The sequence below is a fragment of the Carnobacterium sp. ISL-102 genome (genome assembly GCF_018612935.1).
Classification (GTDB): domain Bacteria; phylum Bacillota; class Bacilli; order Lactobacillales; family Carnobacteriaceae; genus Carnobacterium_B; species Carnobacterium_B alterfunditum.
The window spans coordinates 1-57,671 of record NZ_JAGGRF010000029.1; the positions used below are offsets into that span (position 1 = coordinate 1).

The 57,671-nt window shown below is 35.8% G+C and carries 48 protein-coding genes and 2 pseudogenes (1 of these 50 running past the window's edge); 5 read left to right on the forward strand and 45 right to left on the reverse strand.

The window, feature by feature from the left end; genetic code table 11:
• Positions 1 to 319: 319 nt before the first annotated feature.
• From galU to J7E16_RS09230, 28 genes and pseudogenes are all read right to left on the reverse strand, one after another.
• The gene (gene galU / locus J7E16_RS09100; RefSeq protein ID WP_034547489.1) at positions 320 to 1,201 is read right to left on the reverse strand and encodes a UTP--glucose-1-phosphate uridylyltransferase GalU; all 882 of its coding nucleotides are present in this window, start codon (positions 1,199 to 1,201) and stop codon (positions 320 to 322) included.
• Positions 1,202 to 1,247: 46 nt separating this feature from the next.
• Complete coding sequence (locus tag J7E16_RS09105; RefSeq protein WP_214891025.1) at positions 1,248 to 2,252, reverse strand: NAD(P)H-dependent glycerol-3-phosphate dehydrogenase; 1,005 nt, start codon at positions 2,250 to 2,252, stop codon at positions 1,248 to 1,250.
• 20 nt (positions 2,253 to 2,272) lie between these two features.
• Positions 2,273 to 3,139 carry a prolipoprotein diacylglyceryl transferase gene (gene lgt, locus J7E16_RS09110; protein WP_214891027.1) on the reverse strand — a complete coding sequence of 289 codons (867 nt, stop codon included), beginning with the start codon at positions 3,137 to 3,139 and terminating at the stop codon, positions 2,273 to 2,275.
• A 19-nt stretch (positions 3,140 to 3,158) separates the two neighbouring features.
• Positions 3,159 to 4,091, reverse strand: coding sequence for an HPr(Ser) kinase/phosphatase (gene hprK / locus J7E16_RS09115; RefSeq protein WP_214891029.1), 933 nt, complete (start codon positions 4,089 to 4,091; stop codon positions 3,159 to 3,161).
• 227 nt (positions 4,092 to 4,318) lie between these two features.
• On the reverse strand, positions 4,319 to 4,666 hold the full coding sequence (locus tag J7E16_RS09120) for a phage holin family protein (protein WP_034547482.1): 348 nt from the start codon (positions 4,664 to 4,666) through the stop codon (positions 4,319 to 4,321).
• Positions 4,666 to 4,971 carry a PspC domain-containing protein gene (locus J7E16_RS09125; RefSeq protein WP_214891031.1) on the reverse strand — a complete coding sequence of 102 codons (306 nt, stop codon included), beginning with the start codon at positions 4,969 to 4,971 and terminating at the stop codon, positions 4,666 to 4,668. The genes J7E16_RS09120 and J7E16_RS09125 overlap by 1 nt, the downstream gene beginning before the upstream one ends.
• A 29-nt stretch (positions 4,972 to 5,000) precedes the next feature.
• Positions 5,001 to 6,593 (reverse strand): daptomycin-sensing surface protein LiaX, encoded by a 1,593-nt coding sequence (liaX, locus tag J7E16_RS09130; protein WP_214891033.1) that lies wholly within the window; start codon positions 6,591 to 6,593, stop codon positions 5,001 to 5,003.
• Positions 6,594 to 6,992: 399 nt separating this feature from the next.
• Positions 6,993 to 9,836 carry an excinuclease ABC subunit UvrA gene (gene uvrA / locus J7E16_RS09135; protein WP_214891035.1) on the reverse strand — a complete coding sequence of 948 codons (2,844 nt, stop codon included), beginning with the start codon at positions 9,834 to 9,836 and terminating at the stop codon, positions 6,993 to 6,995.
• A 155-nt stretch (positions 9,837 to 9,991) separates the two neighbouring features.
• The gene (locus J7E16_RS09140) at positions 9,992 to 10,636 is read right to left on the reverse strand and encodes an HD domain-containing protein (protein WP_214891037.1); all 645 of its coding nucleotides are present in this window, start codon (positions 10,634 to 10,636) and stop codon (positions 9,992 to 9,994) included.
• A 203-nt stretch (positions 10,637 to 10,839) separates the two neighbouring features.
• Positions 10,840 to 11,520 (reverse strand): phosphate signaling complex protein PhoU, encoded by a 681-nt coding sequence (gene phoU / locus J7E16_RS09145; protein WP_214891038.1) that lies wholly within the window; start codon positions 11,518 to 11,520, stop codon positions 10,840 to 10,842.
• 40 nt (positions 11,521 to 11,560) lie between these two features.
• A complete protein-coding gene (pstB, locus tag J7E16_RS09150) occupies positions 11,561 to 12,325 on the reverse strand; it encodes a phosphate ABC transporter ATP-binding protein PstB (RefSeq protein ID WP_214891040.1) in 765 nt (254 codons plus the stop codon).
• Positions 12,326 to 12,337: 12 nt separating this feature from the next.
• Complete coding sequence (pstB, locus tag J7E16_RS09155) at positions 12,338 to 13,105, reverse strand: phosphate ABC transporter ATP-binding protein PstB (RefSeq protein WP_251006151.1); 768 nt, start codon at positions 13,103 to 13,105, stop codon at positions 12,338 to 12,340.
• A 90-nt stretch (positions 13,106 to 13,195) separates the two neighbouring features.
• Positions 13,196 to 14,080 carry a phosphate ABC transporter permease PstA gene (pstA, locus tag J7E16_RS09160; RefSeq protein WP_214891044.1) on the reverse strand — a complete coding sequence of 295 codons (885 nt, stop codon included), beginning with the start codon at positions 14,078 to 14,080 and terminating at the stop codon, positions 13,196 to 13,198.
• Entirely contained in the window at positions 14,080 to 15,000 is a 921-nt protein-coding gene (gene pstC / locus J7E16_RS09165; RefSeq protein ID WP_214891046.1) for a phosphate ABC transporter permease subunit PstC, read from the reverse strand. Before pstC ends, pstA begins: the two co-directional genes overlap by 1 nt.
• 117 nt (positions 15,001 to 15,117) lie before the next feature.
• A complete protein-coding gene (locus J7E16_RS09170; RefSeq protein ID WP_214891048.1) occupies positions 15,118 to 15,981 on the reverse strand; it encodes a phosphate ABC transporter substrate-binding protein PstS family protein in 864 nt (287 codons plus the stop codon).
• A 411-nt stretch (positions 15,982 to 16,392) separates the two neighbouring features.
• Positions 16,393 to 18,168 carry a two-component system histidine kinase PnpS gene (gene pnpS / locus J7E16_RS09175; protein ID WP_214891050.1) on the reverse strand — a complete coding sequence of 592 codons (1,776 nt, stop codon included), beginning with the start codon at positions 18,166 to 18,168 and terminating at the stop codon, positions 16,393 to 16,395.
• Positions 18,165 to 18,893, reverse strand: a complete 729-nt coding sequence (locus J7E16_RS09180; RefSeq protein WP_214891052.1) for a response regulator transcription factor — start codon at positions 18,891 to 18,893, stop codon at positions 18,165 to 18,167. The genes pnpS and J7E16_RS09180 overlap by 4 nt, the downstream gene beginning before the upstream one ends.
• 51 nt (positions 18,894 to 18,944) lie before the next feature.
• Positions 18,945 to 20,129 (reverse strand): PDZ domain-containing protein, encoded by a 1,185-nt coding sequence (locus J7E16_RS09185; RefSeq protein WP_214891054.1) that lies wholly within the window; start codon positions 20,127 to 20,129, stop codon positions 18,945 to 18,947.
• A 575-nt stretch (positions 20,130 to 20,704) separates the two neighbouring features.
• On the reverse strand, positions 20,705 to 21,922 hold the full coding sequence (locus J7E16_RS09190) for a C40 family peptidase (protein WP_214891056.1): 1,218 nt from the start codon (positions 21,920 to 21,922) through the stop codon (positions 20,705 to 20,707).
• A 53-nt stretch (positions 21,923 to 21,975) separates the two neighbouring features.
• The gene (gene ftsX, locus J7E16_RS09195; RefSeq protein ID WP_214891058.1) at positions 21,976 to 22,866 is read right to left on the reverse strand and encodes a permease-like cell division protein FtsX; all 891 of its coding nucleotides are present in this window, start codon (positions 22,864 to 22,866) and stop codon (positions 21,976 to 21,978) included.
• On the reverse strand, positions 22,856 to 23,542 hold the full coding sequence (gene ftsE / locus J7E16_RS09200; RefSeq protein ID WP_034547453.1) for a cell division ATP-binding protein FtsE: 687 nt from the start codon (positions 23,540 to 23,542) through the stop codon (positions 22,856 to 22,858). Before ftsE ends, ftsX begins: the two co-directional genes overlap by 11 nt.
• A gap of 376 nt (positions 23,543 to 23,918) precedes the next feature.
• A protein-coding gene (prfB, locus tag J7E16_RS09205) for a peptide chain release factor 2 (RefSeq protein WP_178377443.1) occupies positions 23,919 to 25,032 on the reverse strand; the annotation gives its coding sequence in 2 pieces (ribosomal slippage) (positions 23,919 to 24,959 and positions 24,961 to 25,032; 1,113 coding nt in all).
• A gap of 101 nt (positions 25,033 to 25,133) precedes the next feature.
• Positions 25,134 to 25,217, reverse strand: a pseudogene (locus tag J7E16_RS11635) (SEC-C metal-binding domain-containing protein); the annotation flags it as partial.
• A 68-nt stretch (positions 25,218 to 25,285) separates the two neighbouring features.
• Positions 25,286 to 27,668, reverse strand: a pseudogene (secA, locus tag J7E16_RS09210) (preprotein translocase subunit SecA); the annotation flags it as partial.
• A gap of 297 nt (positions 27,669 to 27,965) precedes the next feature.
• On the reverse strand, positions 27,966 to 28,508 hold the full coding sequence (gene hpf / locus J7E16_RS09215) for a ribosome hibernation-promoting factor, HPF/YfiA family (protein ID WP_034547449.1): 543 nt from the start codon (positions 28,506 to 28,508) through the stop codon (positions 27,966 to 27,968).
• A gap of 137 nt (positions 28,509 to 28,645) precedes the next feature.
• Entirely contained in the window at positions 28,646 to 29,332 is a 687-nt protein-coding gene (locus J7E16_RS11595) for a ComF family protein (protein WP_214891062.1), read from the reverse strand.
• On the reverse strand, positions 29,329 to 30,681 hold the full coding sequence (locus J7E16_RS09225; protein WP_251006146.1) for an ATP-dependent helicase ComFA: 1,353 nt from the start codon (positions 30,679 to 30,681) through the stop codon (positions 29,329 to 29,331). Before J7E16_RS09225 ends, J7E16_RS11595 begins: the two co-directional genes overlap by 4 nt.
• An 87-nt stretch (positions 30,682 to 30,768) precedes the next feature.
• Positions 30,769 to 31,620, reverse strand: a complete 852-nt coding sequence (locus J7E16_RS09230; RefSeq protein ID WP_214891064.1) for a DegV family protein — start codon at positions 31,618 to 31,620, stop codon at positions 30,769 to 30,771.
• Positions 31,621 to 31,821: 201 nt separating this feature from the next.
• Between J7E16_RS09230 and J7E16_RS09235 the strand changes: the two genes are divergently transcribed.
• Both J7E16_RS09235 and J7E16_RS09240 read left to right on the forward strand, forming a co-directional pair.
• On the forward strand, positions 31,822 to 32,460 hold the full coding sequence (locus tag J7E16_RS09235; protein ID WP_214891066.1) for a YigZ family protein: 639 nt from the start codon (positions 31,822 to 31,824) through the stop codon (positions 32,458 to 32,460).
• Between the two features lie 144 nt (positions 32,461 to 32,604).
• Positions 32,605 to 33,660, forward strand: a complete 1,056-nt coding sequence (locus tag J7E16_RS09240) for an LCP family protein (RefSeq protein ID WP_251006147.1) — start codon at positions 32,605 to 32,607, stop codon at positions 33,658 to 33,660.
• Between the two features lie 76 nt (positions 33,661 to 33,736).
• Here J7E16_RS09240 and J7E16_RS09245 read toward each other — a convergent pair whose 3' ends face one another.
• The 15 genes from J7E16_RS09245 to J7E16_RS09315 all read right to left on the reverse strand — a co-directional run bounded on the left by J7E16_RS09245 (position 33,737) and on the right by J7E16_RS09315 (position 51,686).
• Positions 33,737 to 34,816, reverse strand: a complete 1,080-nt coding sequence (locus J7E16_RS09245) for a glycosyltransferase family 4 protein (RefSeq protein WP_285439403.1) — start codon at positions 34,814 to 34,816, stop codon at positions 33,737 to 33,739.
• 144 nt (positions 34,817 to 34,960) lie between these two features.
• Entirely contained in the window at positions 34,961 to 35,677 is a 717-nt protein-coding gene (locus J7E16_RS09250; RefSeq protein WP_034547437.1) for a GntR family transcriptional regulator, read from the reverse strand.
• A gap of 10 nt (positions 35,678 to 35,687) precedes the next feature.
• Complete coding sequence (gene nagB / locus J7E16_RS09255) at positions 35,688 to 36,395, reverse strand: glucosamine-6-phosphate deaminase (RefSeq protein WP_214891072.1); 708 nt, start codon at positions 36,393 to 36,395, stop codon at positions 35,688 to 35,690.
• A gap of 32 nt (positions 36,396 to 36,427) precedes the next feature.
• Positions 36,428 to 37,558, reverse strand: coding sequence for an N-acetylglucosamine-6-phosphate deacetylase (gene nagA / locus J7E16_RS09260; RefSeq protein WP_214891074.1), 1,131 nt, complete (start codon positions 37,556 to 37,558; stop codon positions 36,428 to 36,430).
• A 72-nt stretch (positions 37,559 to 37,630) separates the two neighbouring features.
• Positions 37,631 to 39,532, reverse strand: coding sequence for an LTA synthase family protein (locus J7E16_RS09265; RefSeq protein ID WP_214891076.1), 1,902 nt, complete (start codon positions 39,530 to 39,532; stop codon positions 37,631 to 37,633).
• Positions 39,533 to 39,563: 31 nt separating this feature from the next.
• Positions 39,564 to 40,508, reverse strand: a complete 945-nt coding sequence (locus J7E16_RS09270) for a glycosyltransferase family 2 protein (protein ID WP_214891106.1) — start codon at positions 40,506 to 40,508, stop codon at positions 39,564 to 39,566.
• A 130-nt stretch (positions 40,509 to 40,638) separates the two neighbouring features.
• Positions 40,639 to 41,466 carry an NAD(+) synthase gene (gene nadE / locus J7E16_RS09275; RefSeq protein WP_214891078.1) on the reverse strand — a complete coding sequence of 276 codons (828 nt, stop codon included), beginning with the start codon at positions 41,464 to 41,466 and terminating at the stop codon, positions 40,639 to 40,641.
• Between the two features lie 114 nt (positions 41,467 to 41,580).
• Positions 41,581 to 43,050, reverse strand: coding sequence for a nicotinate phosphoribosyltransferase (locus J7E16_RS09280; protein ID WP_214891080.1), 1,470 nt, complete (start codon positions 43,048 to 43,050; stop codon positions 41,581 to 41,583).
• 100 nt (positions 43,051 to 43,150) lie between these two features.
• Positions 43,151 to 44,560 (reverse strand): glycosyl hydrolase family 28-related protein, encoded by a 1,410-nt coding sequence (locus tag J7E16_RS09285; RefSeq protein ID WP_214891082.1) that lies wholly within the window; start codon positions 44,558 to 44,560, stop codon positions 43,151 to 43,153.
• Between the two features lie 34 nt (positions 44,561 to 44,594).
• Complete coding sequence (locus tag J7E16_RS09290) at positions 44,595 to 45,050, reverse strand: SprT family protein (RefSeq protein ID WP_214891084.1); 456 nt, start codon at positions 45,048 to 45,050, stop codon at positions 44,595 to 44,597.
• A gap of 174 nt (positions 45,051 to 45,224) precedes the next feature.
• Positions 45,225 to 47,402, reverse strand: a complete 2,178-nt coding sequence (locus tag J7E16_RS09295) for a Tex family protein (RefSeq protein ID WP_214891086.1) — start codon at positions 47,400 to 47,402, stop codon at positions 45,225 to 45,227.
• A 144-nt stretch (positions 47,403 to 47,546) separates the two neighbouring features.
• On the reverse strand, positions 47,547 to 48,377 hold the full coding sequence (locus J7E16_RS09300) for a metallophosphoesterase (RefSeq protein WP_214891088.1): 831 nt from the start codon (positions 48,375 to 48,377) through the stop codon (positions 47,547 to 47,549).
• 35 nt (positions 48,378 to 48,412) lie between these two features.
• On the reverse strand, positions 48,413 to 49,930 hold the full coding sequence (locus J7E16_RS09305; RefSeq protein ID WP_214891090.1) for an ABC transporter permease/substrate-binding protein: 1,518 nt from the start codon (positions 49,928 to 49,930) through the stop codon (positions 48,413 to 48,415).
• Position 49,931: 1 nt separating this feature from the next.
• On the reverse strand, positions 49,932 to 50,912 hold the full coding sequence (locus tag J7E16_RS09310) for an ABC transporter ATP-binding protein (RefSeq protein WP_214891092.1): 981 nt from the start codon (positions 50,910 to 50,912) through the stop codon (positions 49,932 to 49,934).
• A 39-nt stretch (positions 50,913 to 50,951) separates the two neighbouring features.
• Positions 50,952 to 51,686: a metallophosphoesterase gene (locus tag J7E16_RS09315; protein ID WP_214891108.1), complete on the reverse strand. Its 735-nt coding sequence runs from the start codon at positions 51,684 to 51,686 to the stop codon at positions 50,952 to 50,954.
• A 177-nt stretch (positions 51,687 to 51,863) separates the two neighbouring features.
• On the opposite strand from J7E16_RS09315, the gene J7E16_RS09320 reads away from it, so the two are divergent.
• The 3 genes from J7E16_RS09320 to J7E16_RS09330 are packed head-to-tail and all read left to right on the forward strand — an operon-like array spanning position 51,864 to position 54,663.
• Positions 51,864 to 52,724 (forward strand): efflux RND transporter periplasmic adaptor subunit, encoded by an 861-nt coding sequence (locus tag J7E16_RS09320; RefSeq protein WP_214891094.1) that lies wholly within the window; start codon positions 51,864 to 51,866, stop codon positions 52,722 to 52,724.
• A gap of 14 nt (positions 52,725 to 52,738) precedes the next feature.
• Entirely contained in the window at positions 52,739 to 53,440 is a 702-nt protein-coding gene (locus tag J7E16_RS09325; RefSeq protein WP_214891096.1) for an ABC transporter ATP-binding protein, read from the forward strand.
• Positions 53,437 to 54,663, forward strand: a complete 1,227-nt coding sequence (locus J7E16_RS09330; protein WP_214891098.1) for an ABC transporter permease — start codon at positions 53,437 to 53,439, stop codon at positions 54,661 to 54,663. The genes J7E16_RS09325 and J7E16_RS09330 overlap by 4 nt, the downstream gene beginning before the upstream one ends.
• A 286-nt stretch (positions 54,664 to 54,949) precedes the next feature.
• Here the strand turns inward: J7E16_RS09330 and J7E16_RS09335 are convergent, their stop codons facing one another.
• Both J7E16_RS09335 and J7E16_RS09340 read right to left on the reverse strand, forming a co-directional pair.
• The gene (locus J7E16_RS09335; protein WP_214891100.1) at positions 54,950 to 56,341 is read right to left on the reverse strand and encodes an L-cystine transporter; all 1,392 of its coding nucleotides are present in this window, start codon (positions 56,339 to 56,341) and stop codon (positions 54,950 to 54,952) included.
• Positions 56,342 to 56,597: 256 nt separating this feature from the next.
• On the reverse strand, positions 56,598 to 57,671 hold the 3' portion of the coding sequence (locus J7E16_RS09340) for a DUF1576 domain-containing protein (protein WP_251006148.1). It continues 282 nt past the right edge of the window; 1,074 of the gene's 1,356 nt are visible here — the last part of the coding sequence; its start codon lies beyond the right edge, outside the window; its stop codon occupies positions 56,598 to 56,600.

A 57,671-nucleotide genomic window follows, 5' to 3' on the forward strand; every position in this document is an offset into this window, starting at 1 on the left:
ACTTGATTCATATGTGTGAAGATATCTCCTACTAATTCAGTGAATACTTCATACATATAGAGTTGTATAGACTCCTCTGTAGCGATTAAATCGCTCGATTCCTTTATTATTTCATATAATTTTGTTATAATTCTATCCATAAGAAGGCCTCTTTCATCTATGTATTTGCCGCTCAGCATACATTTATGATAGAACGCCTTCTTTCTTTTTGCTAGTAAAAAATAAAATCATCTCGAGAACTATTTTACACATACTCATCTCATTGGACAAAAAAAGATGAACTATGTTGCATTCATCTTTTTTGCTGTTCTATTTAATTTTATTCTTTTTCTAATTTTTTACCTAATTCAATAATGTATTCATTTAACGAATCTTTAATTTCTGGATGTTTTAGACCATATTGAATACTTGTTTTTAAAAAACCAAATTTATCTCCAACATCGTAACGAATCCCTTTGAACTCATGAGCAAATACACGTTGAGTTTTATTTAACGTATCGATTGCATCTGTTAATTGGATTTCATTTCCAGCTCCTGGTTCTTGTGTTTCTAAAATATCAAAAATTTCAGGAGTTAATAAATAACGACCAATAATCGCTAAATCACTTGGTGCATCTTCCGGTTTTGGTTTTTCAACAAAACGACGCACATTATACGTTGTTTCATCTACTTGCCCTTCAACATCGATGATTCCATATTTAGATGTTTCTTCATGCGGTACTTTCATCACTGCAATATTGGATGCATGCGTTTTGTCATAACCATTGATCAATTGTTTCGTTAATGGGACCTCGTCTTCCATTAAGTCGTCTCCAAGCATAACGACGAATGGTTCATTTCCAACAAATGCTTTAGCTTGCAAGACAGCATCGCCCAAACCTTTTGGATACGATTGGCGGACAAAAAATAAATTCAAACCTGTTGTTTCTTCAACTAATTCTAACAGTTCCATTTTACCTTTAGATTTTAAATTAGCTTCTAGTTCTGGATTAGAGTCAAAGTGATCTTCAATAGGTCGTTTACTTTTTCCCGTTACAATCAAAATATCTTCAATTCCTGAATTGATTGCTTCTTCGACGATAAATTGAATCGTTGGTTTATCTACGATCGGCAACATTTCTTTAGCCATTGCTTTTGTTGCTGGTAAAAATCTTGTTCCTAATCCTGCTGCCGGGATAACCGCTTTACGTACTTTTTGCATATGTTGTATACCTCCAATTGATTAGATTATTTTATTATTTTACTTTTTATGCTTCCGATTTACCATCCCGTTTCATTAAAGAAACGATGATGTCTTCCACGTTAGCTCCATTATACAATACTTCGTAAATTGCTGCAGTAATTGGCATTTCAATTTCTTTTTGCTTGGCTAACTCATAGGCTGCTTTTGTCGTTGCAATTCCTTCTACAACCATCCCCATACTTTCAAGAACTTCTTTCAAGCTGTTGCCTTTGCCTAACATGTGTCCAGCTCTCCAGTTTCTAGAATGGACACTTGTACAAGTAACGATCAAGTCTCCTACGCCGCTTAATCCTATGAAAGTCATAGGATCTGCTCCAAAAGCGACCCCTAAACGGCTTATTTCAGCCAATCCTCTAGTCATCAAAGCCGCTTTTGCATTATCGCCATAGCCTAATCCTTGCAATGCTCCAGCTCCTACTGCAATGATGTTTTTCAAAGCAGCACCTAGTTCAACCCCAATAATATCGTTATTCGTATATACCCTAAAGTAATCATTCATAAATAAGTCCTGTACTACCTTAGCAGCCTCTTCATTTGTTGAAGCTGCTGTAATCGTTGTTAAATCCTTGACTGCTACTTCTTCAGCGTGACTGGGACCGGATAAAACTACAACTGCTTGTCGTTTGCTTTCTGGGATTTCTTCTTCTAAAATTTCTGAAATGCGTTTATGACTCTCTTGCTCCAAACCTTTACTCGCATGAACAATAACGACTGGCTTAGTTAAAAGGGGGGCAATCATTTTCGCCACCTCACGAATCGCTTTTGTTGGGATCACAAAAACAATGACTTCTGCGTCCTTAATTGCTTCTTCAAGATGAGAAGTTGCTCTAATATTCTCTGCTAAAACGACAGAAGGCAAATAAAGTTTGTTCGTATGTTTAAGATTGATTTCAGCTATTTGTTTTACATTATGGCTCCATAAACGAACATCATTGCCATTTCCTTCTAACACCATTGCTAAAGCCGTTCCCCAAGAACCTGCTCCTAAAACAGCTACCTTCTTTGACATCTTATTTAGGCTCCTTTAGCTTAATTGCTTGCTTTTTTTTTTGAAAACTTGTTCTTTTTTTGTTGATTCATTCCATCTGTGTAATATGGAACAGGTGGATAATCTCCTCTTCTATGAATCCATAGATAAATCGCTGCTGCAAATAAGACTACTGATAAAGCTTGCGACACACGAATCAAATCAAAAATCCATAAGCTGTCTGTTCTAAGACCTTCAATAAAGAAACGTCCAAATGAATACCAAAGTACGTAACTCAATACAACTTCACCTTGTCGCAGTAAATGATTTTTATTGCGCAACACACTAATTACAATAAAGCCGGTTAGGCTCCATAATGATTCGTAAAGAAACGTAGGGTGGTAGTAAACGCCGTTAATTTCCATTTGATTGATAATAAACTCAGGTAAAAACAACTTCTCTAAAAATGATTTAGTTACTTCTCCGCCATGTGCTTCTTGGTTCATAAAATTTCCCCAGCGGCCAATAGCTTGAGCAAGCAAAACATTAGGCGCCAAAATATCTAGCATTAACCATATTGGAATGCTTTTCTTTTTTGTGTACCAATATACCGTTAATCCTCCAGCAATCAAGCCGCCATAGATCGCTATACCGCCATTCCAAATCGCCACGATCTGGTCGGGATTTTCAAGATAATAGCCTAATTCAAACAACACATAATACAATCGTGCTCCAATAAAAGCTATTGGTAGGGCCCAAAGAGCCATATCCACGACATGATCTCCTGCGATTCCTCTTTTTTCTGCTTCTCGTATACTTAAAAAAATAGCCGAAAATATACTTAAAGCAATAATGACTCCATACCAATATATCTCCAAGGGTCCAAATGAAAAGGCAATTGGATCAATGATCCCTAAAAAACTGTTCATCTTCTAATCTCCATCCTTACTATTCAAGCGAATTTTTTTTGATTAACTTTTCTAAATTTCGTTCAAAGGTTTCGGTAGCATTATACCCCATATTTTTTGCTCTGGTATTCATAGCTGCACTCTCAATAATAACGGCTAAGTTTCGTCCCGTTTTAACCGGGATTGAAATTTTTGGAACATCTACATCTAAAATGCGTTTCTTTTCTTCTCCACTGCCGAGTCTATCATATGTTTTTTCTTTGTCCCATAATTCTAAGTTGACGACTAAATTAACTATTTTACTTAATCGAATTGAACCAACACCAAACAAATTCACAACATCTATAATACCGATTCCGCGAATCTCAAGTAAATGACTCAAAATTTCAGGTGGTTCTCCCACAATTTTTCTGCCATCCATCATGTACATTTCAACACGATCATCTGCTACTAAGCGGTGTCCTCTTTGAATCAACTCTAAGGCTGTTTCACTTTTACCCACACCGCTGTCTCCTGTGATCATAACGCCCATTCCATATATGTCTACCAATACACCATGCATAGATATTCGCTCAGCCAACTGTGCTTCTAGAAAATTCGTCAGATTGCTCGATAACCGCGTAGTGGATTGATTAGAACCCAGTAAAGGAATGCCTTTTTCAGTGGTTGCTTGGATCAATTCTTTTGGAGGTGTTAAACCTCTTGCAACGAGAAAAGCAGGAGTATCCGGCTGACACAATCTTTGCATGATGATCAACCGTTCATCACTGGTCATCTGTTCAGAAAAGGATATTTCCGTTTTGCCAAATAACTGGATCCGCTTTTGTGGATAATAATTAAAATATCCAGTGAGTTCTAGACCTGGACGTGAAATATCATCTGTTACAATTTTACGATCAAGAAATTCCTCTCCGTTATGTATTTTTAAATCCAGAGAGTCTACTAATTGTTTTACAGTTACACTTTTGGCCATAATTTTTTCTCCTTTGTTTTAAATTCTTTTTTTATTTCACTTTTTATTATTTGATTTTTTTCGCTTTAAACTACTACATGATTTCTATTTTACCATTTTAATGATTCCGTTTAAAGGAAATCAAAAGAAAACCTATTCAAAAAAATAAAATGCGTTAAGAATATTTGTTTTTATTTTAGGTAATAAAAAAGAATCAAGACAAAATTGTCCCGATCCTTTTTTGCTTATTAAGGTTGTCTTAATTGGTTATTTATCAACATGTTGACTAATGACACTATCATAGCAATCAGCATAGTTGCTCCAAACGATGAAAATTCAAAACCGCTCCCTACGATGGCAGATGTTAAACTCAACATTCCTGCATTTATAACAATAGTAAACAATCCCAGAGTTAATATCGTAATGGGCAATGACAAGATGAACAACACCGGTTTCACAGCCATATTCAGTAGTGCCAATACAATACTAGCCCCTAACGACACCCAAATGTTTTCCACATAGAACATATTTTGCAAAAAACCGGCTAAGGCTAAGAAGAGCACTGCATTAACGATAATTTTTTGCAGAAATCTCACTAAAAGTCACTCCAGTCTTCCTCTTCAACTTTATCAGCTTCTTTGCGTGATGCTGGTTTTTCTGGTTGCTTATTTCCTTGATTAAATCCGTGAGCAGTAGAATCTTTCGGATCGTTAGACCTAGGTGCTTCAGGCATCACTATAGCCAGAACGATATAAAGAATAAACGGTGAGCCCGCTCCAATCAAAGTTGCTGCACCATAAATAATGCGGAGTAATGTTGGGTCGAAACCAAAATATTCAGCAATTCCAGCTAGTACCCCACTCACCATTTTATTATCTCTTGATTTTGTTAATTTTTTCATATCTATTCGCCTCACTTATTTTTTGGATTTTATTCTGCTTCTTTCAACAAGATATTTCCTGTTGTTGTTTCTAATTTTAACATTAATAGTTGCGTATCTGTTATTCTTCTAAACTCTAGCAGTTGGCTTATACGGTCTTTTCTTTCTTTCAGAATCTCAAGATTTTCAACACGGGTTTGAATGGTTCCTAAATTACTTTTTGCTTCGCCTTCGATACTATAATTTTTAGGGAAAGCTACTTTAACACTTCCATTGACCGAAGAAGCTGTCATACGGGTCAAGTCCTCGCCTTCTAACGTAACTTTTACAGTTCCATTAACTGTTGACAGATTTCCGCTCTTGATTTCACCTTGTACAACGATTCCACCGTTTACGCTTTTTACCATTAAATCTCTCACCGTGCTATCAACTACTGTAACAGTTCCATTGACGCCATCTGTTTCCAACATTGTAGCTGTAAGATTTTGGAAAAATACATTTCCATTCGTACATTTAACATAAAAATCTTTTCCTTCAAAATCTTCAAATTTCACATTTCCATTCAATAAATTGATTGCTGTATGATCGTAGATTCTTTCAGGAAGGTAGAAGGTTACGTCACAACGTATCCGCTTATTCGGAACATGGAATAACATTTTTTCGTCCGTTACTTCAACAGTGCTTCGTTTTTCAAAAGCTTCTAAAGGAGTTGCTGTATCTAACTTGCCGTAGATTTTAATCTCTGCTTCTACTTTGATATCTTGACTGTCCCAACTTTTAAATAATACATTTCCGTTTGCAACCTTTACATCTAGAATGGATGCAGAACTTTCAGGATAATTAAATTCGTGAGTGAACTTAGTTGAAGCTAGACCAGGAATACGAACATTTACATCTTTCCAATCCATACTTTCCATTACGGTTGAGAAGGTATTTTTCATGAACTTACCAAATTGATTTCCAGTGTCTACTACTCTACCCGTTACCTGGTTCAATGTTTCGTCCATTGTTTCTTTCCAATCTTCAGGTATTTCGAATTTTTCTGAAATTTGTTTTTTTTGTGTTCCCCATTGTTTTCTCTTCACCGTTTTCAACTGATTTTCTAATTCCGCTTTATCTTCTTCTAGATCTTCTAGTTGCGCTTTTAATTCATTGACTTCGTTTTTCATTTGTTTCATTTCTGGTAACTTTTCAGCATTTAACTCTTCTAGATCTTCTTTTGTTTCAAGCACCATTAACTTTTCTTGGATCAATCTAAGTTTGCTTTTGATCGTAGCAATTTCCAAGTTTTTTTCATCTAATTTAACAGAGTAAGAGGATGCTTCATTGGATAACCTCTCTAAAATCTTTTCAAGCTGCTCGCGATCTTTTTGTTCTTCTTTCGAAAAATCTCCATTTTGAACATCTTCTTCTGATTTTGGGAATTCAGGAATATTATTTGACTCTTCAAATTGAGTTTCTTCTGGATTTTCAGATGAAACAGTTGAAGTAGTTTTTTGTTCTTCAGTTTGAGAATACGCTTGTTCTTTCTTGATCGCTTCTTTGCCTTCTTTTTTTGCTGCATTCTCTAATAAAATTAAAGCTTCTTCAGTAGAGATGATTCCTTGCTTAACTAGTTCAAGTATTCTTTCTCTTTGTTTCATGGTCAATTCCTCCTTAAATTCTTCTAATTTATTTAGTAGTGATAGATAATGGTTAGCTGCTGTTTTTTATACTGTACTTTGTTCTTATCGTCATTATGCGTCATCTAAAGAAGTTTGTCATAGGACTTAAGTACGATTTTCTGGTCGTTATATAGTCTCAATGGGAGGCCAACTTTTCACATTTAGTTTAACATGAAACAAAACATTTTAAAAAAGAAACACTTTACATTAGAATCGTTCAGCAAATAGTGTTAGCACTACGAAATAATTTTTTTCCTAAATGGGCTGGTTTGTTTATGCAGCACAAAAATTATAGCTCTTAAAAAAAAAGATAAACCAAACTGTAATGAAACAGCTTGGTTTATCTTTTTTGAGATTTTTTAATTTTAAAGCATAAGGTTACATTTTTTCTCTTTTTTTATCTCTTTTTAAGATTTCATCTAGGTACTTACCAGTATAGCTTTTTTTCACCTTTGCTACTTCTTCCGGTGTGCCTGTAGCGACGATAGTACCACCTCCAGCACCACCCTCTGGTCCTAAATCGATCACGTAGTCAGCCGTTTTAATTACATCTAAATTATGTTCAATGACTAAAACAGTATTACCAGCTTCTACTAATCGGTTTAACACCACTAGTAAACGTGCGATGTCATCTGTGTGCAAACCTGTCGTAGGTTCATCCAAGATATAGAAATTATCGCCATTTGAACTTTTGCGTAATTCACTAGCTAACTTCATTCGTTGTGCTTCCCCACCTGATAACGTCGTGGCAGGTTGACCAAGTGTCACATAGCCTAATCCTACATCAATAATAGTCTGAAGCTTTTTACGGATCTTAGGAACATTCTCAAAAAAGACAACAGCTTCCTCTACTGTCATATTCAGCACGTCAGAGACATTTTTACCTTTGTATCTAACTTCCAAAGTTTCTGAGTTGTAGCGTGTACCATGGCATATTTCACATGGTACATACACATCAGGAAGGAAATGCATTTCAATCTTTAAAATCCCATCTCCTCTGCAAGCTTCACAACGTCCGCCTTTTACATTAAAACTAAAACGTCCTTTTTTATACCCTCTTATTTTAGCTTCATTCGTTTGAGCGAATAAATCGCGGATATCGTCAAATACACTTGTGTATGTTGCTGGGTTACTTCGAGGCGTACGCCCAATCGGACTTTGATCAATATCAATGACTTTTTCTAATCCTTTATGCCCTTCAATCGATTTATATTTTCCAGTTTTTTGTTTTGAACGATTTAAATCACGAGACAATGTTTTTTTCAAAACAGCATTGACTAAAGAGCTTTTACCCGATCCCGAAACGCCCGTAACGGCTATAAAACGACCTAGTGGAAAATCGACATCCACATTTTTTAAGTTGTTTTCAGCTGCCCCAATAACGCGAATGGCACCTCTGTCCTCTGCTCTTCGCTCTTTTGGAACAGGTATAAATTTTTTCCCAGATAAATAAGCACCCGTTAGGGAATTCTTACTATGAGCGACTTCTTCAGGTGTTCCGATAGCCATGATTTCGCCACCTTTTTCACCAGCACCTGGACCTATGTCGATCAAATAATCCGCTGCCATCATTGTGTCTTCATCGTGTTCAACTACAATCAGCGTATTTCCTAAATCACGCATTTTTTTTAACGATTCAATGAGTCGATTGTTATCTCTTTGATGGAGTCCAATTGAAGGTTCATCTAATATATATAAGACACCTGATAAATTAGATCCAATTTGGGTTGCTAAACGAATACGTTGAGCTTCTCCCCCTGATAGCGTTCCAGCCGTTCGACTGAGTGTTAGGTAATCTAATCCAACATTTTTCAAGAAAGACAAACGATCATTTACTTCTTTCAAGATAGGTTTTGCTATCATCTTTTCTTGCTCAGACAGAGACAGGTCAGCAAAAAATTGAATGGAATTCTCAATAGGATATTCGCAGACTTCTCCAATATCTTTTCCAGCTACTTTTACTGATAACGCTTCTGGACTTAATCTTTTTCCACCGCACGTTTGACAAGTTAACTCATTCATATACAATCGCATTTGATCTCTTGTATAATCACTACTCGTTTCACGGTAACGTCTTTCAATGTTCGTCAGTATGCCTTCAAAAGGAATATCTACATCACGCATACCGCCAAAATCATTTTTATGATGAAAATGGAATAATGCTCCTTTTGAACCGTACAAAACTAATTCTTGATCTTTTTGCGGCAACTCTTCAAACGGAATCGTTTGATCAATTTTAAAATGTTTGCACGCTTGTTTTAACATCTGTGGATAGTAGTTCGAACTGATTGGATTCCAGGGCAAAATAGCTCCATCTTTTAACGATAAACTTCTATCCGGAACAATCAAATCGATATCCACTTCTAATTTAACACCTAAACCATCACAATCAGGACAAGAACCAAAGGGTGAATTAAATGAAAATAATCGAGGTTCTAATTCGCCTACACTAAATCCGCAGTGAGGACATGCATAGTGTTCACTAAATAGAACTTCCTCTTGCCCTATAATATCGGCAATTGCATACCCTTCTGCTAAGCGTAAAGCTGCTTCAAAAGAATCAAATAAACGTGAGCGAATACCCTCTTTTACTACGATTCGATCGATAACAATTTCAATATCGTGTTTTTTATTTTTTTCCAACTCGATATCATCGGAAATATCGTACATTTCTTTATCTACACGTACACGTACGTAGCCTTCAGATTTAATTTTATCAAAAATTTTCTTGTGCTGTCCTTTTTTACCAGTGACAATTGGCGCTAATAGTTGAATCTTAGTTTGCTCAGGATACTCCAGTATACGATCCACCATTTGTTCAACAGACTGACTAGAAATTTCAGTGCCATCGTTCGGACAAATAGGATGGCCTATACGAGCATAGAGCAATCTTAAATAATCATTGATTTCGGTAACCGTTCCAACGGTTGAACGTGGATTTTTGCTAGTTGATTTTTGATCGATAGCGATAGCTGGACTTAGTCCTTCTATGCTATCTACGTCTGGTTTATCCATTTGACCAAGAAATTGACGGGCGTAAGCTGAAAGACTTTCAACATAACGTCTTTGTCCTTCCGCATATAGAGTATCAAAAGCTAAAGAACTTTTACCAGACCCTGATAATCCTGTCACTACAACTAATTTATCTCTAGGTATAGTTACATCAATATTTTTCAGGTTATGTGAACGAGCACCCTTGACCGTAATTTTATCATGTGCCATATACTTACTTCCTTTTTTGTTTATTTTTTTTCATTTCTAATTTGTTTATACATTTAATTTAATGAGAACACAAAAAATAGGATAGCAACTTGCACCCTATTCTTATCTTATTAGTTTATCACAACTCATTCGTTTTGGCGAACGTTTGTTCACTGTTAGTTTGTTATTGAATCTGAAATGATTCTTTGCGTTATTTTTTGCAACTGATCTTGATTGATAAAGCTGCTGCTTAATAAATCAGGCAACACTTCTTTCAAAAAATAGTCTGCACACGTCAAATGCTTAAACTTTAGAATGGTTGTTAAGGATTCTTCATATATTTCTGTAAACACCCGTTCAGGATTACCTTTTTGGATTTCTCCAAACGATTCATACAGCAAATCGATTTTGTCTGAAACAGATAAGATTTGACCTTCTAAAGTATCATCTTTTCCTTCTTTCAATCGTTCAAAATAAGCGGCTTGAAATTCTTTCGGGATTTCTTTTGTTATAAAGTTTTCAGTCATTGAATCTTCTACATCCGCTAATAATCCTCTTAGTTCAAGTGTAGCATATTTGACCGGTGTTTTTATATCCCCTATAAACAGCTCTGTATAATCATGATTCAGCGCTTTTTCATATAACGCACGCCAATCGACTTCAAATCCCGCTTGTTCCTCTACCGTCCCTAAAAATTGAGCAATTTGAGAAACTTTAAATGAGTGTGCTGCGACAGAATGTTCTTCGTATTTAAATTTTCCGGGACAGCGAAAAATATTTTCTAAATCACTTAAACTTTTAATATATTGATGCATTCCCATTTCACTTCATCCTTCCCTTTGATAAATTTTCATAATCCTAACATAGTATGTCAAATAAAGCAAAAGAATCCTTATCTCACGCACCTAATTGAATATTCATGTGAACTTGGTCTAGAAGAAATTTCATTTTAAAAATATCTACACTAATTGATATAGAACCTAAAAAAACGACTAGAATAGTTATTCTAGTCGTTTTGCTTAATTTATTTTATAGGAGTACTTTTATTATGGGTATTTAATTCGACTACTTTGCCAGAATTCAAATACACGATCCATTCAGAGATATTAGTAACATAATCACCAATTCGTTCTAGATATCCGGTTACAAGCATATAATCGGATCCTCCAAGTACAATTTCCGGATCAGCTTTCATGTGTTCAATGCAGTCATGATTAATTCTTTTTGCATCTTTATCTACTGCTCGGTCACTTAAAGCTACTGCTTTAGCTTTTTTCGTATCAAAATTTATATACGCATCTAAAACGCCTTGAACCATCACTTTAACTTTTTCAGACATTTCAGCAATTTCTGCTTCGACTTCATAAATACGTTTGCTGCCCTTTACGCGAATAGTTGATTTTGCAATACTAACTGCATGGTCGCCCATTCTTTCTAAATCAGCACTAGCTTTCATAACTGTTACAATTTTTCTTAAGTCTGTTGTGACTGGTTGTTGTAAAGCAATCATTTCAAAACATTGTTTTTCTAACTCGACTTCATGTCTATTGATCTCCAAATCTGCATCAATCACTTGTTGGGCAAGCTCTTTATCATGGTTTACAAATGCTTTTACTGATTTATAGATAGCTTCATTGACCATTTTACCCATTTCAAAAAAATGGACATGCAAACTATTTAGTTCTTCTTCGAATACGCGTCTCACTTTCCATCACTCCAATACTTTTTCTTAATTATGCAATAAATTATCCAAAACGTCCAGAAATATAGTCTTCAGTCTCTTTTTCTTTTGGCCTTGTAAAAATTTGTCTTGTTTCCCCATACTCGATTAAACGTCCATCTAAGAAAAAGGCTGTATTATCTGAAATTCTTGAAGCTTGTTGCATATTGTGGGTGACGATTATCAATGTGTACTCTTTTTTTAATTCTAATAACATGTTTTCAATTTTTGCACTTGAACCTGGGTCTAAAGCACTTGTTGGCTCATCCAGCAAAATAACCGATGGCTCAATGGCTAATACTCGTGCAATACAAACTCGTTGTTGCTGTCCTCCGGATAGGGAAAGAGCACTTTTATGCAATTTATCTTTAACATCTTCCCAAACAGCTGCTTTTTTAAGACTTTCTTCAACAATGGCATCCATTTTAGCTTTATCTTTCATTCCTGCAATTTTCAAACCATAAGCAACATTTTCATATATTGAGAAAGGGAATGGATTAGGCTGTTGAAATACCATCCCTACTTTTTTTCTTAGTTCAACAGTATCCATTTTAGGACTGTAGATATCTTTGTTTTCAAACATCACATTACCAGTAATGGTGATATTTGGTATTAAATCATTCATTCGATTCAATGTTCTTAGAAAAGTTGATTTTCCACAACCACTAGGGCCGATCAATGCGGTAATTTCATTCGGCTTAAAATTTAACGATACGCCTTTTAGAGCTTCATTTGTTCCATAGTATAAATGTACGTCTTTAGATTCAATAATAAAATTTTCGTTGCTCACTATTTTTTCCTCCTAACCAAAATGACCAGATACGTAATCCTCTGTTGCTTGAATTTTTGGACGAGTAAACACTTTTCTCGTTTCATCGTACTCAATAACATTTCCAACATAAAAGAAGGCTGTATAGTCACTGATTCTTGAAGCTTGCTGCATATTGTGAGTAACGATAACAATAGAATAGTTTTCTTTCAATTGCAACAGCGTTTCTTCTACTTGACTAGTAGAAATAGGGTCCAATGCACTTGCCGGTTCATCTAATAGCAAAATATCGGGTTTAAGAGCAATGGCTCTTGCGATACATAGACGTTGTTGTTGACCACCAGATAATGCTAAGGCACTTTTATTTAGTTCGTCTTTTACTTGATCCCATAAAGCAGCTTGTTTTAAACTAGTTTCCACTGCTTCATCTAATGCATTTTTATCTTTGATCCCATGTCGTCTTAAGGCAAATGCAATATTGTCATAAATTGATTTGCTAAATGGATTAGGACGTTGAAATACCATTCCGATATTTTTACGTACTTCATATACATCGATATTTGAAGCATTTACATCAATACCTTTATACATAATTTTCCCGGTCACTTTAGCAGCTTCGATCTCATCATTCATGCGGTTCAAAGAGCGCAAGTAAGTTGATTTCCCGCATCCGCTGGGTCCAATAAGAGAAGTGATCTTATTTTCTTCAAATTCCAATGAAACGCCTTTGATTGCTTCATTCTCTCCGTACCATACGTGCAGGTCTTCGGTAGATAGATCAATCGTTTTACTAGGGGCCATCTTTAAAATATTTGTTTCTAATTTAGCTTGATTGGGCATTACTTAAATCCTCCTTGTCTAACTGAATCCTTATCGCACGCTATTTATCTATTAAGCAGAAGTAGCTTTCTTTTGAAGTCTTCTTCCTAAGTAACGGGCAACTAAATTAAATAGCAATACTGCAATGACCAAAACAGCTGAAGCTCCTGCCGATACTTGTGCTCCATCCGGCATTACGCCTTCACTGTTGATTTTCCAAATATGGACCGCTAAGGTTTCAGCTGGTCTCGTAATATTTAATGGGCTGGTAATCGATTGCGGATTCCAATTGGTAAAATCTAGAGCTGGTGCACTTTGCCCAGCCGTATAAATCAAAGCAGCTGCCTCACCAAAAACACGTCCAGCTGCTAAGATCATACCGGTTAAAATACCAGGTAAGGCTGCGGGTAAAATAATGCGAGTGACTGTTTCCCAACGAGACAACCCTAAAGCAAGCCCGGCTTCTCTCTGAATGCTAGGTATAGCTTGCAGAGAATCTTCAATGGTTCTTGTTAATAATGGTAGATTAAAGATCGTCAATGCAAGCGCTCCAGAAAGGATCGAAAATCCAAAACCAAATTGAATTACAAAAATCAAAAATCCAAAAAGTCCTACCACTACAGAAGGCAAAGAACTCAATACTTCTATCGCTGTTCTAACGACATCGGTCAACCAATTTTGTCGTGCATATTCCGATAAATAAATAGCCGCACCTAAAGCTAAAGGTGTACTGATCAGCATCGTCAACAACAATAGATAAAATGAATTAAACAATTGAATTCCGATCCCACCCCCGGCTTGAAATGATCTTGTTGGGCGAGTTAGAAATTCCCATGAAATTTGTGGTACGCCTCTTACTAAAATAAAAGCTATTAGGCTGAATAAAATAAGAACAATAACGATAGATAAGGCGTATAAGGCGCCAACTGCGAATTTATCCCACTTTTTTGCATCCATTATTTTATAGCCCCTTTCTTACCGATCCAACGCGTTAAGATATAAAAAAACAGTGCCATGACCATTAAGATCAAAGCTAAGGACCAAAGGACATTATTCTCTAAGGTACCCATAACGGTGTTCCCCATACCCATGGTCAAAATACTGGTTAATGTTGAAGCTGGTGTAACTAAATCGGTCGGCATTAACGCCGCATTTCCGATAACCATTTGAACAGCTAAGGCTTCTCCAAAAGCACGTGCCATCCCAAAAACAACTGCTGTCAACAAACCAGGTGTTGCGCTTCTTAATACAACTTTATAAATGGTTTGCCATCTTGTTGCACCCATAGCAAGGGAAGCTTCGCGGTAATATCGTGGCACAGCATTTAGTGCATCTACCGCCATGCTTGTTACTGTTGGCAAAATCATAACAAATAATACTAAAGTAGCGGATAAAATCCCAAATCCAGTACCCCCAAAAATAGATCGAAAAAAAGGAACGACCACGGTCAACCCGATAAATCCATAAACAACGGATGGGATTCCCACTAATAATTCAACTACCGGCTGTAAAATTCTTTTCCCAGTTGTTGGTGAAATTTCTGTCATAAAAATTGCTGCACCGATCGCAAAAGGTGTAGCTAATACTGCTGAAAGTAAGGTAACTAAAAATGATCCTGTGATCATTGGAAGTGCGCCAACAAGCGGTTGACCATCTTCACCGATATTACCAGGATTCCATACTGAACCGGTTAAAAAGTTCCAAAAAGAAACACCATCTGTAAAGAACGTAGCGAGTCCTTTGCTAGTAACAAAATATAAAATTGAAACAACCACAAGTACGATAATAGCGATACAAATAAAACTAATTGTTTTTCCTAATTTTTCTAGTCTGCCTTTTTTTGAGTTTCCAAGTAATCTTGCTTGAATCTCTTCCAAAAGAAGCCCTCCTTTTATATCAAATATAACAAGTTGAAGGCGATTTTTCATATCGAACAGTCGTCTTCAACTATTTGCTGTCTATTCTTCTGTTACTATTGACTTGGATTAATAAAGCTACTCTACAGGTATTCTATTCCCCTCAACATCTCGTTCCACTTCCATTTGGCTAGCTGGAATATAGCCTACTGCTTCGATCAGTGTTGCTTGGACCTCGTCAGATAAAATGTATTCAAGAAAATCTTTTGTCAACCCCGTAGGCTCTCCATTCGTATACATATGTTCATACGCCCAGATCACCCAGTCACCTGTTTTCACATTTTCAACTGTTGGTTCTACTCCATCTATTGATAACGAAACAACATCTTCATTTACATAGGAAAAACCAACGTAACTGATCGTACCAGGAGTGCTGGCAACGATTTGTCGTACTGTCCCGTTTGCTTCTTGTTCTTGCGTAATGATACTCTTTTGACCTTCTTCTAATACCCATCGTTCAAATGTTGCACGGGTCCCACTCCCGGAAGCACGATTCAAGACCGTTATTTTCAGATCTTTACCGCCAAGTTCTGACCAATTAGTGATTTTCCCTCTAAAAACTTTATTTAATTCTTCTAAGCTGATATCTGTTACGCCAGTACCTGGTGTAACAATAGGCGTGATACCTACCACAGCTACGCGATGATCAACTAATTTAGAGGCATCTATACCCTCTTTTTCTTCCGCAAAAATATCTGAATTGCCAATATCTACTGCATCTGCAGCAATTTGGCTTAGACCCGTTCCAGTACCTCCACCTTGCACATTAATAAATTTCCCAGCATTTTCAGCACCGTATTGTTCACCGGCAGCTTCCACAAGGGGTTGTAAAGCTGTTGATCCGACTACTGTAATGGATTCTTGTTCTACTACAGGTCCACATGCTGTCAGAACAAACCCTAATGCAATGATTACCATCAGCCCACTGTTTTTTAGTCTCATTTTATACCTCCTAGGTATTTACCTAAATTACATACTTCTTAATAATAACGTAATATAAAAAAAGTTAAATAGCATAATTGTAAATTTTGTGTAAAGGCAGTTTACACTCTGTTAATCTTTTAACTTTTTTAAGTTAAAAGAGCAAAGAAAACACTGTCAGATAGCATTTTATCTCTACCTGACGCTTTTTATTTAGTTATCGATCTAAAAACTAAATGAGAACTTTTTTATCTAATTCCAACTTTAATAATGATTAATTTTATAGTAACCTTACATACTTCGTAAAGGCTATTAAGAATTTGTAAAGACCCTTTAGTCTATTTGAATACAAAAAGAGCCTTAAGACTGATCTCAAGGCTCTTTTCGATACAAAATTCACATTTTTTCACTGCATCCGTTATGCCTGAATAATCATTTTGATTGAATCGGCAACTTTACAATGAAGGTGGTTCCTAATCCAAGTTTACTTTCAACAGTTATAAACCCATTTAAATTTTCGACTAAATACTTAACGATGGATAATCCTAATCCAGTCCCGCCAAAATTACGGCTACGGGCCTTATCTACTCTATAAAAACGTTCGAAAATCCGATCCTGCTCATCTTCCGGTATCCCTATCCCGTTATCGGATACCTTAATGACAGCATACTCATTTTCTTTTTTAATAGTGACTTCCACTTTACCACCTTCTTGAGTATAGACGACTGCATTATTGATTAAATTAGCTAATATTTGTTTTAACCGACTACTGTCTCCAGTGATAAGCAGCTTATCCTCTTCAAGAATATTAAGTTCTATTTTTTTCTCTTCGGCTTTTTGCTTAACGAGTTGAAAGGTTGAACTAACGGCTTCTGTGAGATTGATTTCTTCAACTTTCATCGGTACTTGTTTTTGTTCCAATTTTGATAATTCAAGAATATCATTCACTAAAAAATCTAACCGACTGCTTTCAGCTAACATGATTTCTAAAAATTGTTTTAACACTTCTTTATCTTCCATTGCTCCATCTAATAATGTTTCTGAAAAACCTTTAAGAGCTGTGATTGGCGTCTTTAATTCATGTGAAGCATTCGTTACAAAGTCTGTTCGAACTTTTTCTAATCTTCTGATTTCTGTAATGTCATAAAGCAAGACAATTAAATTTTGTTCGCCCGGTTCTTTTCCTTCAATAGGAACAATATTTGCATCTACAATTTTATCTTTAGGGTAATAAAAGTAAATTTCATCATTTTGCTTTTCATTTTTTTGATAAGCTTTTTCGATCAGGTGGCTCAATCCATAACTTTTTGTTGCCTCAATATAAGAATTTCCAACCAGTTTGCTAACATCTTCGCCTAAAATAATATTCATAGCGGGATTTACCATTTTTATCATTCGGTGCTCATCAATCAGCATCACGCCGATAACCAGATGATTGATCAGCTCAGAAAGACGCTTATCATTTTGAACAAGCTCTTGTGTTTGTTCTTCTAAACTTGTAGCTAAATCATTGATTGTTTCTCCTAAATCTGCCACTTCTCCGTAGGCACTCCCCGTGTACCTAACTTGATACCGTTTAGCAGAAAGACTTTCTGCTACTTCCATAATATCATTGATTGGTTTGGCTATCCGTTTGGTTATGATAAGTGTAACGAATGTAGTTAAACTTAGTGCAAGTAAGCTAAAGATCAACAGAGAATTTTTTATCTGATCACTGATCTGATTGATCTCAGCAACTGGACGAGCTAAGCGTAAGACACCTAATAGATCACCTTGTTCACCAATTAAGGGAACCGCAACATAATACAGCGTCTCATTCGTACTTTCGCTTTTTCTAACCGACGTTCCTACTTCATTTCCATCTAATACCTCTTGGAATTCTTCGCGGTCATTATGATTTTCTAATGCTTCTTTATCGGTTACAGAATCGAAAACCACCACGCCGGAAGGATCGATAATGGTCATTCTTTCTTCAGATTGCATTTCTAAAGTTGATAAATCAGTCATTATTGATTCGAGATTTGTTGTCTTTTCTACGTTCATTTGGAGCATATTCGCGATTGTTTTTGCCTGACTGCTCAAAGCTTTTTGTTGACTATCGCCAGCGTAGTCTTGTAACAAATTAGTTGAGAAGAGGCTGATAGAGATACTAAAAATTGTAAATATAGCAATAAAAATAATCAATATTCTAAATTGCAGCTTCTTCATTTTTTAGGTGCCTCAAATTTATAACCGAAGCCTCTCACTGTTTGAATATAAACAGGATTTTTTGTATCTACTTCTAATTTTTCTCTTAAGTGGCTAATATGCACATCTACAATACGAGTTTCACCAGCGTAATCAAAATTCCAAATAGCATCCAACAACTGCTCTCTACTCAAAATGCGGTTGACCCGCTTGATCATATACATCAGCAATTCAAATTCTTTTGGTGTAACTTCAATTTTTTCACCTCTTACGATTACTTCATATTGGCTAGGGTCAATTTGGATGTCCCCTACTTTGATCAATTCAGAATTTTCTAGTGTACCATCTAAATCAACAGAACTATCCTCTACATTGCTTTTACTGTTCATTCTTCTCATAATAGCTTTCATTCTCGCAAGCACTTCACGTGGGCTAAAGGGTTTTGTCATGTAGTCATCTGCACCTAATTCAAGGCCAATAATTTTTTCAAGTTCATCGTCTTTAGCCGTTAACATCATTATCGGTGCTTCAATTTTTTCTTGTCGCAGTTTTTTACAAATATCCATACCTCCCATTGACGGCAGCATTAAATCTAAAATAATAAAATCATATGGATAGGCGAAGGCCATTTTATAGCCTTCTAAGCCATCCAGAGCTGTATCCACTTGATAGCCTTCTTTTTCTAGATTAAAAGCTAACAATGTTAAAATTGACTGTTCATCATCGACAATTAATACTTTTTTCATTTTTCATCCCGCCTATACAGAAATTTTAATTTCATATGTCCTTGATCTAAACTACTTTTCTAAAATGACCACTCCAATTTCATGTGGCGAATCAGCATAAATAGCTGTTTCAGTCAATCGGAGTTCACCATCCAAATTTCTAACTTTCAAATGACAATATACGCTGTTTTTCGATAAGGCTTGATAAAAATCTGCTTCCGTTTCAATTTTGAGATTGTTGCAGTCGGTAATGGTATCTCCAATTTTTAAATTCATTTTTTCTGCTGGAGTACCAGGACGAATGCCAATAATTTTTATACCATTTTCAGCTGGCCCGAAAAGAAAATTCCAGTTTTTTTCACGTTTACGATGGCGGTATAACACAATTGATCCACCAATAATTAAAAAGATAAAACCAGCAATCGAAGCATAAGGTACCCAGATTGAACTAATTGCAATGATTAAACCAATTCCTGTTAAAATCATTAAGTCGTTGGCTAATTTTGCTATCGCCTCTTTCGGAACCTGAGCCTGGACTGTGAATTGAAAGCCTACTAGAATTGGCAACCAAAAGAATGCATACTGTTCATTTCCAATTGAAAAGACTGGCCACCAGCTAAATAAAGCCTGAAAGCTTTCACCAGGAACAATTAGCAAAAGTGGTAACACCCAAAATGGTTTTATAGGATATTTCGCAATTTTTTTACCCCGTTTTGTTTTCAAAAAGCGTGCTGATAAATGACGATCAGCGTTTCTCTTGATCGTGAAAATTGAGATCACTAATATAAAAATAAGAATAATAAAAATGTTCATAAACAATGGTGTTCCGTTAAATTCACTTTGACTTAAAGGACGATACCACGTATTTGGTATAAAAGAAAAATCGCTTCTATCCAGAACAAACGATACTCCTAAAAGAATCAAAGAACTTATCGAAAATGTAAACAAAGGATGAATGAAGCGATAGCCAAAAATCAAACTCACAATTGCTACAATTTGATAGATTATGATCCAATCCATTGTAACCGGAATGCCTACTACAGTTAAAAGAATGGATCCAATTGCCCCAAAAAAAAGTCCTAATAGTAAATAATTTCTAATTTCGTACAATGTATTATAAATTGCTACACGGTGATTACTTCTTTCATGGTTGATCCTGCGATAACTTGTCCAAATTGTAAAAATCAATCCCACAACAAATATGGGTTGAATAAAAAACAGTACTAGTGCAATAAAAAAATTCGCTACCAATTGCATCTACTCCTTTTCTACTTATTTTTCTATTTTATCAAACTAAATCAATATGATCACGAATTTATCCGTTTCTAAATATAGTTTACCTGATTTTTACACTTAAAACAGTTTATACGTAATATTTCTTCTTTTATCTAAAAAAAAGACTCTATTTCTCTATGCTGGTAATCGATTTGAATTATTTAAATGAAATTTCTTTTGGAGTTACGCTATAGTCTGAAGCCTGCAATTGCGGTTCTAAATCAAATGGTGTGGATACTTCAAAAAAAATTCTTCTGGAATGGACGGGTTTGCTTGTTGAGAGCCCAAGGAACGTCTGAAGTGCCACCGTTGTGTAATTCTCATTGAATCCTCTACATGACTACAAGCAACCTTATTCCTCCATAAAATTGAGTAAGTAATGCCATTAGATTAAGTCTATCAACACTAAAAATTATAGATCCGTAATTGCCATGTTTACTGCACTTGTACTATCCACTAAAAAGCAAAAAGACACGTACTAACAAATTGTTAGTACGTGTCTTTAGAATTATTTTTGAGAAAACGGTCAGAATAATTTATTCATTAGATAGACACTCTTAGTTTATACGACCAAAACCAACTAGGTATTGAGCCCAATATGCTTGACTGATCGTCGTAACAGAGACACCTGTTGAAGATTGAGAACCAATAAATTGATTGTTCCCAAGATAAATACCAACATGATCAATACTTCCTGTTTGATTAAAGAATACTAAATCTCCAGGTTGTGCTTCAGATTGTGAAACCTTAGTTGAAGCTGCGTATTGAGCACCAGCTGTTCTTGGAAGACTGATTCCAGCTGCAGCAAATGCATAGCTGGTAAAACCAGAACAATCAAAGCCACTAGTATTCGTTCCTCCATAAAGATAAGGTGTACCAATAACACCATAGGCTGCTGTTTTTATTGTTGCCCATGAGCCATTTGAATCAGTTGCTGTTTTTGTTGTTACGGCAATTTCTTTTGATTCAACTGGTTTAGCTACTGTTTTTGAAGTAGTAGTTACTTTTTCATCAGAATTTGTTGCTTCAACTGCTGTTGCAATGACTTCTACAGGAGTTGAAGTAGCTGTTGTTTTAACAACTGCTAGTTCTTTTGCTTTTTTCTCAGCAACTGCTTGAATAGCTAAAAATTGTTCTCTTTCAGCTTCTACAACAGATTTTTCAGCAGCAATCGATGCTACGACAGCCTCTTTTTCTAAACTTTGTTGTTCCGAATCTATTTTAGAAGTTTCTAATTTTGCAGCTAATAAAGTTTGTTCTATTGCTTTTTCTTCAGTTTCTTTTTGTTTTGCAGCTAAAGTTTTTTTGTCAGCTGCTTGAGCTTTTACTAAATCTTGGTTTGCAGAAACAATTTGAGAAACAACATCTACGCGTCCAATAACATCAGCCATTGATTCAGCATTCACAATAAAATCTACATAATTTTGGTTATCTCCATCTACTTGTACAGAACGTGCTTGTTCATTTAATTTCGCTTCACGTTTCTCAATAGCTGTATTCAAGTCAGAAACTTGTACTTTTAACTTTTTCAAACTAGATTGCGTGTTTTTCATTTCATCCATCAATGACTCAGCATTTTTTTCATTATCTGTAATAGTAGCTGTAATAGCTGCTAATTGAGATTCCGCTGAGACTTCTTTATTTTCAAGATCTGCCAATTTTTCTGTAGATGTTTGGATATCCTTATCCGTACTTGCAAATGCTGTTACAGGTGCAACAAAGGTTGTAAAACCTAGTGCTGCAACTAATGCTATGTTAATGAACTTTTTATTCAATTTTGTTATCCCCCGTTTTCCCGATTGTTTTTAGTTTTTGTCTTTAGTTAAAGTTAATATACTTTTAAGAATTTTCTAATTGACATAAATGATCCGATTGCACCGATAATAATACCGATCCCCAACATTAATCCTCCAACTTGGTATAAAAATGGATTTGGTGTTAATAATCCAAAATACGTACCAGCTAAGAAATCTGTTCCTATATCAAAGGCAGTTACATAAGCGAAACTTAAAATAGCTACTGGTATGATTGCACCAACAAGTCCAATCAACGCTCCTTCAATTAAGAATGGCCATCTAATATACCAATTTGTCGCTCCGACTAATTTCATGATCTCAATCTCAGTACGACGTGAGAAAATAGTGATTCGAATCGTATTCGAAATTAAGAATACGGCGGTTAGAATTAAAGCTACAATAACGACTGCTCCAATATTACGAACGGTATTCATTGTTTTAAATAAGTTGTCTGCTGTTGCTCCACCATAGTTGACTTGAGTGACATATTCTAATTCTTCAATTTGTTTCGCAACAGGCGACGTATTTTCTGGAACATCCGTATTTACAATAAAAACATCATATAAAGGATTATCGTCTCCATCAAATAAATTAAATTCATCACCGTAGCTGCCAACTACTTGTTCTAGCTCATCTTCACGACTTGAAAATTCAACAGAGTCTACATTATCAAGTGATTCTAATTCTGACTGAAGCTCTTTTTGCTGTTCTTCATTTGTAGCTAAATCAATGTAAACTCTGACACTTACATCATTTTCAATATCTGTAGCCAACTTGTTGACATTCATCAGCATAGCAATAAAGGTTCCTACTAATAGGAGCGTTACTGTCACAGCACTTACAGCTGCAATAGACATCCAGCCATTTCTTTTTAAACTTTTAAAACTATCAATTATATGTCTCTTTACTGTTCTAAGCTTCATAACCGTAATCTCCTTCCAATTGATCTCGGACAATGCGTCCATTCTCAACCGCAAGAACACGGTGTTTAACAACGTTAACGATTTGACTATTATGAGTAGCCATAATTACGGTTGTACCTTGATTGCTGATTTCTTCTAGGATTTTCATGATTTCCCATGAAGTATCTGGATCAAGATTTCCTGTAGGTTCATCTGCAATTAGAATATGTGGAGTATTTGCAATCGCTCTTGCTATCGCAATTCGTTGCTGCTCTCCACCTGATAATTCATTAGGAAACATACGCACTTTGTGTTTTAAACCAACTAGTTCGAGAACTTCTAACACTCTTTTTTGAATAGATTTAGGATTCTTTTCGACAACTTCCATCGCATATGCAATATTCTCATACACTGTCAACTTAGGTAATAATTTAAAATCTTGGAAAACTACTCCTACGTAACGTCTTAAATATGGAATGTTCTTTTCTTTTATTGTCATTAAATCAAAACCACCGACTTTGATTGTTCCTTTAGTTGCTTTTTCTTCACGATAAATCATCTTAATAAAAGTTGATTTACCAGCACCACTAGGTCCTACAACATATACGAATTCACCTGGTTCAATACGAACAGATAAGCCATTAATTGCTGTAATGCCATTAGGATATTTCTTATAGACATTTAGCATCTCAATCATTTTTTATCACCTAACTTTTATTAGTTTTTACATCACAATTCAGGTGTTCAATCTGTATTTTAAAGTATTCCACCTCAACGCTTAATCATTATATCACTATAAAAATTTATGTCAGTTGTATTTTCTTTACAAATTCATTTCAATTCTTATCATTCTTGTAACCTTACTGTTTTATTTTATTTTTTTCAAATATTTTACTTATATTTTTAAAAAAACCGGTCATAAAATTTTCACAATAGGTTTCCATCCCCATTCCTCTCTATAAAACGACTTCTTTTTGGGATTGGATAGATTTCTTTTGTTACAAATAAAAAAAGCAAAATCCAGACAATTAGATCAAATATGTCGGAATTTCGACTTTTTTCTTTTTAATTCTTTATTCTTCTATAGCAGAAACTTTACTTCTCAAATAAGCCTGTATAAATGGATCTATTCCACCGTCCATGACCTGAGCGATATTCCCTGTTTCGAAATTTGTACGATGATCTTTTACCATTGAATAGGGATGGAAAACATAGGATCTGATTTGAGAACCCCAGCCGATTTCTAATTGCTCGCCTCTGATAGCAGCCATTTCTTTTTCTTGTTCTTCTACTTCAAGTTGGTATAATTTTGCCTTCAACATACTCATAGCTTGATCTCTATTTTTTAATTGCGAACGTTGCGCTTGACTTGCAACGACTACACCTGTTGGTAAATGTGTGATTCGAACAGCTGAATCGGTTGTATTGATATGCTGTCCACCTGCTCCAGTTGCTCGGTAGGTATCTACTTTTAAATCATCTGAATTAATTTTAATGTCTACACTATCATCTAGTTCCGGTATAACATCAATAGAAACAAACGATGTGTGTCTTCGTCCTGCAGAATCGAAAGGCGAGATCCGTACTAAGCGATGCACCCCTTTTTCAGCTTTCAGATACCCATATGCATTTAGACCTTTAATCAGCAAGGTTACACTCTTAATACCCGCTTCATCTCCAGATTGATAATTTAACGTTTCAATTTTGAAACCTCTTTTTTCAGCCCATCGAGTATACATTCGAAGCAACATACTACCCCAATCTTGTGATTCAGTTCCGCCTGCCCCTGGATGAAGCTCAATAATAGCATTATTTTTATCATATGGATCACTCAGTAATAAATCTAATTCATATTGCTCTAATTTATTTAAGAAAGGACTGATTTTACTATCCAATTCTTTTGTTAATTCTTCATCATTTTCTTCTTTTACCATTTCTAACAACACTTCTAAATCTTCTTTTTCGGTTACAAGGTTTGTGTATTGATTGTATTTTTCTTTTAATTCATTTGCTTCGTTAATGATTGTTTGAGCTTTTTGAGCATCATCCCAAAAAGTTGGTTCTGTCATTCTGTCATTGTATTCAGCAATATTTCTTTCCAAAGTCTCTAAGTCAAAGAGACCTCCCAAAGCTATTTATTTTTTTATCTGCTGTCTCTAAATAATTTCTAATTTCGCTTAATTCCATTATTGTCCACTCCAATTCAGAAAGAACACGACTCAACTAACAAATCGTGTCCTTTCTTATGTTTATTCTAGTTTAACTGACTATTAAAAAATCATTTCTGTTTATTTTTCATCTATTTTTCCATGGCAATTCTTATATTTTTTACCGCTCCCACATGGGCAAGGGTCATTACGACCTATTTTAGAGTCATCTATTTTAACCGGTTTTTTCTGAGCTTCTTGAACTACTTGGCCATCACCAGTCGAGCGTGCAGTGGTTCCTTTTGCAACCTGTTCTCTCTTCAAGTTTTGACGGATCTGTGATTTCATTAATAAGCGTGTAACTTCATAATCAATAGAAGCAATCATTTCTTCAAATAATTTAAATCCTTCTGCTTGATACTCTACCAACGGATTACTTTGTCCATATGCACGAAGCCCGATTCCTTGACGCAATTGTTCCATTGTATCAATATGTTCTGTCCATTTGCTGTCCACTACGCGTAAAATAACTACTTTCTCAAATTCTAAGACTTGTTCTTTACCATTTAGCTGTTTTTCTTTTTCAGTATAAATAGCTTGTGCTGCATCTAATAGTACGTTCTCGATTTCTTCAACTGTTTTATTTTCTAAATCACTCATCGCAATATCATCAGGATGAACTAACGAAGCTTGTGCAAAATCAAGAATCGTTTGTAATTTCCATTCTTCAGGTGTTCCTTGAGTATTGATTCGAACAATACGTTCAATTGTACGTTTGATCATCGGAATAGTAACATGTTTTAATGATTCTTCAGCCATAATAACTTCAAGCCTTTGATTATACATGATCTCACGCTGTTCACGCATAACGTCATCATATTGTAAAACATTTTTACGTGTATCATAATTATTTCCTTCGACACGTTTTTGAGCAGATTCTACTTGACGCGAAATCATTTTACTTTGGATCACGGCATCTTCTTCGCTAACTTTCAAACGTTCAAGAACAGCTTGGATACGTTCTGAACCAAATCGCTTCATCAATTCATCTTCTAAAGAAAGATAAAATTGAGTAACACCGGGGTCTCCTTGACGACCAGAACGTCCTCGCAACTGATTATCGATACGACGTGATTCGTGGCGTTCTGTACCAATAACACATAATCCGCCTACTTCACGAACACCTGCACCTAACTTGATATCTGTTCCACGTCCAGCCATATTTGTTGCAATAGTAACGCTGCCTTTTTGGCCAGCATTTGTAATGATTTCAGCTTCTTTAAAATGATTTTTAGCATTCAGAACTTGATGAGGTATTTTATTTTCTCTTAATAACCCTGATATCAATTCAGATGTTTCAACAGCTACCGTTCCAACTAAAATTGGTTGTCCATTAGCATGGCGTTCTTTAATTTCTTCAACAACAGCATTGTATTTGCTTTCCAATGTCGGATAAAGCAAATCTGGTTTATCGTCACGGATCAGCGGTTTATTCGTTGGTATTGCGACAACATGAATATTGTAGATTTCACGGAATTCTTCTTCCTCTGTTTTCGCTGTACCAGTCATACCTGCTAATTTTTTGTACATACGGAAATAGTTCTGGAATGTTATATTCGCCATTGTTTTTGATTCATTTTGTATTTCTACGTTTTCTTTTGCTTCAATAGCTTGATGCAAGCCGTCTGAATAACGGCGGCCTTCCATAATACGACCAGTAAACTGATCCACGATCATTACTTTGCCTTCTTGAATAACATAATCAACATCATGATGCATAATGAAATTGGCTCTCAAAGCTTGGTCAATATGATGTGTCAAAGCTTGATTTTCTACATCATATAAATTATCGATCCTAAACGTTTTTTCAGCTTTTTCAATACCATTTTCCGTTAAAGCGATTGTTTTAGAAGAAACGTCAATTGTGAAATCTTCTTCTTCCTTCAAACCTTTCACAAAAAAATCTGTTCGATTATAAAAAGCGGTCGATTTTGCTGCTTGACCTGAAATAATTAAAGGTGTTCTAGCTTCATCAATTAAAATAGAATCGACTTCATCGACGATAGCATAACTTAATGGTCTTTGTACCATTTGTTCTTTGTAAACGACCATGTTATCTCTAAGGTAATCAAATCCTAATTCGTTATTCGTACTGTACATAACATCTGCTAAATAAGCTTCACGTTTTTCTTCTGAAGATTTTGAATTCAAGTTTAAACCTACTGATAAGCCTAACCATTCATACAGCTCTCCCATTTCAGTAGCATCACGGCTAGATAAATATTCATTTACGGTTACGACATGTACGCCTTCTCCTGTTAATGCATTTAAATATACCGGCATTGTAGCGGTCAAGGTTTTCCCTTCACCTGTTTTCATTTCAGGAATATTTCCGCGGTGAAGAGTAACCCCACCCATTAATTGAACATGGTATGGATACAACCCTAATACGCGTTTAGCTGCTTCTCTTACAACTGAAAAAGCTTCTGGTAGTAACGCATCTAACGTTTCTCCATCTTGATATCGCTTCTTGAATTCAGGTGTTTTTGCTTTTAATCCATCATCGGATAGGTTAGCCATTTCATTCGCAAGCTCTTCAACTTGCATAGCAATTTTACTTAGATTTTTCAATTCTTTTTTATCATTTTCAATTAAGTTGCGTAAAAAATTCGCCATCAGTCTTTCTCCCCTATTATCTTTATCTATATTTCTGTTTATTTGAGTTTAGTTTGGTTTAATTTCTCTTTTTAGACATGTTGACTTCAGCTTGACATTTGTGCTATTTCTTTTTTCTGACAAAGGTCTCTATTCTTGTTAATTCTATCATTACTGATTCATAATTGAAACCTTTTTATCTACATTACGTACAGCTTATAAGATGCTTTTTGACAAAAAAACAGAAAATGAAAAAACTTCAAAGCAAGAAAGAAGTTTCTCTTGCTTTGAAGTTTTTCAATTTTTTAGTACGATTCGTTATTCTGTTTCGATTAATCCGTATTTTCCATCTTTACGACGATAGACAATACTTGTACCATTTGTATCTGCATCTTCAAAAATAAAGAAGTTATGACCTAACATATCCATTTGCAGAACTGCTTCTTCACTATCCATAGGTTTCAATGAAAGACGTTTTGTTCTAACAATGTTCACTTCATCTTCCATTGATTCTTGCTCTTCACCTGGTAAAGTGGGAGGAACAACAGCATTGGACCCGCGAGTTCTACGATTAATTTTAGTTTTATATTTACGCATTTGTCGTTCAAGTTTATCTGTTACCAGATCCACACTTCCGTACAAGTCAGGTGAGGTTTCTTCCGCACGTAATACTAAATAAGGTAATGGAATTGTTACCTCCACTTTAGCTGTTTTATCGGAATACGTTTTCAAATTAACGTGGGCTGTTGCTTCAGGTACATCATTAAAGTATTTCTCAACTTTCCCCACTTTTTTTTCAACATAACTACGAATAGCTGCAGTTACCTCAATATTTTCGCCACGGACATTATATTTAAACATAAACACTCTCCCCTTTCATCTGATTGTATATCAGAATCAGCATCATCAATTGGACCACTCAAATGATGATCTGCTTACATTAATTATATATTAACCCTCAAAGATTGCAAATAAAATCGATTACATTTAGACACTTTTTAGCGAGAAATTGAGAACGTTTCGATACTTTGTGCTCCATTTTTTAATAAACAGTCTGCAGCATGAAAAAAAGTCCGGCCTGTTGTATAAATGTCATCCACTAAAATAACAGATTTCCCTTTTATACTATCTTGGAAAACTTCATTTAATTTGAACGGTTGAGGAGAAAGCATACGCATTTTCCGATTTTTACTTGATTGTTTTTCCCCAGTTCCACAGTGGATCAAAGCAGGAGTATACTTTACTCCTGCAAATTCCAGCAAGCCTTCCACTTGATTGAATCCTCGCAACATTTTACTTTTATCACTTATTGGTATAGGAATAACTAGTTCTTTTTGCTTACAGAAGAAAGCTTGGATCTCCTTTTTATACAATTCACCAAGCCGATAATCTCCAGCATATTTATAGGCTTCTATCCATTCTTTTATAAATCCATTGTATTGATAAAGAGCCGTATGCTTGAATGGATAATTAGGATATGCGGCTTTCCATTTTTCACAATCTGGACAAAGCCCTTCTTCGATCCAATAGCGACTGCAACCTAAACAGACCGTTCCTTTTAGTAATGAGACTAATTTTCCAGAACATGAATCACATCTAACAGTAGGAACAATTTTAGTAAAAGCAACTAATTCTCTTAACTTGATAACTTCTTTTTGCGTTCTTCCGCACCATAAACAATTCACTTTTTTATCACCAGTCCCCTTTCACGAGCCAAACGATTCATTTTTTTAATTTGGCTGATAGCATTTTTCAAAGCTTTCGTTTGACCGTAATGGAGAAAAAGCACTTCTCCGTTTGGAAAAGCACGGTGTCTGCCTGCACGACCTGCAATTTGAATCAGTGCAGCTTCTGTGAACGTACGATTTTCTGCACCCAGAACGATGACATCGATATCTCGAAAGGTTACACCTCTTTCCAAAATTGTTGTTGTCAGAATAAACTGGTAGACTCCATCTCGCATCTGTTGTACTTTTTCTTTGCGTTTTTTATCTTCTGAAGAGACGCTTGTAAATGAGCACTGTGGGAAAATTTCTTCAAGATGACTGGTCAACTCAATCATCAATTCAATATCCGGTACAAATAAAAGAAATCGGCGTTGTGCTTGTAGCAGCCGCTTGATTTCCTTATAAATGAGAGCCTTTTTCTGCCGTTTTATAATCGCTTTGCGCCAATTACCAGTCCATTTCGCTTTCGGTTCTGGCAAAGCGTATCCATGATAGCGTGCTGGTAAAATAGAAGCTGCTAGTTTTTTTTGCGTGATATCCTGTCTCATCGTTTTATTTGGAGTGGCCGATAAATAAATAAGTGTTCCTATCGGCTTTTTAGCTTTTTGTGCTGCAAATTGAAGGCCTTTATCCGTATCAAATGGAAAAGCATCGATTTCATCAATGATCAAAACGTCAAATGCCTCTCTAAACCGCATCAATTGGTGCGTGGTTGCTATGACCAATTGTGTGTATCGATAAGGTCCTTCCATATCTCCATAGAGTGTAATCTGTGCTACATTTTGAAATGCACTCTTTAGACGAGGAGCTAATTCTAGACACACATCTGTACGTGGTGAAGCAATGCATACTCTCTTCCCTTGCCTTATTGCCAATTCGATCCCGCTAAAAAGCATTTCCGTTTTCCCAGCACCAGCTACCGCCCAGATCAATCTTGTTTCTGCTGCTTTTATTGTTGTTTCAATTTCTTTAGAAGCAAATGCTTGCTGCTCTGATAATCGGCCTTGCCAAGTTAATATGGGTTCTTTTATCGGGAAAAACCGATTTTTTTCTGGAAGGTAGTAAAGCAGACTGCATTTTTTTATTTTGCCCATTTCAAGGCAATGGATACAATAAAAACAATTTTCACCGCAACTACAGGGATTTGATTGTCGATCTTGCAACCGATCAGATCCACAACGACGACACTTCACCTGTTTTCCTACTGTAATAAAACCTGTTGAAATGATTCCTTCCCACCCCTCAGATAAGTCTTCATTCAGCTCATTCTGCAATAACTCTCTTCCCATCAAAAAATTACTCATCATCGCTCACCTCTCTTTATTAATATACGCAAAAAAAGAAGTTGAGAAAAAATCTCAACTTCTTTCGTATATAAAAATAATATAATAGCTTTAAACCTTTGTCTGATCTTCTACCCATGTTATTCCTAAAGCACCTTCACCTAGATGTGTACCAATGACGGGGCCAAAACAACTGATTTCATAACGTATAGCTGGATATTGTTGTTTCAATTTCCCTATCCATTCTAAAGCTTCTGCTTCAGCATTAGCATGAATAATTGTTGCAACGATCGGATATCTTTTTGCAACGTCTTCTCCTAATAACTGTTCAATCCTCTTGAGAGCTCTTTTCTTGGTTCTTATCTTTTCAAAGACAGTAATTTTTTTGTTTTCAAAATACAGAATAGGTTTCACTTTTAATAAAGAACCAATAATTGCTGATCCATTTGAAAGTCGCCCTCCGCGAACCAAATGATGCAAATCACTTACTACAAAATACGATTGCAACGTTACTTTCATTTTTTCAAATTTTTGAAGTATATCTCCAATGGCAGCTCCTTCTTTTGCCATTCTTGCTGCTTCTAGAACAAAGTAGCCTTGTGCTGAGCAACTGATCCCTGAATCATAAGGATAAATTTTGAAATCTTCATACATAGTATCTAAGCTTGCTATTGAATTGTAGGTACCGCTAAGTTCACTTGACAGATGAATGCTTATAACAGCATCATATTTTTTTGAAAGTTCATTGAATAAAGCAATCGCTTGGCCAATAGCTGGTTGAGAACTTGTTGGCAAAGAATCCATTTTTTTGACTCTCTCAAAAAAATCAGTATTAGTTATACTTGTTTCTTCTATAGCATCAGTGCCCATAATAACCGATAATGGCAATCGGTAAATAGAATACAGTTCACATTGTTCATCCGTTAGATAAGCGGTACTATCTGTTACCACGGCAATTCTCAAATCATCACCTCACTATCGTATTTTTTTTATTCACAGTCTAGCGTTCAAACTAAAAGTATAGCATATTTCTTTTGCTGTTCAACCATCTTATTTACTCTACCCATATTCGCTTTTTTTCTATGATTGGTCTTGTTGAATATTCATACTAAAGGTACACTATCTAGATAGAGCAATTCATTCCGATTAATGAGAGGACTATTTATGTTAAATCACTACTATACAATTGAAAAAGATGGCCAATTTGAATTAGAAATTAAAAAATCTCGTTTTATTTGCCATTTAAAACGTGTAACGAGTGAAATAGAAGCTCAAAACTTTATTCAATCTATTAAAAAAGAGCACCACAAAGCTAATCATAATTGTGTAGCTTACTTGATTGGCGAACATGATGAGATCCAACGTGCTTACGATGATGGAGAACCTTCTGGTACGGCTGGTGTTCCTATGTTGGAGGTTTTGAAAAAAAGACAATTAAAAAATGTTGTTGTGGTGGTCACACGTTATTTTGGAGGTATAAAACTTGGAGCAGGTGGATTGATACGTGCTTACGGAAAAGCTGTCAGCCAAGGATTGAATAATAGCGGAATTGTTGAGAGAAGATTGCACACCCAGATCGTCGTTGTCACTGCTTACCCGGTCTCAGGAAAATTAGAAAATGCTCTTCGTGAAGCAGGCTACATGATCAAGGATATTCTTTATTCGGATGTAGTTTCTTTCGTGTGTCTAGTTGATCAAGAACAGCTGAACCAGTTTCAAACAGAAATTATTGAGTGGCTAAATGGACAAGTAAGTTTTAAAATAGGGAAAGACGTTTATTGTGACAAAAAAATCACAAGCTGAATATTAAGATATCGTTACTTTTTTCAAATAAACTTTCTACTTGTTTTTATTCATGATAAAATAAACAGGTTATTTCAAACCACAGTTTTCTCGTATAAACCTCTACTTGATTACCTAAAAAGCAAAATGATTTTTTGAAGGAGAATGAGCGTGAAGAAACATTCTAATACTAGTAGAAGTGCATCATATACCACCAAAAGAAAAAAACGGAAAAATATTATTATCCTAAGTATATTGATTCCAATTTTGGTCATCGTTTTAGGATTAGCGGTTTATGCAGCTATTCTTTACGCAACTGCTCAAAAAACGATTGACGATTCTTATCATGAACTAGGACGCAACAAAGAGATTGAAGTAGATCCAATTAAAGAAACAACCTCTATCTTGATCATGGGGATTGATGATACCGAAGATAGAAAGCTTGGCAGTTCTAGAACAGATTCACTTATTTACCTTACTATCGACCCTAATAGCCATGAAGTCAATATGGTCAGTATTCCTAGAGACACGTATACTCCAATCATGTACCAAGAGGAATACTTAGGAGAAGATAAAATCAATGCCGCTTATAGTGCAGGGGAAGAGCAGGCAACAATCGAGACTGTTGAAGAATTACTAAATGTTCCTATTCATTACTATGTAACATTTAATTTTGATGCCTTTTTGAAAATTATAGATGCTTTAGGTGGAATAGAAATGGATGTTCCAATAACTTTTTCAGAACAAAACTCTGACGGCAAGATGGATCAAATCACTTTAGAAAAAGGCTATCAGACTCTAAATGGTGAAGAAGCTTTAGCCTTGGCTCGTACAAGGAAAATTGACAATGATGTTATGCGTGGCGAAAGACAGCAACTTTTGATCCAAGCTATTGTGGAAAAAGCCCTTAGTGTCGGTTCGATCACTAAATACACAGACGTCATTGAAGCCGTTGGTTCAAATATGCGTACTGATTTAACGTTTAATGAAATGCTGGGAATTGCTCAAACTGGACTAGAGGGTCCCTATAAATTCAACTCTTATACTTTTGAATGGACCGATTTCACATTGTACGGAGCAAGTATGGTTGAACTTTATCCCGATAGCGTCGATTTTATCAGTCACCGTTTCAGAGTAGCACTAGGATTAGATTCTTTAGATGAACGAGATGCTGAAGACTATGAATTTGAAACAAACGGCATAACAAATTACGCTTACTAGAATAATTTAACTCATCATTTCTTACACAACTTGATCAAATACAAAATGGGCACAAANNTTTGTGCCCATTTTGTATTTAGCGTTTTCTATTCAGCCTATTAGCAAATCGTTTTAATCTTGATAATAAGGGTCTTCTTTCTTCACTCACTAAGCCGATCAATTCCATGAATAATTCTAAACCAAACAGCAAGCCAATGGTCAACATTATAGAACCTATAACGTTAGACAATGGATACATCAATGCAATCAATGAAAACATAGCCGCAATGCTATAAATAGCAAGTACTGTCTGTCTATGGGTCAAACCTAATGTCATTAAGCGGTGATGCAAATGCATTTTATCTGCACTAGAGATTGGTTTGCGATTTAAACGTCTGCGCAATATTGCTGCAATCGTATCTGTTATCGGTATACCTAGTATAACGACTGGTACGATAACCGTAATCAATGTAGCATTTTTCAACCCTTGCAGCGACATGACCGAGATCATAAAACCAAGAAATAAAGCCCCTGTATCACCTAAAAAAATGCGAGCTGGGAAAAAATTATACGGTAAAAAGCCGGTAGCCGCAGCAACTAATGTAAAAATCATTATAGGAACGGCAACATCATCAATCGTTAAAAAGAAAAAGCCAATAATACCCATAGTTGTTAAGGCGATTATGGAAACTCCCGTTGCTAATCCATCTAATCCATCAATCAAATTAACCGCATTTGTAATAGCTAATATCCATAATAACGTTATCGGCAAGCTAAAAACACCTAACTCTATCTCTCCAATTAAAGGCAATGTAACTAGATCCATACGAATATCAGCAACATAATAAATGATAAGGGCTCCTATAGTGATGCCCAACAATTTCATTTTTGGGGTTATTTCGATTAAATCGTCGATCATCCCAGTAATAATAATAACGGTCGAAGCAATAAATAGAGGCAAAACTTGTTTAAAAGGTACAGCTTGCATAAAAAATAATGAAAAATAAAAAGACAAGTAGATTGCCAATCCGCCTAATGTTGGCATAGGCTTTACATTCACTCGTCTTTCACCAGGCTTATCTATAGCATTTACTTTTAATGCTACTTTTTTTATTAGTGGTGTTAGTATAAAACTGATGATGACTGTTAATAAACAAAATACTAAAACTTCGAACATATTATACATAAAAGAGAAACCTACTTTCAAAGCCATTCTTTCTTTCATTATACAAATATAATTACGAAAATACAATTGCAATTTAGTTTTGCCTTTTATGCGTACTGTAAAAATAATAAGAAAAAGATTTACACTAACTATTGGTTAGTGTAAATCTTTTTCTAAATAGAATTCAAATCGTTCACCTACGTATTGAGTACGAACATACTCAAAAGGCAAATTTTCTTTTGAATAGCTGATTTGTTTTAACTGGAGAATAGACTCACCACGTTTTATCGATAAATATTCAGCAATTTTCTCGGAAGCGCACATAGCAGAAATGGTTTGTTCAGCTCGCTTAACGGTAATTCCTTGTTCAGCTTCCAATACTTTGTAGAGTGATTTGGTAATTTCTTGTTTTCCTAATGATTCAACAAGATGATACGGAATCGTTGCCACTTCAAAACAAATTGGGACCTCATCAGCGTATCGAATTCTTTCCATCCTTAAAACCATTTCTTCTGGTTCAAGCTTTAAATTTTCCGCTTCACTTACACTCGCAGGCTTGACATGATAGGAAATTGTTTTACTTGTGGGTTTTCTTCCTTGTGAAGTCATAATATCTGTAAAACTTTGGATACCTGCCATTTTTTCTCGTACTTTTTTATTGGATACATAAGTGCCAGAACCCACTTTCCGCTCTAATATCCCTTCATCTACAAGAGTTTGTACAGCTTGTCTCAGTGTCATTCGGCTGACATTAAATTGGATAGCTAAATCTCTTTCGGAAGGAATACGCTCTCCTATCTTCCATACTTCTTGTTCTATCATTTTTCGTATTTGATTATGAATTTGAATATAAATTGGTGTCGCCTTAACCATGATTTTGCTCCTATCGTTGAATTAATTTCGCCGCTGCTTCGTCTACAATCATAGTCACATTCTCATGATTTTGCAAGATACTTGCAGGAACTTCTTGGGTTACCGGTCCTTCAAGGGCCTTTTTTATTGCTTCTGCTTTTGTTTCGCCATAAGCCATCAAGATAATCTTTTTAGATTTCATAATTGATTTTATACCCATTGAATAAGCTAAGCGTGGAACATCTTCAGCATGATCAAAAAAGCGTTTATTCGCTTCAATGGTGGATGACAATAGCTCTACTTTATGAGTTGTTAAATCAAAAGAAGTTCCAGGTTCATTAAATCCAATATGTGCGTTGCTTCCAATACCTAAAACTTGAATATCAATTGGATGTGTTTTAATAATTTGATCATAACGTTCACATTCTTGTTTTGCATCTTTAGCCATTCCATCGGGCACAAAAGTTTCTTTGAACGGCTTTTTAGAAAACAATTGTTCTTCCATAAAATGATGGTAGCTTTGTGGATCTGTAGGAGCAAGTCCAACATATTCATCTAAATTAAGTGCCGTCATATCTGAAAAATCTACGTCACTTTTGATCATTTCATGATACAACGAAATAGGTGTACTACCTGTAGCTAATCCTAATACTTTTGCTCCTTGTTCCATACCTTCCTTAATCAGTTCGAATGCTTTTTTTCCGCCTTCTACGTTATCCTTCACAATAATTAATTCCATTTGAATTTCCACCTTTTCTTTTCGATTCTAGTTTAATAAACCATTTCCCCAAAACTAAATGTATGCTCTACATCAAATTCACTATTCATCACTATCATATCGGCATCTTTACCCACTTCGAGATTGCCTTTTTTATTCAAACCGAATTCTCTTGCCTGATTGACAGAAGTCATTTTTACAGCATCCTCAATGGAGCAACCTGTAAAAGCCATAATATTTTTAAATGCGTCATTAAACGTCAATACACTTCCTGCTAATGTTCCATCTTCTAATCTGGCCTGATTATTCTTTACTAGGACTTTTTGACCACCTAATTCGCTCTCGCCATCAGGCAATCCTTTTGCACGCATCGAATCAGTAATGACTTCAATTCGGTCTGGACCTTTAATTTTATACGCTAAGTTGACCATATCAGGATGAATATGATAGCCATCAACAATCATTTCTGTATAAATAGCGTCTTCTAGAAAGGCATGCCCCGTTACTCCTGGCTCACGATGATGCAACCCTCTTTGCGCATTATACAAATGTGTAATATGAGAAGCTTTAGAGTCCATCAACTGCGCTCTAGTAGCGTTGCTGTGACCGATTGAAAGGATAATATTATGTTTCACACAATAATCTTCAAATTCTGATGCATCACTTGTTTCAGAAGCATAAGTGACTAAACGAATACGATTTCCACTTAACTTGTTCCATTTTTCCATTTGTTTTGCATCCGGTATGCGAATAAATTTTTCTGGTTGTGCTCCTTTAAACTCTTTTGATACAAAAGGGCCTTCTAAATGGATCCCTTGAATCACAGGATTTTTACTGGCTGCTTCATTGATGGCGATAAGCGCTTTATCAATGGCTTCATAAGACTGTGTCATTGTTGTCGCAAAGTAAGAAGTAATGCCTTCTTTATACATTTCTTGGAGCATCTGATTGATTTCAGCTGCACTGCTATCCATATTATCATAGCTATACCCGCCATGACTGTGAACATCAATAAAACCAGGCAAAACTATTTTTCCAGCAGCCTCTTGTTCTTGATCAGTTGGTTCTTTTTTATAATCACTCATTTTTCCTACCGTTAAAATTTCTTCAGAAAAACGAATAAAAGCATCTTCAATTTTTTCTTCTCCTGTATATACAGTTACATTTTTCAATACATTAACCATTTTTTTATCTCCTTTACTCTTTTTTATCATTATAAGTGGTATAGACCAAAAAAGCAAATAAAAAAAAAGCACTTAATCTTCAAAGAAGTTAAGTGCTTTACTGTAATTTTCACCAACAGTGACATCGTATTGAATCGCATCATAAACCTTTAATAGCTCTTGCGTTTCTTTTGAGAGTTCACCTCGTTTTTCGGACACTGTTTTTGTATCTCGTTCAATATATAACCCTTTTTCAAAAGCCGGTAATGCCTCTTCTAATTCCATCAAAAGAGCATAAAAAGGTGTGACTTGGGCATTAGCAATCTCTAAAATATGATTCATAAAATAGATTGGACTAATGGTCCCTACCGTATCATTATTTTCAGTAAAATTAGAGTAGATAAGCAGCGGAGTCTGATGCATTTTTAAACTTCCGTTGGTTTGTACATTAGATTCACTAAAAAAGCTAGGCAAATGGTCTCCCCAGAAAACAACGACTGTTTTTTCAGGTAACTGCTCTATAGTGGTCAAAAAATCATCTAATGCCTCATCGCTATAAGCTAGATCCTGCAAATAATTAGCTGCTTCTTCGGCATTTCCCGTTCCTTGAGCTGAAAAATCTGTGTTAGGGTATTTACCACTGTAAACCATATGATTCTGCATAGTAACCAAATGAATAAAATCCGATTCTTCTGTCGTTTGCATTTTTTTCAAAATTTCTTGGTAAGCAGATTCATCTGAAATATAAGGATTTTGATCTTTTCTATCTAAAAACGTCATATTTGTTTCATTTAAAAATGTTGTGAATCCTAGATTTTGATACACTTCATTTCGTTTATACATTGTTGTATTGTAAGGATGGATAGCAGTTGTTGCATAACCTTGCTGTTTTAGGTAAGAGACAACCGATGACAGCTCGCTCATCCTAGAAACCAGTTGCGTGTAAGGTGTCGTTAGACTTGCAGACATTGGTTCCATTGACAATCCGGTCAATGCTTCAAATTCAATATTGGCTGTTCCACCTCCATACCCTTGAGATAAAATGTTCCCACTCACTGCTCTTTCCTTCAGAGATCGTATTGTTGGAATAGGATCTTCTGAAACGGTTATCCCATCAAGAGCTAAAGGATCTGAAAAGCTTTCATTCATTACATATATAATATTCACATCATTTATTACTGCTGGTCTGGTTTCGTTTATTTCAGATGCTTTTTTTTCATACTTTTGAACGATATCTATTATTTGGTTTTTCGAATAATCAGCTGGTTTTTCCATTGCATCTACGCCAATATTATACAAAAACCCTCCTATAAATCCATTATTATAATAATTCATTTGCTGGCTATAAGGTATCCAATGAGCGTACCGATCATATGCATACCTCAGTACGTTACCTGGCTGACTGAAACCCATACTGTAAAAAAGAATGCTGCTGGTAATGATGAAAGTACTCCCTCTCGTTAGCCAGCTCAACTTCTTTTTGACCGATTTATCCAATCGTTTGGAACTATCTTTTTTCTTTTTAATAAGAATATAAATACTTAAACTCACTACACCAATCAAAAAAATAATAACCGCTAAAGTCAATTTACTATCGACCATTTGAATCAAAAAAGGCAAATCATTGATCAATAGAAAGTCGGAAGGATACAACGGTTCTCCTCGCAAGGCCATTTTCTGTTGCGTCGCCACTCCTACTGCTATTATGATGACTGTCATAACCAAAACACTCAACCAACGAGAACCGATCACTGCTGCTATCCATAAGTACAGCAGAAATAATAGAAATACTCCCAGTAAAAATAATTCCGTATGCCACAGAAAAATAAAATTAACAGCTAAGGAAAAACTATAGTGATTTTGAAAAAGTTGGAGTAAAAAATTTCCAATGAAGGCTGTACTCAGCCCTACTAAAATCGTTTTCAAACTATTCACAAGAATACTTGACTCTTTATATACAGATCGACTCGTTTTGTATTTGTTTATTTTTTTCATTCTATCCACCTTTGCTAAAAAAATATTTACTTTATTTTTTATTTTTTTTATCTGTTTCCTTCAGAATATAGATTGGTCTCTTCTTCGTTTCAAGATATGTTTTCCCAAGGTATTTGCCTACTATTCCTAAGCAGAATAATTGTAACCCTCCAATAGCCAGTATAATGGTCACTAGAGAAGGCCATCCCGCGGTTGGATCGTCAAATAATACCGTTCGAATGATAATTGCGATCATGAAGAAAATAGCCATTATAAAAGACGTCAATCCAACAAAAGAAGCTATTGCCAAGGGGATATCTGAAAAATCGACAATTGCATCTAATGAATATTTAAATAAAGACCATATCGACCAAGAAGATTTGCCAGCCACCCGTTCTTTATTTTCATACTCTAAATATTTCGTGTCAAACCCTACCCAACTGAACATCCCTTTTGAAAAACGATTGACTTCAGTCATAGAAAGAACAGCCTCTACCATTTGACGAGTCATTAGTCTGTAGTCTCTTGCTCCGTCTACGAATTCAACAGCTGAAATACGATTCATGATCCGATAAAATTTTTTAGCCAAGAATGAGCGAAAAAGCGGCTCACCCTTTCGACTTATCCTTCTTGTCCCTATGCAATCATATACTTCATGTCTTATTAAATGGAGCATTTGAGGCAACAAATCAGGTGGATCTTGCAAATCGACATCCATTACAGCCACATAGTCGCCAGTAGAATATTCCATTCCTGCATATAAAGCAGCTTCTTTCCCAAAATTTCGTGAAAAAGATAAATACTTAATAGAATCGGGGTATTGTTGTGCCATTTCTCTTAATACGACCAAAGTGTGATCTTTTGAACCATCGTTGACAAATATATATTCGATAGTAATGTTCGTTAACGCTGCTCGAATCTTTTCAACCGCAGTAAAAAAGAGGGGGATCGTTTGCTCTTCATTGTAACAGGGAACAACAAGCGAAAGCTTTTCCATTTCCACCCCTTTCACCTCCTTGTCTAATTTTTGAAAAAAACTATAAAAAATTACCGAATTTACAATAACAAAAAAGCTGGAATTTATGTTCCAGCCTTTTATCGGTCTTTATTCTTTATAAAATTAACCTTCATTTCCAAAAATCATCAAATATCGTAATCGGTAAGTGACGTTTATGGTTTGTTTTTAAGAACCAGCTTTCAATTTTTTGAGCTGCTTCTTTTGATACTTCTTTGCCTTCTAAATAATCATCAATTTGATCATAGGTCACACCTAAGGCTTTTTCATCTGGTAAAGACGGTTTATCTTCTTCTAGATCAGCCGTAGGTATTTTTTCGTATAGCTCTTTAGGAGCTCTCAGTTCTTTTAATAGGGCTTTTCCTTGACGTTTATTTAATCTAAAGATTGGATTGATATCTGTCCCACCATCGCCAAATTTTGTATAAAATCCGGTAACGGCTTCCGCAGAGTGATCCGTTCCTACTACAGCTCCGTTATGACTTCCAGCTATAGCATATTGAATGATCATACGTTGACGAGCCTTGATATTTCCTTTAACAAAATCACTAATGGATATGCCTCCATCTTCTAGTGTCTGTACTGTTGCATCTACGCTGGGCTTAACGTTTACTTTAACGATTTTATCTGCCCCGATGAACTCAATGGCATCCATAGCATCTTTTTCATCTGCTTGTTCGCCGTAAGGAAGACGTATAGCAATAAATTGGTATTCGTTATCGCCAGTCTCTTCTCGCAATTCAATTATAGCCAATTGGCTTAATTTTCCGACTAATGTTGAGTCCTGTCCTCCGCTGATACCGAGTACCAACGTTTTTAAAAATAAATGCTTTTTCAAATAGTCTTTCAAAAAATCGACACTTTTTTGGATTTCAACTTTTGGATCAATAGATGGATCAACACGCATTTCTTTAATAATTTGTTCTTTTAATTTTGACATATCTGTATCCTCTTCTCTTCGATTGATCGTTAAATGGAGTATTGCATGATTTCCTCCATGACTCTATTATTTTTTAGTCCAAGAGGTTGAGACTATTTAATGTTCTACTTTGCACTATTTTTCAGCAAATTTCTTTACATTATCACGTGCATTTTCAATAGACTTGATTTTATGATCGTAAGCAGCTTGCGATAAATCAACTGGATAACCTTCTGGATTCAGGTTACGCTTGTATTCTTCCCAGAGCATACCTAAGCTGTTTTTAGCATACATTTTGATTTCGATTAATTTCGGCAGGTCATACACTAATTTTCCATCCACAAAAATATCTTTTAATAAAGGTCTAGCGCTAAAATCGGTTACTGTTTTATTAATATAGGTGTGAACGGGATGGAACATAAACAACTCTTCTTTTTGATCCGGTCTTTCTTCCCATAGTGTAATATAATCTCCTTGAGACTTTCCACCATCATTTTTGGTAATACGCCACACCTGTTTTTTTCCGGGGGTGGAAACTTTTTCAGCGTTACTGGAGAGCTTCAATGTATCTACCATATTTCCTTGCTCATCTTCAATAGAAACTAATTTATAAACAGCTCCCAAGGCAGGTTGATCATAAGCCGTGATCAACTTTGTTCCCACACCCCAAACATCAATGCGGGCACCTTGCATTTTTAAGTTTAAAATTGTTTTTTCATCTAAATCATTTGATGCATATATTTTTGCTTCAGTAAAACCTGCATCATCAAGCTGTTGACGTACCCGTTTTGAAATATAGGCCATATCACCGCTATCAATACGTACACCTAAAAAGTTCATTTTATCGCCTAGTTCTTTTGCAACTCGAATAGCATTTGGAACACCGGATCTTAAAGTATCGTATGTGTCCACTAAAAACACACTATCTTTATGCGTTGTAGCATATGCCATAAAAGCATCATAATCATTTCGATAAACTTGAACTAATGAGTGAGCATGCGTTCCACTGACTGGGATCCCAAAAATCTTACCCGCACGTGTATTGCTGGTAGCGTCGCATCCGCCAATATATGCTGCTCTTGTTCCCCAAATAGCAGCGTCCATTTCTTGCGCTCTTCTAGTTCCAAATTCTAATACTGGTTCATCTTTTACGATCGATTTGATATTAGCAGCTTTAGTTGCAATCAAAGTCTGATAATTCAAAATATTTAAAATAGCCGTTTCTACCAATTGACAATCGGCTAATGGTCCCTCCACTTGAATGAGCGGTTCACCTGCAAAAACAACTTCCCCTTCAATCATGGAGCGGATCGTTCCTCTGAATTTGAATTTTCCTAAGTAATCTAAAAATTCTTCAGGATAAGTAGCTAAACTTCTTAAATAATCGATATCACTCTTTGTGAATTTCAATTTTTGAATGTAATTGATCACACGTTCTAAGCCAGCAAAAATAGCATAGCCGCTTTGAAAAGGGTTATTTCTATAATATGCTTCAAAAACCGCATGAGAATCTGCTTTTCCTAATTCCCAATAGGTCTTTATCATATTGATTTGGTATAGATCAGTGTGTAATGCCCAACTGTCATCTGGATGTATCGTATTCATTACTCTTCCCCTATCTTTAATTTATTCCCGTTAATCATAACATAAAATCAGTGGAAATATAGAGATTTCACGATATTGGCTAGCTATATCCTACCCTATATCAATCCATATATACTCTACCGGTTTCTTTTCCAATACGAACAGATTTTATTGCTTGTTCATAATTTTTTAGACGAACTTCTTTGATTGCTACTTCTCCTGCACGATATTGGATTGATAAGGCGATTTTATCTGAACGATCCTCTTGTTTGGTTACAGCAAAGAAGTGGTGAATAGCTACTTTTTGGTAGGCTGATATAACCAATGCTCTTGGGGTAGAAGCTGTGTAAAGCTCTGTTAATTGTGGATAACAAGCGGCAAGAAAAGTTCCCCGTATACCAAATGCTGTTTTGGAATAAGCATCGTCTCCTTGATGGTGACCAATGTGTCTAAAATTGTAAGAACGATTATCATGTTCCGAAAGATGACCGATGATTTGAATATCGGATGCGGCAGAACTTGTTTCATGAGCTTTTATCTCGATTCCTCCAAAACAAAAAGCTGTATGATTATTTACCAAGGTGACATGTTGCGATCCATCATCCACCTCAATTCCATTTGAATTGGAGTAGCCTTTTTTATGCGAACGGCCACTAGGATGATGGGCATAAGAATTAGAAATAAAAATATAATCACTATGGTGTGTGGTGATACCATCATCACCAAATCCACTAGTTTTTATTTGATCGATCCAAACATACCGACTTCCTCCATTTGCTCTACGGCCATCTCCTGCGTAATTATACAGTGTTGCGGTAACATCGATGCCGTGCAAACCTGGATCAGTTATATTGACATTACGGATCATGGCATATGTTACTTGGGCTAACGTGATCCCGCTTGAGTAAGTCCCTCCACTAGCAGTTTTTTCAGTGCTGCTCAATCTTTTGATATTCCAATCTAAACTCATTCCTTCGATATAAATATGATGATCCCCATTTAAATGATGCTTGTTAGTGATCAAACGTGTCTTTTTTGGAGCATTCTGATGCAAAATAAGAACGGTCTGATTTATGCCGCTTCCGATCAATTCAGTATGAGAAGGGAGTTCTATTCCTCTAACAATGTATTCTCCTGGAGGTATGACCACACGTCTAAACCCCTTGGAAATAGCTTTTTCAAAGGATTTTGTGCAATCTTTTTTCCCATCTCCCACTGCACCATAATCAAGAACAGAAACTGTTTTTGTCCTTTTTTTTAACCAAGTCATTTCAAAATCCAATACCATTTTCCAAAGAGGAAAAACATTTCCTGCTTTACTTACTAAGACTGGTGGTTCTGTCGTAAAATCGTTTTTCTCATAGCTGAGTGCATTTACGCTTAACCAACTGGATTTTTGTTTTGCCAAACTTCCTGTTAAAGTTCGGAAAAGTTTTTCCGTTTTATCAATAGCTTCTAATTTTTTTATCGGGCTGCCATATGCAGGGAAAATAGACGTTAATTTTTGCTGAATGATTTGTTCTTGATCCATTCTCTTCACCCCTTAAAGTTCCCTATCCTATTTTTCAAATCTCAATATGCGTTAACTTTCCTTTGCATTGGCCACAAACGTACTTTTGAGTATTAACTTTACGCTGTCGATAGATAAACTGTGAACAACCTTGACATTGATAAAGGATTCTTTTCTTTACTGGTTTAGCATTCTCGTTTAATGATTTTACAAATCTCGAACCACCGACTTCTGCTAATAACCATTTAAATTCTTTGTCCTTATGTTGAAAGCCTTTGCCCAATAAATGCAGATGATAATGGCAAAGTTCATGCTTGATCACTCCTAAAAATTCACCTGTTCCAAAGGTTTCAAGAATTTTAGGATTAAAATCTAGATTATGGGAATTTAAATGGTAACGTCCCCCTGTTGTACGCAAACGATTATTAAATACTGCTTGATGCTGAAAAGGCAGCCCAAAGCAATCACGTGATATCTTTTCCACTAATACCTGTAGTTCGTCTTGATTCATATATATTCTTCCTTTTAATTAAATCTTAGTTTTCACTTTTCCAATAGTTTCTTTATGCTTTATTTTACAAGTTTGCAAGCTGTTCTACAAATGTAAACCATCACGAAAAAGGAATTGAGAAAAAAACCCAACCCCTTTCTATGTTTGAACGATTATACTAAAATATCTCTATTTTTATTCTTTTGGTTTCAACATCGTTAGAGCAATTCGTCCCTTTTTCAGATCCACGTTATCGACCCAAACAGTTACAACATCTCCGACTGAAACAACATTTGTTGGATGTTGGACATACCCTTTGCTTAGTTTAGAAATGTGGACCATCCCGTCTTGTTTAACTCCTATGTCTACGAAGGCGCCAAAATCAACAACATTTCTGACAGTACCTTCTAATTCCATACCTGGTATTAGATCTTCCATGCTTAAGACATCTGTGCGCAACAATGGTGCAGCTAATTCATCACGTAAGTCACGGCCAGGTTTTGACAAAGCTTGCACCATATCTTTTACCGTTTCCTTACCTAGACCAACTTGATCAGTTAATACTGCTAGATCTATTTTTTCTAGAACTTTTTTGGCTTCCATACTACCTACATCTGACAAAGCTAATCCTGCTAATTCAATAATTTGTTTTGCTTCTTTATAAGTTTCAGGATGAATTCCAGTGTTATCTAATACATTTTTCCCACCGATGATGCGTAAGAACCCAACTGCTTGTTCATAAGCTTTTGGACCTAAGCGAGAAACTTTTTTCAATTGAGCACGACTCTCAAATCGGCCATTTTCTTCACGATAAGCCACTACATTCGTTGCGGTCGTTTTATTTAATCCTGCTACGTGTTGCAATAAAGGTGCACTGGCAGTATTTACATTTACTCCAACTTGGTTAACGGCCGTTTCTACTACAAAATCAAGTCGTTCCTCTAATTTTTTTTGAGAAACATCATGCTGATATTGACCCACACCAACTGATTTAGGATCGATTTTAACAAGCTCAGCTAATGGATCTTGCAAACGACGTGCGATACTAACGGCACTTCTTTGTTCAACTTGCAAATCAGGAAATTCTTCTCGAGCTGTTTTACTGGCTGAATAGACCGATGCACCTGCTTCGTTTACAATAACATAGAAAACTTGTCGTCCCATTTCCTTTAAGTTTTCAGCAACAAATGTTTCAGATTCACGACTAGCGGTCCCATTTCCAATTGCAATCATTTCAACTTGGTAAAACTCAACTAATTCTTTGAATTTAACAGCTGCTTCAGCACGTGCGTTTACACCTGCCGGCTTATGCGGATAAATCACATCGATCGATAATACTTTACCTGTAGGATCAATAACAGCTAACTTACACCCTGTGCGGTATGCTGGATCCAAACCTAATAAAATTTTACCTTTTAGCGGTGCTTGCAATAGTAAATTGCGTAAATTTTCGCCAAAGATATGAATGGCTTGTTCTCCTGCTGTTTCAGTTAATTCAGCACGGATCTCACGTTCGATCGATGGTCCGATAAATCGCTTATAACTATCTTCGTAAGCTGCCTTTATAAGCGGTGCAGCTGTTGATTTTGGCTGCTTGATCAATTGTTTTTCTAAATACTCATGGATTTTATTTTCATCTAAAACAAAAGAAATTTTCAGAATATCTTCTTTTTCGCCACGATTCATAGCTAAAACACGATGTGAAGCTACTTTTGACAACGGTTCACTGTAGTCATAATACATTTCAAAGGTTCCTTTTTCATCTTTTTCTACTTTTTTAACTTTAGCTGTAATAGCTCCATTTTTAGCACTATACTCACGGATCCAAGTCCGATATCTAGGTTCATCTCCGATTTGTTCCGCCAGAATTTCGTGTGCTCCAGTTAATGCATCCTCACTTGTTGCAACTTTATTCTCTTTATTGATATACTTTTCTGCTTCAGCTTGTACATTGTCGTTTGGAAAAGACAACAGCCATTCTGCTAATGGTTCTAAACCACTTTCTTTTGCAATCGTTGCTTTTGTACGACGTTTTTGTTTAAATGGACGATACAAATCTTCCACTAGCTGCATTTTTGCTGCCTTTTTTATTTCTTCTTCAAGTTCTGGAGTCAATTTTCCTTGTTCTTCAATCGTTCTTAAAACATCATTTTTTCTTTTTTCTAAATTCGTTAAGTAATTATGACGTTCTTCTATTTCGCGTATTTGGACTTCATCCAAAGTCCCTGTCATTTCTTTGCGGTATCGGGCTATAAAAGGGACAGTGTTGCCTTCAGCTAGTAAGTCTAAGACCGTTGTTAATTGCTTTTTAGAATAGCTTTTCAATTCGTTTTTTAGTAAATCTAATACAATCGATTCATTTGTTTCAGTCATGTAGTTCTCCCTCTCTTGTTCCACTTTGCTTAGCTATTTTACCATAAATATAGCGGGCTATCCAAATCACTCTCATATGCATAGGAGGATTTTATCTTTTCAAAAAAAAGTACGCAAAAAGGTTTTACCCTTTTTGCGTACTTTTTACTTTTCTGGCAATTGAAATACCACTATCGCTTTACTGATTTCTGCTGTTGGATCTTTGGTCAGCCAATGTTTAGATCCACCTAAACAAGCGCAGATGTAATTTACTCGGTTGTCCACTAAAGTTTTCCTATAATGGACATGTCCCATAATACTGTAAGCGATCGGATATGTTTGATACAGCTTTTCATATGAAGAACTTCCTAGAAAAGCATTAAAATAGTCATAAATTTTATGTGGCAAAGAAACGACGAATTTTGGATGAGTAACCACATGCGTCATTAAGATGATCTTTCGTTTCCCAACTGACTGAAGATCTGATTCTATCTTATCCAGCATCCATTGAGCAGTCTCCCTATTTTCTTCTCCCCAATGAACATAACGCTTGTCTTGCCATGTCCCAAATCTTAATGTCATTTCATTAAATTCTGCTTGTGTATATTTAGTTTGATCTCCGTAGCCATGGTCATACCATCCAGCATTTCCAACAATGGCCCACTCATCATTTACTATATACGGTTTATTTAACAAACTATTCGTTTGGTTTTTGAAAAATCGGTAGATTTTTTTCGTATCTGTTTCTCCATTTTTTAACGACCAAAAGTCATGATTCCCTGGGACAAATAAAACTGGAATACCGCTTTTATTTGTCACTTCATCTAGAAACTGTTGTGATACTAAATAATCACTGCTGATATCGCCAGCAATCAGCATCAAATCGATCTGCTGCTGACTGATTTGTTTACTAACAATTTCTGAAAACGTTTCTTCTCCAGTTAGTTTTTTCTGATTGGTATCAATATGCAAATCTGATAATACACCAATTTTCATAAACCTCTCCCTTATAACTTTATACTAGCTGATTTTTATTCTTCTATCAGGCCTTGCTCCGTTAAAAATTGTTGGGCAACTTCACTTGTGCTCTTTCCCTCAACATTTACAGCATAATTCATTTCCCGCATCTCTGCATCAGTAATTTCACCAGATAATTGGTTTAAAATACGATCTAATTCTGGGAAATCTGCCAACGTTTCAGTCAGCATTAAAGGAGCTCCTTGATAAGGTGGAAATAAGCCGCGATCATCCTCTAAAACAACTAGATCATATTGAGCAAGTTCACTGTCTGTTGAATAAGCGTCAACTAAGTTAATATCCCCTGTTTCAATAGCTGTGTAGCGCAGTTTTGGTTCCATTGTTTGAACATCCCCAAAAGTTAGTCCATATAACTCTTGAATTCCCAAATACCCATCTTGACGATCAGAAAATTCTAATGTAAAGCCGGCTTTAATTTCGTTTGCGATCGGAATCAAATCAGAAATAGTTTCAAGTTGATATTTTTCTGCTAGTTCTGAAGTAACTGCAAGCGTATAAGTATTATTAAAGGCCATCGGTTCCAACAAGGACATATCATACTGCTTCGCCAAACCTTCCTTAGCTTGTTGATAAACAGCTTGTTCATCTGTTGAAGCCACTTCTTCATTTAAAAAAGTTGCCAAAATCGTTCCAGTATATTCCGTATAAATATCGATATCTCCTGATTCTAATGCGTTGAATACAAAAGTTGTTTTTCCCATATTCGGCTGCAGCGTGACGGCTACATCTGTTTCTTCTTCAATCAAGTATTTATACATATTCATAATAATTTCAGGTTCTGCACCTAATTTACCAGCAATGACCAATTCTTCTTTGTCTTTAGTCAATAAAGGTACAATTAGTAAACTTAAAATAATAACACTAAGAATACCCAATGTGACCACTGTTTTCTTGAAAGAGATTTTTTCAAACAAGCTCAAAAGGTAATCAAATAAGATGGCTAGTAATGCTGCTGGAATCGCTCCTAATAAAATCAAATAATTATTTCCGCGATCGATCCCTAATAGAATAAGACTTCCTAGTCCACCGGCTCCAATTAAAGCTGCGATAGTACCAGTTCCGATGATCAGCACCATGGCATTACGGATCCCAGCCATGATGATCGGCATAGCAATCGGGATCTGTACTTTAATCAGTTTCTTGAATCGATTCATTCCCATTGCGTCTGCCGCTTCATTTAACGATGGATCAACTTCCATTATTCCAGTATATGCATTTCTTAAAATAGGCAACAGGGCATAAATCACCAATGCTATAATAGCTGGTAAAGTTCCTATTCCTACTAAAGGTATCATCAATCCTAAAAGAGCAAGTGAAGGGATAGTTTGGAAAATAGAGGTGATTTGTATCATAACGGTTGCCATTTTTTTATGTCTAGTTAAGTAGATTGCTAGCGGAATAGCTATAACGACCGCTATAAACAATGAAACAAATGATAATTGCATATGTTCAATCAGTGCTGTCACTAATTCACCTTTACGTTCTTGAAAGGTAGCGATAAATTCATTCATCCTATAGCACCACTCTTTCTTTTTCAACATGAATTTCTTGAGCTAAATAATTGAGCAGCTGTTGCTTTGTGATCTTGCCTATCCTATTGCCTTCTTTTTCTTTGATGATAACAAACTCTTCCTTAGCTAAAGCAACAACTAATGTATCAACTGTATCTTCCGTTGTCAAATAAGATCCTATTTCTTCAACTGCTTCAACGATTTCTAACTTTCCGGTGGTAAGGATCTGTTGGATCGTTGGGGTGTTTTTAAAATCACTGATCCCTGTTTGTAAAAATTTACGGACAAAATCATTTTTAGGGTTTTTTTGAATTTCACTTGGTGTTCCTATTTGTTCTATTTTTCCTTTATTCATCAAACAGATACGGTCTCCCAAAGCTAATGCCTCTTGAATATCATGTGTTACAAAGACGACTGTCTTATTCAATTTTTTTTGCAACTTAGCTACATCATTTTGTAAATTACGTTTGCTGATTGGGTCTAACGCACTAAATGGCTCATCCATTAGAATGATATCCGGATTAGCAGCTAAGGCTCTGATCACACCGATTCTCTGCTGCTCTCCACCTGAAAGTTCAGACGGTTTCCGGTTTCGGTATGTTTCTGGATCCAGTCCAACATTATCAAGCAGCTCTGTCACTCTATTTTGGATATCTTCTTTAGACCATTTTTTCATTTCTGGTACGATCATAATATTTTCTTCAACCGTCATATTTGGGAACAAAGCGATTTGCTGCAATACATATCCAATGTTCCATCGTAATTCTTGCAAGTTATAATCGCTGATCGGTTTTTCATTTATTCGGATAAAACCTGACGTTAATGGAATCAGGCGATTGATCATTTTAAGCGTTGTCGTTTTCCCACTTCCACTTGGTCCAATGATCACAAAAAATTCCCCATCTTCTATTTCCAAATTGATATTTGACACAACCGGTTTACCTTTTTCATATTCTTTAGAAACATTTTCAAAAAGTATCATTTCATCTCTCCTTCAATTTTCCTTTTTAGCTGCTTTCATCTATACTCTTCCATCCCAAACAAATCCTGCGTTGTCTATTTTGACATCTTTGACTAGTTCTTGTTTATTGAATGAAACACCATGAAGGGCTCCTCCATACACAGCCCCCCCATCTATACCGATTTTATGATCTTCTATCCATAAATCAGTTGTTTGGTTGTCTCCATATAAAGCAGGCGTAATGGTATGACCAAATACAATTGTCTTTCCTGTATTATTTTTTTCTTTATGAAAGGACTCACGGATCCAAACATAATCATAATCAGCTGTTTGGCGCCAGTCTCTTTTAGTTAAATCAACGCCAGCATGAACAAATAAAAAATCTCCCCATTCGTAGTACAGAGGCAATGTTTCAAGGAACGGTTGCAGCGTTGGATAACGACTAGTCAAAATCATCACAATTTCAGTAGGTGAGTATTCATCGTCTAAACTAGGATGCAAGAAAGTTTCAAGAGTTTTCATACCACCGTTTAGACAATAAACGCCATAATTTTTTTCTGGTTGGTTCATAAACGCCAACAACATCGCTTCATGATTGCCCTTTAAATAGATTGCTCCTTTTTGTTCTACCAACATCTTTGCCAATAAAAAACAATCTTTTGGATTTTCGCCGCGATCGCCTAAATCACCGATCAAAAGAAGCTGCTGTGTTTCTTCATTCCAATGAGTCAACATTTTTTTAAACATTGAAATTTGTCCATGAACATCTCCGATTGCAAATAATTCTTTTTTCATCATTCAACACCTCTTTGAACTTTTTATTATTATACCAGTTGATCAATGAATTTTATAAAATAATGATTTTATACTTCAGTTTACAAGACGTTAATCTAGACTATAAAAATCAGAATCATTATAATTAGTAAAACGTTTACTATTGCTAATGATAATATAGAAAGGAAGTATCAAACCATGAATTGGAAAAAAGGAATCGGAATTGTCATCGCTATTGCCATCATCGCTTTTATTTTTTATAGTGTTGTAAATTCTAACACTGAGGAAGAAGCGATCACTGTGCAAACTGCGAAAGTATCGCAAGAGACGATCAAAGAAACATTAAGTACAACTGGAATAATTGAATCTACTCAAACACAAGCTATTTTTGGTCAAGGACTTATTCAAGATGTGCCTGTAAGCGTAGGAGATGCCATTGAAGAAGGCGATAATCTTATTTCTTATAGTGATGGAACAAATCGGACAGCTGATTTTAATGGAACAGTCACGATCGTTAATGCAAAAAACGGTCAAATCGATTTAAGCAGTCAAAATGGTGAGCCAGCTGTTGCGATTGCTGACTTGAGCGATTTACAAGTTACGATCAATTTAAGTAAATCAGATGCAGCTCTTATTGAAGAAGGGCAAGTTGCCTTCTTAATGACTGGCGATAATTCATTTAATGGTACTGTATCGCATATTGATCCTACAGCTTCCACTGTGACAAGTCCGACCAGTACATCTATGGTTTTAAAGTCTATTGTTTCTTTTGATACACCGCCCGAAGACCTATTTGTTGGTTTCGATATTGATGTAGATGTTACAACGAACACTGCAGACAATGTTTTGGCTATTCCAATCGAAGCTCTATTATATGATGAAGACAATAAACCATATGTTTATGTTGTTGAAAATGAAAAAGCAATAACTACACCGATAGAATCTGGTATCCAATCCGCTACACACGTAGAAGTAACAGATGGTCTAACGTTGGAAGACACGATCATCTTATCTCCAGATGATACGATCAGTGACGGCACCATGGTAACTAGTGAATAGAAAGGAGCTCAAACATGATCAGTATAAAAAATATCGTTAAAACTTATACTACTGGTGACGAAACATTAGTTGCATTAGATAATGTTTCCCTAGAAATAATGGCTGGCGAGTTTACTGCAATAATGGGCCCAAGCGGGTCAGGAAAATCGACGTTAATGAATATTTTAGGGCTATTAGATCGTTTTGATTCAGGCACTTATATACTCAACGGTCAAAACGTAAGTGATTTAGATGATAAAGAGAGTGCCAAAATTCGCAACAAAGAGATTGGCTTTATTTTCCAATCCTTTAATTTGATGCCTCGTATGTCTGTTTTAGAAAATGTTGAATTACCTTTAGTATACGCAGGTGTGAAATCTAAAGAAAGAAAAGAACGAGCTCTAAAAGCTTTAGAACGGGTCGGTTTAAGCGATCGCGTCAAACATAAACCAAACGAAATTTCGGGTGGTCAAAAACAGCGAGTGGCTATTGCCCGAGCAATCGTAAATAACCCTTCTGTATTAATGGCAGATGAACCCACCGGAAACCTAGATTCCAAGACAACTGTCGACATTATGCGTATTTTTCAAGAGTTAAATGCTGAAGGAACAACAATTCTGATGATCACCCATGAATCCGAAGTATCTTTATATACTAAACGGATCCTCACATTTAATGATGGTGCATTAGTGGATGATCAGCTTCAAAAATCAGTCTATAAAGGAGCTTTCGCATGACTATTCGTGAAAATTTCAAAATGGCCGTCGATAGTATCTTTTCAAACAAATTACGTTCTCTTTTGACTATGTTGGGTATCATTATAGGTATCGCAGCGGTTATCGCTATTTTATCAATAGGAAATGGTGCTACCTCAGAAATAACTAAAACGTTCAATGATTTTGGAGCTTCTACTATTTCATTATCTCTAAGCGACAATGCTTCGACTGATGCAACGATCACAGATGCAGACATCAACGCACTAAAAAAATCGATCCCTGAGATCACGCGTATTTCACCAGACAATACGGTCACTACAACCGTACAGTCAGATTTCGAAAGCCGCACAGCTGTAGCATTCAGCGGTACAACCGATTTGCAATATACTAATCGATCAATGGAAAGTACACTCATCTATGGACGCTACTTCAATCAAAATGATTACGATGATGCAAAAGAAGTGGTCGTGATTACTGAAGATACAGCTACAACTTTATTCAATGGGCGTCAAAATGTGATTGGTGAGGATATCCAGCTACTCAGCAATGCTGGAAACACCGTTAATTTAACCATTATTGGTATTGTAGAAGGGACCTTCAAAGAATTACAAGGCTCATTCGACTTGAGCCAAATGCCCTTATTTTTAGCCCTTCCTCTTACAACAATAGAAAAGTTAAACCCGACAGTGCACCTTATGAACAATTTGACGGTTCAAGTGACAGATAAGGATGCAATCGAATCGGTCTCTAATCGTATGGTACGACTATTAGAAACAAGACATGACACTGTAGGAGAAAACTTTTATACAGCAACTAACTTCTTACAAGCTCTTGATCAAGTAGATTCAGTTTTAGGTTTATTTGTTAACTTTATTGCTGCCGTCGCGGCGATTGCTTTATTGGTAGGCGGGATTGGCGTCATGAATATTATGCTGGTATCTGTAACCGAACGAACACGTGAGATTGGGACAAGAAAAGCTTTAGGCGCGACAACGACTACCATTCTTTTTCAATTCCTAATGGAAGCCGTCATCCTAACTCTGATTGGTGGGATTCTTGGTTTATTCCTGGGTATACTCCTTGCAAATGGAATATCTAGTGCTTTAAATATCGTCCCTACTATCACATTAGGATCTGTCGTCCTCGTTCTCCTCTTTTCTACTGCAGTAGGGATCTTTTTCGGTATTTATCCTGCTCGAAAAGCTGCAAAATTAGATCCAATAGAAGCTTTAAGATACGAATAATTTTAAAAAAGGTCTTTGAGTCTGCATTATTAGTCAAACGAAAACTTTTTTGATACTCATTAGATCAATAAACCTTCTTTATTAGTCAAATGAAGATATATGTGATGCTCATTTAATCAATATATTAAATTTATTAGTCAAAAAGAGCCTTATCTGGTACTTCTTTGATCAATAACCCTAAACAAAATCCCTTTTTATATTAATTACGTAATGAAAAAGGCTCAGTATCCAAATAAAAAGCGCACAAGAGTATTCTTGGACGCTTTTTATTTACTTTATTATTGCTTTAAATATCTGATTTTATAGCTGTTAAATCATCATTTAATATTTTAGCATCAAAGCTTTTAATTCTCTTTGATGAGATGATTCCAGCAATCATACTGCCATTTACATTTAACAATGTACGTCCCATATCAATAAGCGGTTCTACAGAAATAACCAACCCTACGATTGCTACTGGTAAATCTAATGCCCCTAGCACGATCAACGCAGCAAAGGTTGCTCCTCCACCAACACCAGCAACACCAAATGAACTGATTGTAACAACAGCTAAGATAGTAAGAATATAAGCAGGACTAAAAATATCTATTCCCACAGTAGGTGCTACGATAGCTGCCAGCATAGCTGGATAAATACCTGCACACCCATTTTGACCAATCGATAAGCCGAATGTTCCAGAGAAGTTTGCTGACGCTTGATCGACTCCTAAAGATTTTGTTTGTGTTTCAATATTCAACGGTAACGCACCTGCACTTGAACGAGAAGTAAAGGCAAAACTTAGTACCGTAAATGTCTTTTTAAGGTATTGAATGGGGTTAACTTTTACTCCAATCAATATCAACATGTGGATCAAAAACATAGCGATAAGTGCTGCGTATGAAGCAATAACAAACATACCTAAACTAAGCAAGGCATTAAAGTCACTTGTAGCAAGTGCCTTAGTCATTAAAGCAAAAATTCCGTAGGGTGTTAATCGCAATACTAAAGTAACAATGCGCATTACGATAGCATACAAACTTTCAATTATTTTAGCAAAAAACTCTCCTGCTTCTTGATCTTTACGGTGCACTCCTAAATAGGCTACTCCAACAAAAGCAGAGAAAATAACAACCGCGATTGTACTTGTCGAGCGTGAGTTTGATAAATCAGCGAAAAAGTTTACAGGGATAAATGCTATAATTTGTTCTGGAATACTTAAATCAGCGACTTGCTCTTGACTGATATTTAATTCCTCAATACGTGCCGTTTCAGCTGTACCTTGTACAAATTCTGCGCCATCTAAATTAAATACCATAACACTCAATATTCCAATCAATGCGGCAATAGCCGTTGTTCCTAAAAGTGTTGCTAATACTGTAAAACTTATTTTGCCGAGGTCTTTTGACCCTTCAATTTTTGTAAATGCTCCTACAATAGACACAAAAATTAGTGGCATGATCAACATTTGTAAGAATTTAACATAGCCATTTCCGACGATATTGATCCAATCGATCGATCCAGTAGTGACCTCACTGCCAGCTCCAAAGATAAGCTGTAATATAGCTCCAAACACAACACCTGATCCTAAAGCAATAAAAACACGTGTTGAAAATTTTATGTGTTTTTTTTGTAATTGCCAGAATCCAACAAGTACGGCAATGAATAATACCAACACCATACCAATATAAAGATTTGTCATAATGATCCTCCCTTTTTTGCTTCCTTAATCAAGTTAAGAAAACAGATCCATCATAAGATTAAAGGTCTCAAGTAGCCCAGTCCAAAGTAACTACCCTAAAAACGAGGAAATTCCTTGCATTTTCAGTGATTCTTAAAGTTTACTTTACTTTTGTAAGGAAATCAAGAAAAAACGCAAGAAAATAAAGTCTTCAAACTAATGATGGATAATTAGTTTGAAGACTTTATTTTTTATTATTTCAATTGTACTATTCAGATCATTGTTTGTTTTTTTCTAAGTCTTCAACGGGTTCAGTATTGATTAAAGGTTTTACAATACTTTTATTTTTTCTTTCTTTTTTATGGAAGAAAACGACTTCTAATAAAGGAACAATTATAGCTGCTGTAAATCCTCCTGAAAACCCATTGTTGTAAAGATTCATACCCGCATGTAAATAACTGATATTCGTTACGATAACCATATGCAAACCACCTGCAAAAATTCCAGCTATCACTCCATAGTGTCCGCTAATAGGTGCTAGAGTTGTCCCAAATAAAGCCGTAAGTAAAAAACCAGTACTTGATAATTCAGCTGATGTCAGCCAACCTACGATCAATACTCCTAACAGAATGGGGAAAACGTTTTTCACGTGCTTTCCATAGGCTCCAAATCCAACTACTGTAAATATTCCTCCAATAACTGGACCGTTTAATTCTCCCCTTACGATCAATACAAGCGTAGTCGTCAGACCACCTAACAAAGCCATATTTATCAAAGTTAATCCTAAACCATGATGCTCTATAAAATCTGAACCGCCTTTTCCGTCTTCTTTCAAAAAAGCAGCGTATCCGGAAAATGAACCCCCATTAAAATAAAGTCCCCCACTAAATAATAAAAAAAACAAACTATAGAGATAAATAGATAAAGGTTGGTTATAACCACTTGAGACTAAATTAACCGTGTCTACTTCTATTCCGTAAGCTCTAAAAATTGCAATAAAAGCCATACCAATAATTCCAGCAGTAAACCCAATATTATATAGACTGAACCCTTTATGAAAACTTACAAAATGACGTGATAACGGAGGCAAAATCAGACCAACAATAGCTCCAGCTATCCATCCTAAAAGAATTCCCGTAAAAAATGAGAATCCGCTGTTGAAAGCTACTTCACTTACTAATGGTCCTAAAGCGGTTCCATATAAAGCCGCTAGTAAATAATTTTTAAACGGAGTACGGGTCAGTTTAGCGTACAAAAATACTCCCAAAATAATTGGAATAGAATTAAATAAATTTTTACCAAACAAAGAAAATCCTGCTATCGTGAAAATAGCCGCAAATAATGGACCAGA

Excerpts from the sequence above, each read along its gene's own strand:
- pnpS (WP_214891050.1), bottom strand. The coding sequence starts at position 18,168 with ATGAAGAAGCTGCAATTTAGAATATTGATTATTTTTATTGCTATATTT.
- lgt (WP_214891027.1), bottom strand. The coding sequence starts at position 3,139 with ATGAACAGTTTTTTAGGGATCATTGATCCAATTGCCTTTTCATTTGGA.
- ftsE (WP_034547453.1), bottom strand. The coding sequence starts at position 23,542 with ATGATTGAGATGCTAAATGTCTATAAGAAATATCCTAATGGCATTACA.
- J7E16_RS09170 (WP_214891048.1), bottom strand. The coding sequence starts at position 15,981 with ATGAGACTAAAAAACAGTGGGCTGATGGTAATCATTGCATTAGGGTTT.
- J7E16_RS09320 (WP_214891094.1), top strand. The coding sequence starts at position 51,864 with ATGAATTGGAAAAAAGGAATCGGAATTGTCATCGCTATTGCCATCATC.
- J7E16_RS09315 (WP_214891108.1), bottom strand. The coding sequence starts at position 51,686 with ATGAAAAAAGAATTATTTGCAATCGGAGATGTTCATGGACAAATTTCA.
- pstB (WP_251006151.1), bottom strand. The coding sequence starts at position 13,105 with ATGGCCCCTAGTAAAACGATTGATCTATCTACCGAAGACCTGCACGTA.
- nagA (WP_214891074.1), bottom strand. The coding sequence starts at position 37,558 with ATGGTTAATGTATTGAAAAATGTAACTGTATATACAGGAGAAGAAAAA.
- galU (WP_034547489.1), bottom strand. The coding sequence starts at position 1,201 with ATGCAAAAAGTACGTAAAGCGGTTATCCCGGCAGCAGGATTAGGAACA.
- uvrA (WP_214891035.1), bottom strand. The coding sequence starts at position 9,836 with ATGGCACATGATAAAATTACGGTCAAGGGTGCTCGTTCACATAACCTG.
- nagB (WP_214891072.1), bottom strand. The coding sequence starts at position 36,395 with ATGGAATTAATTATTGTGAAGGATAACGTAGAAGGCGGAAAAAAAGCA.
- J7E16_RS09140 (WP_214891037.1), bottom strand. The coding sequence starts at position 10,636 with ATGGGAATGCATCAATATATTAAAAGTTTAAGTGATTTAGAAAATATT.
- J7E16_RS09330 (WP_214891098.1), top strand. The coding sequence starts at position 53,437 with ATGACTATTCGTGAAAATTTCAAAATGGCCGTCGATAGTATCTTTTCA.
- J7E16_RS09250 (WP_034547437.1), bottom strand. The coding sequence starts at position 35,677 with ATGGTTAAGGCGACACCAATTTATATTCAAATTCATAATCAAATACGA.
- J7E16_RS09245 (WP_285439403.1), bottom strand. The coding sequence starts at position 34,816 with ATGTTCGAAGTTTTAGTATTTTGTTTATTAACAGTCATCATCAGTTTT.
- pstA (WP_214891044.1), bottom strand. The coding sequence starts at position 14,080 with ATGGATGCAAAAAAGTGGGATAAATTCGCAGTTGGCGCCTTATACGCC.
- J7E16_RS09185 (WP_214891054.1), bottom strand. The coding sequence starts at position 20,129 with ATGCAATTGGTAGCGAATTTTTTTATTGCACTAGTACTGTTTTTTATT.
- J7E16_RS09325 (WP_214891096.1), top strand. The coding sequence starts at position 52,739 with ATGATCAGTATAAAAAATATCGTTAAAACTTATACTACTGGTGACGAA.
- J7E16_RS09235 (WP_214891066.1), top strand. The coding sequence starts at position 31,822 with ATGTTAAATCACTACTATACAATTGAAAAAGATGGCCAATTTGAATTA.
- J7E16_RS09290 (WP_214891084.1), bottom strand. The coding sequence starts at position 45,050 with ATGAATCAAGACGAACTACAGGTATTAGTGGAAAAGATATCACGTGAT.
- J7E16_RS09285 (WP_214891082.1), bottom strand. The coding sequence starts at position 44,560 with ATGGATCAAGAACAAATCATTCAGCAAAAATTAACGTCTATTTTCCCT.
- J7E16_RS09180 (WP_214891052.1), bottom strand. The coding sequence starts at position 18,893 with ATGAAAAAAGTATTAATTGTCGATGATGAACAGTCAATTTTAACATTG.
- hprK (WP_214891029.1), bottom strand. The coding sequence starts at position 4,091 with ATGGCCAAAAGTGTAACTGTAAAACAATTAGTAGACTCTCTGGATTTA.
- J7E16_RS09280 (WP_214891080.1), bottom strand. The coding sequence starts at position 43,050 with ATGAATACGATACATCCAGATGACAGTTGGGCATTACACACTGATCTA.
- J7E16_RS09335 (WP_214891100.1), bottom strand. The coding sequence starts at position 56,341 with ATGACAAATCTTTATATTGGTATGGTGTTGGTATTATTCATTGCCGTA.
- J7E16_RS09105 (WP_214891025.1), bottom strand. The coding sequence starts at position 2,252 with ATGTCAAAGAAGGTAGCTGTTTTAGGAGCAGGTTCTTGGGGAACGGCT.
- ftsX (WP_214891058.1), bottom strand. The coding sequence starts at position 22,866 with ATGAAGCTTAGAACAGTAAAGAGACATATAATTGATAGTTTTAAAAGT.
- J7E16_RS09270 (WP_214891106.1), bottom strand. The coding sequence starts at position 40,508 with ATGGAAAAGCTTTCGCTTGTTGTTCCCTGTTACAATGAAGAGCAAACG.
- nadE (WP_214891078.1), bottom strand. The coding sequence starts at position 41,466 with ATGTCAAAATTAAAAGAACAAATTATTAAAGAAATGCGTGTTGATCCA.
- J7E16_RS09295 (WP_214891086.1), bottom strand. The coding sequence starts at position 47,402 with ATGACTGAAACAAATGAATCGATTGTATTAGATTTACTAAAAAACGAA.
- J7E16_RS09305 (WP_214891090.1), bottom strand. The coding sequence starts at position 49,930 with ATGAATGAATTTATCGCTACCTTTCAAGAACGTAAAGGTGAATTAGTG.
- J7E16_RS09310 (WP_214891092.1), bottom strand. The coding sequence starts at position 50,912 with ATGATACTTTTTGAAAATGTTTCTAAAGAATATGAAAAAGGTAAACCG.
- J7E16_RS09265 (WP_214891076.1), bottom strand. The coding sequence starts at position 39,532 with ATGAAAAAAATAAACAAATACAAAACGAGTCGATCTGTATATAAAGAG.
- J7E16_RS09240 (WP_251006147.1), top strand. The coding sequence starts at position 32,605 with ATGAGCGTGAAGAAACATTCTAATACTAGTAGAAGTGCATCATATACC.
- J7E16_RS09225 (WP_251006146.1), bottom strand. The coding sequence starts at position 30,681 with ATGATGAGTAATTTTTTGATGGGAAGAGAGTTATTGCAGAATGAGCTG.
- liaX (WP_214891033.1), bottom strand. The coding sequence starts at position 6,593 with ATGAAACAAAGAGAAAGAATACTTGAACTAGTTAAGCAAGGAATCATC.
- hpf (WP_034547449.1), bottom strand. The coding sequence starts at position 28,508 with ATGTTTAAATATAATGTCCGTGGCGAAAATATTGAGGTAACTGCAGCT.
- J7E16_RS09125 (WP_214891031.1), bottom strand. The coding sequence starts at position 4,971 with ATGAAAAAATTAACAAAATCAAGAGATAATAAAATGGTGAGTGGGGTA.
- J7E16_RS09300 (WP_214891088.1), bottom strand. The coding sequence starts at position 48,377 with ATGAAAATTGGTGTATTATCAGATTTGCATATTGATACCAATCAGAAA.